Origin of the sequence: Amycolatopsis sp. cmx-11-12 (genome assembly GCF_046269425.1) — a bacterium.
GTDB lineage: Bacteria > Actinomycetota > Actinomycetes > Mycobacteriales > Pseudonocardiaceae > Amycolatopsis.
Window position 1 is genome coordinate 57672 of record NZ_JADNQM010000018.1, and the last position, 55965, is coordinate 113636.

General features: G+C 69.0%; 57 protein-coding genes (2 of these 57 running past the window's edge). 35 read left to right on the top strand and 22 right to left on the bottom strand.

Annotated features, from left to right (window positions below; genetic code table 11):
- Positions 1-178 carry the end of a UvrD-helicase domain-containing protein gene (locus tag ACLARN_RS23835; RefSeq protein ID WP_409493672.1) on the top strand. The gene continues 1253 nt to the left of window position 1, outside the view, so the window shows 178 of its 1431 coding nt (coding positions 1254-1431); the start codon falls outside the window, past its left edge; its stop codon occupies positions 176-178.
- Positions 179-186: 8 nt separating this feature from the next.
- Entirely contained in the window at positions 187-861 is a 675-nt protein-coding gene (locus ACLARN_RS23840; protein WP_409493673.1) for a DarT ssDNA thymidine ADP-ribosyltransferase family protein, read from the top strand.
- 149 nt (positions 862-1010) lie between these two features.
- On the opposite strand, the gene ACLARN_RS23845 is transcribed toward ACLARN_RS23840, so the two are convergent.
- A complete protein-coding gene (locus tag ACLARN_RS23845; protein ID WP_409493674.1) occupies positions 1011-1199 on the bottom strand; it encodes a hypothetical protein in 189 nt (62 codons plus the stop codon).
- Positions 1178-1672 carry a peptide-methionine (S)-S-oxide reductase MsrA gene (gene msrA, locus ACLARN_RS23850; RefSeq protein ID WP_409493675.1) on the bottom strand — a complete coding sequence of 165 codons (495 nt, stop codon included), beginning with the start codon at positions 1670-1672 and terminating at the stop codon, positions 1178-1180. The genes ACLARN_RS23845 and msrA overlap by 22 nt, the downstream gene beginning before the upstream one ends.
- A 108-nt stretch (positions 1673-1780) precedes the next feature.
- Between msrA and ACLARN_RS23855 the strand changes: the two genes are divergently transcribed.
- From ACLARN_RS23855 to ACLARN_RS23875, 5 genes are all read left to right on the top strand, one after another.
- On the top strand, positions 1781-2110 hold the full coding sequence (locus tag ACLARN_RS23855) for a hypothetical protein (RefSeq protein ID WP_409493676.1): 330 nt from the start codon (positions 1781-1783) through the stop codon (positions 2108-2110).
- An 86-nt stretch (positions 2111-2196) separates the two neighbouring features.
- A complete protein-coding gene (locus ACLARN_RS23860; protein ID WP_409493677.1) occupies positions 2197-3690 on the top strand; it encodes a TIGR02677 family protein in 1494 nt (497 codons plus the stop codon).
- Positions 3687-4907, top strand: a complete 1221-nt coding sequence (locus tag ACLARN_RS23865) for a TIGR02678 family protein (protein WP_409493678.1) — start codon at positions 3687-3689, stop codon at positions 4905-4907. The genes ACLARN_RS23860 and ACLARN_RS23865 overlap by 4 nt, the downstream gene beginning before the upstream one ends.
- The gene (locus tag ACLARN_RS23870; protein ID WP_409493679.1) at positions 4904-8887 is read left to right on the top strand and encodes a TIGR02680 family protein; all 3984 of its coding nucleotides are present in this window, start codon (positions 4904-4906) and stop codon (positions 8885-8887) included. Before ACLARN_RS23865 ends, ACLARN_RS23870 begins: the two co-directional genes overlap by 4 nt.
- A gap of 87 nt (positions 8888-8974) precedes the next feature.
- Positions 8975-11974 carry a tetratricopeptide repeat protein gene (locus ACLARN_RS23875; RefSeq protein ID WP_409493680.1) on the top strand — a complete coding sequence of 1000 codons (3000 nt, stop codon included), beginning with the start codon at positions 8975-8977 and terminating at the stop codon, positions 11972-11974.
- Here the strand turns inward: ACLARN_RS23875 and ACLARN_RS23880 are convergent.
- Complete coding sequence (locus ACLARN_RS23880; RefSeq protein WP_409493681.1) at positions 11971-12396, bottom strand: hypothetical protein; 426 nt, start codon at positions 12394-12396, stop codon at positions 11971-11973. The two genes, ACLARN_RS23875 and ACLARN_RS23880, sit on opposite strands and share 4 nt — an antisense overlap.
- A gap of 149 nt (positions 12397-12545) precedes the next feature.
- On the opposite strand from ACLARN_RS23880, the gene ACLARN_RS23885 reads away from it, so the two are divergent.
- From ACLARN_RS23885 to ACLARN_RS23895, 3 genes are all read left to right on the top strand, one after another.
- Positions 12546-13415 (top strand): DUF4394 domain-containing protein, encoded by an 870-nt coding sequence (locus ACLARN_RS23885; protein ID WP_409493682.1) that lies wholly within the window; start codon positions 12546-12548, stop codon positions 13413-13415.
- A 270-nt stretch (positions 13416-13685) separates the two neighbouring features.
- Positions 13686-14918: a DUF222 domain-containing protein gene (locus ACLARN_RS23890; protein ID WP_409493784.1), complete on the top strand. Its 1233-nt coding sequence runs from the start codon at positions 13686-13688 to the stop codon at positions 14916-14918.
- A gap of 761 nt (positions 14919-15679) precedes the next feature.
- Positions 15680-16387, top strand: a complete 708-nt coding sequence (locus ACLARN_RS23895; RefSeq protein WP_409493683.1) for a hypothetical protein — start codon at positions 15680-15682, stop codon at positions 16385-16387.
- Positions 16388-16395: 8 nt separating this feature from the next.
- On the opposite strand, the gene ACLARN_RS23900 is transcribed toward ACLARN_RS23895, so the two are convergent.
- A complete protein-coding gene (locus ACLARN_RS23900) occupies positions 16396-16557 on the bottom strand; it encodes a hypothetical protein (protein WP_158075769.1) in 162 nt (53 codons plus the stop codon).
- Between the two features lie 51 nt (positions 16558-16608).
- Positions 16609-17097: a DoxX family protein gene (locus ACLARN_RS23905; protein WP_409493684.1), complete on the bottom strand. Its 489-nt coding sequence runs from the start codon at positions 17095-17097 to the stop codon at positions 16609-16611.
- A gap of 83 nt (positions 17098-17180) precedes the next feature.
- Here ACLARN_RS23905 and ACLARN_RS23910 point away from each other — a divergent pair, with 83 nt between their 5' ends.
- The gene (locus ACLARN_RS23910; protein ID WP_409493685.1) at positions 17181-17723 is read left to right on the top strand and encodes a TetR/AcrR family transcriptional regulator; all 543 of its coding nucleotides are present in this window, start codon (positions 17181-17183) and stop codon (positions 17721-17723) included.
- On the opposite strand, the gene ACLARN_RS23915 is transcribed toward ACLARN_RS23910, so the two are convergent.
- Positions 17724-18491, bottom strand: coding sequence for an SDR family oxidoreductase (locus ACLARN_RS23915; protein WP_409493686.1), 768 nt, complete (start codon positions 18489-18491; stop codon positions 17724-17726).
- 485 nt (positions 18492-18976) lie between these two features.
- Between ACLARN_RS23915 and ACLARN_RS23920 the strand changes: the two genes are divergently transcribed.
- The 3 genes from ACLARN_RS23920 (at position 18977) to ACLARN_RS23930 (ending at position 20928) form a co-directional block, all read left to right on the top strand.
- Complete coding sequence (locus tag ACLARN_RS23920; protein ID WP_409493687.1) at positions 18977-19249, top strand: hypothetical protein; 273 nt, start codon at positions 18977-18979, stop codon at positions 19247-19249.
- A 102-nt stretch (positions 19250-19351) separates the two neighbouring features.
- On the top strand, positions 19352-19720 hold the full coding sequence (locus tag ACLARN_RS23925; RefSeq protein ID WP_409493688.1) for a YciI family protein: 369 nt from the start codon (positions 19352-19354) through the stop codon (positions 19718-19720).
- Positions 19708-20928, top strand: coding sequence for an RNA polymerase sigma factor (locus tag ACLARN_RS23930; protein ID WP_409493689.1), 1221 nt, complete (start codon positions 19708-19710; stop codon positions 20926-20928). The genes ACLARN_RS23925 and ACLARN_RS23930 overlap by 13 nt, the downstream gene beginning before the upstream one ends.
- Here the strand turns inward: ACLARN_RS23930 and soxR are convergent.
- A complete protein-coding gene (soxR, locus tag ACLARN_RS23935) occupies positions 20918-21364 on the bottom strand; it encodes a redox-sensitive transcriptional activator SoxR (RefSeq protein ID WP_409493690.1) in 447 nt (148 codons plus the stop codon). The genes ACLARN_RS23930 and soxR overlap by 11 nt on opposite strands.
- Before the next feature lie 52 nt (positions 21365-21416).
- On the opposite strand from soxR, the gene ACLARN_RS23940 reads away from it, so the two are divergent.
- Complete coding sequence (locus tag ACLARN_RS23940) at positions 21417-22034, top strand: hypothetical protein (RefSeq protein ID WP_409493691.1); 618 nt, start codon at positions 21417-21419, stop codon at positions 22032-22034.
- The gene (locus ACLARN_RS23945; RefSeq protein ID WP_409493692.1) at positions 22031-22855 is read left to right on the top strand and encodes an NAD(P)H-binding protein; all 825 of its coding nucleotides are present in this window, start codon (positions 22031-22033) and stop codon (positions 22853-22855) included. The genes ACLARN_RS23940 and ACLARN_RS23945 overlap by 4 nt, the downstream gene beginning before the upstream one ends.
- A gap of 27 nt (positions 22856-22882) precedes the next feature.
- Here the strand turns inward: ACLARN_RS23945 and ACLARN_RS23950 are convergent, their stop codons facing one another.
- On the bottom strand, positions 22883-23767 hold the full coding sequence (locus tag ACLARN_RS23950) for a LysR family transcriptional regulator (protein ID WP_409493693.1): 885 nt from the start codon (positions 23765-23767) through the stop codon (positions 22883-22885).
- 70 nt (positions 23768-23837) lie between these two features.
- Between ACLARN_RS23950 and ACLARN_RS23955 the strand changes: the two genes are divergently transcribed.
- The gene (locus ACLARN_RS23955; protein WP_409493694.1) at positions 23838-25196 is read left to right on the top strand and encodes an FAD-binding oxidoreductase; all 1359 of its coding nucleotides are present in this window, start codon (positions 23838-23840) and stop codon (positions 25194-25196) included.
- An 8-nt stretch (positions 25197-25204) separates the two neighbouring features.
- Positions 25205-26386, top strand: coding sequence for an acyltransferase family protein (locus tag ACLARN_RS23960; RefSeq protein ID WP_409493695.1), 1182 nt, complete (start codon positions 25205-25207; stop codon positions 26384-26386).
- Position 26387: 1 nt separating this feature from the next.
- Here the strand turns inward: ACLARN_RS23960 and ACLARN_RS23965 are convergent, their stop codons facing one another.
- On the bottom strand, positions 26388-26804 hold the full coding sequence (locus ACLARN_RS23965) for a nitroreductase family deazaflavin-dependent oxidoreductase (protein ID WP_409493696.1): 417 nt from the start codon (positions 26802-26804) through the stop codon (positions 26388-26390).
- Between the two features lie 45 nt (positions 26805-26849).
- A complete protein-coding gene (locus ACLARN_RS23970; RefSeq protein ID WP_409493697.1) occupies positions 26850-27524 on the bottom strand; it encodes an oxidoreductase in 675 nt (224 codons plus the stop codon).
- 72 nt (positions 27525-27596) lie between these two features.
- Between ACLARN_RS23970 and ACLARN_RS23975 the strand changes: the two genes are divergently transcribed.
- Entirely contained in the window at positions 27597-28445 is an 849-nt protein-coding gene (locus tag ACLARN_RS23975; RefSeq protein ID WP_409493698.1) for a PaaX family transcriptional regulator C-terminal domain-containing protein, read from the top strand.
- Here the strand turns inward: ACLARN_RS23975 and ACLARN_RS23980 are convergent.
- Complete coding sequence (locus ACLARN_RS23980; protein WP_409493699.1) at positions 28442-28840, bottom strand: RidA family protein; 399 nt, start codon at positions 28838-28840, stop codon at positions 28442-28444. The two genes, ACLARN_RS23975 and ACLARN_RS23980, sit on opposite strands and share 4 nt — an antisense overlap.
- A 48-nt stretch (positions 28841-28888) precedes the next feature.
- Here ACLARN_RS23980 and ACLARN_RS23985 point away from each other — a divergent pair, with 48 nt between their 5' ends.
- The gene (locus tag ACLARN_RS23985; protein WP_409493700.1) at positions 28889-31240 is read left to right on the top strand and encodes a bifunctional salicylyl-CoA 5-hydroxylase/oxidoreductase; all 2352 of its coding nucleotides are present in this window, start codon (positions 28889-28891) and stop codon (positions 31238-31240) included.
- Positions 31237-32376 (top strand): acyl-CoA dehydrogenase family protein, encoded by a 1140-nt coding sequence (locus ACLARN_RS23990; protein WP_409493701.1) that lies wholly within the window; start codon positions 31237-31239, stop codon positions 32374-32376. The genes ACLARN_RS23985 and ACLARN_RS23990 overlap by 4 nt, the downstream gene beginning before the upstream one ends.
- Here ACLARN_RS23990 and ACLARN_RS23995 read toward each other — a convergent pair.
- A complete protein-coding gene (locus ACLARN_RS23995) occupies positions 32351-33745 on the bottom strand; it encodes a GH1 family beta-glucosidase (protein WP_409493702.1) in 1395 nt (464 codons plus the stop codon). The two genes, ACLARN_RS23990 and ACLARN_RS23995, sit on opposite strands and share 26 nt — an antisense overlap.
- Positions 33746-33829: 84 nt before the next feature.
- Between ACLARN_RS23995 and ACLARN_RS24000 the strand changes: the two genes are divergently transcribed.
- Positions 33830-35077 (top strand): ROK family protein, encoded by a 1248-nt coding sequence (locus ACLARN_RS24000; protein WP_409493785.1) that lies wholly within the window; start codon positions 33830-33832, stop codon positions 35075-35077.
- A gap of 132 nt (positions 35078-35209) precedes the next feature.
- Entirely contained in the window at positions 35210-36436 is a 1227-nt protein-coding gene (locus ACLARN_RS24005) for a ricin-type beta-trefoil lectin domain protein (protein ID WP_409493703.1), read from the top strand.
- A 72-nt stretch (positions 36437-36508) separates the two neighbouring features.
- Here ACLARN_RS24005 and ACLARN_RS24010 read toward each other — a convergent pair whose 3' ends face one another.
- Positions 36509-37156 (bottom strand): GntR family transcriptional regulator, encoded by a 648-nt coding sequence (locus ACLARN_RS24010; RefSeq protein ID WP_409493786.1) that lies wholly within the window; start codon positions 37154-37156, stop codon positions 36509-36511.
- A 182-nt stretch (positions 37157-37338) separates the two neighbouring features.
- On the opposite strand from ACLARN_RS24010, the gene ACLARN_RS24015 reads away from it, so the two are divergent.
- From ACLARN_RS24015 to ACLARN_RS24035, 5 genes are read left to right on the top strand one after another with little or no spacing between them, the layout of a single operon-like run.
- Positions 37339-38583: an MFS transporter gene (locus ACLARN_RS24015; RefSeq protein WP_409493704.1), complete on the top strand. Its 1245-nt coding sequence runs from the start codon at positions 37339-37341 to the stop codon at positions 38581-38583.
- Between the two features lie 26 nt (positions 38584-38609).
- Positions 38610-39404, top strand: coding sequence for a putative hydro-lyase (locus tag ACLARN_RS24020; RefSeq protein ID WP_409493705.1), 795 nt, complete (start codon positions 38610-38612; stop codon positions 39402-39404).
- Positions 39404-40162 (top strand): LamB/YcsF family protein, encoded by a 759-nt coding sequence (locus ACLARN_RS24025; protein ID WP_409493706.1) that lies wholly within the window; start codon positions 39404-39406, stop codon positions 40160-40162. The genes ACLARN_RS24020 and ACLARN_RS24025 overlap by 1 nt, the downstream gene beginning before the upstream one ends.
- The gene (locus ACLARN_RS24030; RefSeq protein ID WP_409493707.1) at positions 40162-40779 is read left to right on the top strand and encodes a 5-oxoprolinase subunit B family protein; all 618 of its coding nucleotides are present in this window, start codon (positions 40162-40164) and stop codon (positions 40777-40779) included. The genes ACLARN_RS24025 and ACLARN_RS24030 overlap by 1 nt, the downstream gene beginning before the upstream one ends.
- Positions 40776-41633 carry a biotin-dependent carboxyltransferase family protein gene (locus ACLARN_RS24035; RefSeq protein ID WP_409493708.1) on the top strand — a complete coding sequence of 286 codons (858 nt, stop codon included), beginning with the start codon at positions 40776-40778 and terminating at the stop codon, positions 41631-41633. The genes ACLARN_RS24030 and ACLARN_RS24035 overlap by 4 nt, the downstream gene beginning before the upstream one ends.
- Before the next feature lie 70 nt (positions 41634-41703).
- Here ACLARN_RS24035 and ACLARN_RS24040 read toward each other — a convergent pair whose 3' ends face one another.
- From ACLARN_RS24040 to ACLARN_RS24065, 6 genes are all read right to left on the bottom strand, one after another.
- Positions 41704-42336: an alpha-ketoglutarate-dependent dioxygenase AlkB family protein gene (locus tag ACLARN_RS24040; protein ID WP_409493709.1), complete on the bottom strand. Its 633-nt coding sequence runs from the start codon at positions 42334-42336 to the stop codon at positions 41704-41706.
- 211 nt (positions 42337-42547) lie between these two features.
- Complete coding sequence (locus tag ACLARN_RS24045; RefSeq protein ID WP_409493710.1) at positions 42548-43606, bottom strand: zinc-dependent alcohol dehydrogenase family protein; 1059 nt, start codon at positions 43604-43606, stop codon at positions 42548-42550.
- A 186-nt stretch (positions 43607-43792) separates the two neighbouring features.
- Positions 43793-44173: a transcriptional regulator gene (locus ACLARN_RS24050; RefSeq protein WP_409493787.1), complete on the bottom strand. Its 381-nt coding sequence runs from the start codon at positions 44171-44173 to the stop codon at positions 43793-43795.
- Positions 44174-44360: 187 nt separating this feature from the next.
- On the bottom strand, positions 44361-45044 hold the full coding sequence (locus ACLARN_RS24055; RefSeq protein ID WP_409493711.1) for a metal-dependent transcriptional regulator: 684 nt from the start codon (positions 45042-45044) through the stop codon (positions 44361-44363).
- 35 nt (positions 45045-45079) lie between these two features.
- Complete coding sequence (locus tag ACLARN_RS24060) at positions 45080-45529, bottom strand: N-acetyltransferase family protein (RefSeq protein WP_409493712.1); 450 nt, start codon at positions 45527-45529, stop codon at positions 45080-45082.
- A 5-nt stretch (positions 45530-45534) separates the two neighbouring features.
- Positions 45535-47124, bottom strand: coding sequence for an amidohydrolase (locus ACLARN_RS24065; RefSeq protein WP_409493713.1), 1590 nt, complete (start codon positions 47122-47124; stop codon positions 45535-45537).
- A gap of 47 nt (positions 47125-47171) precedes the next feature.
- Between ACLARN_RS24065 and ACLARN_RS24070 the strand changes: the two genes are divergently transcribed.
- Genes ACLARN_RS24070 through ACLARN_RS24085 form a run of 4 tightly spaced genes read left to right on the top strand, consistent with a single transcriptional unit; the run spans position 47172 to position 50515 of the window.
- Entirely contained in the window at positions 47172-47915 is a 744-nt protein-coding gene (locus ACLARN_RS24070) for an enoyl-CoA hydratase/isomerase family protein (RefSeq protein WP_409493714.1), read from the top strand.
- Positions 47912-49456 (top strand): AMP-binding protein, encoded by a 1545-nt coding sequence (locus ACLARN_RS24075; RefSeq protein ID WP_409493715.1) that lies wholly within the window; start codon positions 47912-47914, stop codon positions 49454-49456. The genes ACLARN_RS24070 and ACLARN_RS24075 overlap by 4 nt, the downstream gene beginning before the upstream one ends.
- Positions 49457-49491: 35 nt before the next feature.
- Complete coding sequence (locus ACLARN_RS24080; protein WP_409493716.1) at positions 49492-50127, top strand: TetR/AcrR family transcriptional regulator; 636 nt, start codon at positions 49492-49494, stop codon at positions 50125-50127.
- 58 nt (positions 50128-50185) lie between these two features.
- Positions 50186-50515, top strand: coding sequence for a hypothetical protein (locus ACLARN_RS24085; RefSeq protein WP_076158891.1), 330 nt, complete (start codon positions 50186-50188; stop codon positions 50513-50515).
- Between the two features lie 67 nt (positions 50516-50582).
- Here the strand turns inward: ACLARN_RS24085 and ACLARN_RS24090 are convergent, their stop codons facing one another.
- Positions 50583-51752, bottom strand: a complete 1170-nt coding sequence (locus ACLARN_RS24090) for an acyl-CoA dehydrogenase family protein (RefSeq protein ID WP_409493717.1) — start codon at positions 51750-51752, stop codon at positions 50583-50585.
- A gap of 125 nt (positions 51753-51877) precedes the next feature.
- Between ACLARN_RS24090 and ACLARN_RS24095 the strand changes: the two genes are divergently transcribed.
- Together ACLARN_RS24095 and ACLARN_RS24100 are read left to right on the top strand one after the other, a co-directional pair.
- On the top strand, positions 51878-53203 hold the full coding sequence (locus tag ACLARN_RS24095; RefSeq protein WP_409493718.1) for a cation:dicarboxylate symporter family transporter: 1326 nt from the start codon (positions 51878-51880) through the stop codon (positions 53201-53203).
- A complete protein-coding gene (locus ACLARN_RS24100) occupies positions 53200-53889 on the top strand; it encodes a 4'-phosphopantetheinyl transferase family protein (protein ID WP_409493719.1) in 690 nt (229 codons plus the stop codon). Before ACLARN_RS24095 ends, ACLARN_RS24100 begins: the two co-directional genes overlap by 4 nt.
- On the opposite strand, the gene ACLARN_RS24105 is transcribed toward ACLARN_RS24100, so the two are convergent.
- Together ACLARN_RS24105 and mihF are read right to left on the bottom strand one after the other, a co-directional pair.
- Complete coding sequence (locus tag ACLARN_RS24105; RefSeq protein ID WP_409493720.1) at positions 53886-55034, bottom strand: isochorismate synthase; 1149 nt, start codon at positions 55032-55034, stop codon at positions 53886-53888. The genes ACLARN_RS24100 and ACLARN_RS24105 overlap by 4 nt on opposite strands.
- A 107-nt stretch (positions 55035-55141) precedes the next feature.
- Entirely contained in the window at positions 55142-55453 is a 312-nt protein-coding gene (gene mihF / locus ACLARN_RS24110; RefSeq protein ID WP_005155963.1) for an integration host factor, actinobacterial type, read from the bottom strand.
- A gap of 450 nt (positions 55454-55903) precedes the next feature.
- Here mihF and ACLARN_RS24115 point away from each other — a divergent pair, with 450 nt between their 5' ends.
- Positions 55904-55965, top strand: the beginning of a protein-coding gene (locus ACLARN_RS24115; protein ID WP_409493721.1) for a long-chain fatty acid--CoA ligase. 1576 nt of this gene lie beyond the right edge of the window; 62 of the gene's 1638 nt are visible here — the first part of the coding sequence; the start codon lies at positions 55904-55906; its stop codon lies off the right edge, out of view.

Sequence of the window (55965 nt, forward strand, 5' to 3'; positions counted from 1 at the left end):
GCCGCCAGAGGCCAGCATCCAGGCTTTTGGACTGGAGGAGGCACTAGTGCGACAAGCGCGCGAGTTGTACGTCGCTGTGACGCGGGCCCGCACCGACGTTGTCCTCATCCATCACGGCCAGCTGACAAGCGTGCTTCCCGAAGCCGAGTCGGGCATCTACGAACTGATGAGCTCATGAACGAGGTCATGAGCGAAGTCAGACGGCGAGGGATCAGCAGGTTGTGTCACTTCACCAGGGCGGCGAGCCTGGCGCACATCCTCGCGAGTGGAACCTTGCGAGACGTCGAGGACCTGCGAGATTCCGCTGAGGGCTACCGCCCGACCGACGATCGACGGCTGGACGGGCACCTCGGTCATATCTCCTTCAGCCTCGAATACCCGAATTCCTGGTACTTCAAGGAGGCTCGCAAGCGAGACGATCAGTTCCTCGAGTGGGTGGTGCTGACAGTGGATCCAGTACTGCTGGACACACCGGGCACCAGATTCTGTCCACACAACGCCGCAAGGCATTCCGGCAGCGGAATCCAGGACGGCCTCGACGGCTTCAACGCGATGTTCGCCGATCGCGTGGGGTTACGTCTACGCGATCCCGAGCACCCGTCGTGGTGGCCGACGGACGATCAAGCGGAGGTGCTGATTCCAGGCCCTATTCCGGTCAGCGCGGTGCGGAGTGTGATCCTGCAAAGTGCGGATCAGGCAGCGCTGGAAGACTTCCGCCTTGGCGAGATCGGGCTGCCAGCACACCCGCCGTTCGTGATCGCACCAGACCTTTTCGAGACCGACAAGTTGTCGTCGCAGGTCAGAACGGGCTTAAGGCCGATCGAGCTCGCGCACGGAGATCTCTACCGGCCCAACACGTAGAACCCCGTCATCCAGCGGGACGCACCGCTTCCCACCGCGACCCCGCAAAGCCCGGAAAGTCCCAGGCGGGTAAACGACGTCCATCCAAGCGCAGGGGTTCGCGGGCCGGTGGACCTCGAACCGCACGGGACCGTCACCGGAGTCCAGCGTCACCGCGGCCGAACGATGCGCCGGGTGGTTGAAGTACCGGTCCCCACCAGCCCCAGTCCCGCGCGCACCACGACGTGGTCGCGCGAGACCGGCACCTGGTCAGCACGAGGACCGTCGGAAGGACGGCCCTCGTAGGCGTGCGCGCCGGACACGTGCAGCGCGACGATCAGCGCTCGCCCAGCTGCCATTCCGGCCGCACGTAGTGGCAGGTGTAGCCGTTGGGGATGCGCTCCAGGTAGTCCTGGTGCTCGGGTTCGGCTTCCCAGAAGTCACCGGCCTGGGTCACTTCGGTGACGACCTTGCCTGGCCACTTGCCGGAGGCGTCGACGTCGGCGATCGTCGCTTCGGCGACCTGCTTCTGGGTGTCGTCGATGTAGTAGATCGCCGACCGGTAGCTGGCGCCGAGGTCGTTGCCCTGACGGTCACGCGTCGTCGGGTCGTGGATCTGGAAGAAGAACTCCAGGATCTGGCGATAAGTGAGCTGCGCCGGGTCGAAGACGATCTCGATGCCTTCGGCGTGCGAGCCGTGGTTGCGGTAGGTCGCGTTGGGCACGTCACCACCGGTGTAGCCGACCCTGGTGGAGACGACTCCGGGGTGCCGGCGGAACAGGTCCTGCATGCCCCAGAAACAGCCGCCCGCGAGAACAGCCTTGTCCGTCACTGTAGATCTCCTCTGGTCGTTGATATCCAGTAGAACGCGCCAGGGCGCCCCTGTCATCCCCGTCCAAGTGTGACGGAACGCTTACGCCCACCGTGCGTCTCACGGTGTGTGAAGCTCCTTCTCGCGGCCCTGGCACTTCTGCTGGCCGGCTGCACGACGACGCAACCCGCCGCCCCGACGCCCGAGGAGGCCTTCCGGTTCGGCGGGATCTCGATGCCCGCGAGCGGCAAGGTGCTAGAGACGAAGTCCGAGAGGGGTATCGACGTGATGTACCGCGTCGTTCTCACTCTTCCGGCGGAGGACGTGCCCGAGTTGCTCAAGGCGTCCAACTTCGCGCCCGGGGTCATGGAGGACGACCGGCTCATCGACGGTCGTCGCGTGTTCCGCAAAGTCACCGTCGACGGGACCACAGTGCGTCTCGAGCTGTTCACGACGTGAGTACGCAGCGTGAAAAAGATGGGCCGTTCGGACTCGCCTGGGTGACCCCCTAACGTGTAGCTCCACGCATCAGTGCCGGAGGTCGCATGGATCCGATCCGTGTACCGCCCGAAATGTTCCGTTTCACCGACGGCAGCAGGTCCGGGCTTCCCCTGGCGATCCTGCACGCCTTCGGTGAGGCGAACGAGCGGCTCGTGACGGCGCTCGGCATCGACGACCTCCGCCCGAGGCTCAGGGAAGTCGGCTGGCTGGAGACGCTGGACGACGAAGAGCTGGTCAAAGCGCTGGACCAGCTCAGGAACCAGGGCCACCTCGACGTCGTCCAGAACCACGCGGGCGACTACCGGACGGCCTCCGAGTACGAGCGTCGCAATCTTCAGTACTCGCTGACCCGGCTCGGCGAAGCGGCGTACGCGGGTGTGGTCCGCGCGAACGAAGTGCTCAACGCGACGGGCGCGCTTCAGACGGCCACCCTCGACGCGCTGGGTGAGCGGCTCGGCGAACTCGTCAAGCAGCTGGAAGACGGCACCGACCGGCGCGTGTTCAGCACGCTCACCGAGATCGAGAGCCACCTCGAGACGTTCCGGGACAACACGAAGCGGTTCAACGGCGACCTCCAGCGCCTGCTGCACGCCGAAGCCGACCTCGCGACGTTCCACGAGGTCAAGGCGTCCACGGTCGCCTACCTACAAGAGTTCCTGAACGACCTGGAGCACCACACCCACACCATCGCCACCCGCATCAAGGAAATCGACGAGTACGGCGTCGAACGCGTGCACCGGCGTGCGCTCAACGGGGCGACCTTGCCGAGCGCGGACTCGCGCTGGCTCGAAGTCCGCAAGGCCCGCTGGGACGGGCTTCGCGCGTGGTTCCTGCCTGAAGACGGCGCGACCCCGCGGGTCGAGGACCTCCATCTCCTCGCGCGGCGGGCGATCATCACGCTTCTCCAGGTCCTGGACCGGATCACCGAGTCACGGCGCCGGGCGAGCAGCGCGGTCGCGGATTTCCGTGAGCTGGCGCGGTGGTTCACCGTCGTCCCCGCTCAGGAGGACCTGCATCGCCTGTGGTCCACCATGTTCGGGCTCAGCTCCGCGCGGCACGCGCACTTGGCCCACGCGGACCCGGAGGTCGTCAGCACGACGGCGTCCTGGCTCGACGCGCCACCGGTCGAGGTGTCGGAACTACTCCGGTCGGCGGGTCGCACCGAACGGTTCACCAGGACCGGAAGGGTCCGTGACGTCTCCGCGATCAGGGCGGCGAGGGCGGAACGAGCCGTGGAAGAACGCGCCGAACTCGAAGCGGCGTGGAGCATGCTCGACACCGGCGGGGTCGTGCGGCTTTCGGCGTTCGAGAAGCTGGACCACACCGTTTTCGAGCGGCTGCTGGACCTGCTGGGGCAGGCGCTGGGCAGCACTCCCGGCACGGGCGGCGCCCGGCGGAGCACGACGTCCGACGGCCAGATCGAGATCATCCTGCGGCCGCCGCCGAACGGCGCGGTCGCGCGCCTGACCACCACGAGCGGCGTCTTCCGCGGCCCCGACTACGAAATCGAGATCAGCACGGCCGGAGGCGGTGCGTGAGCCTCACGAACCAACTGGTCATCGCGGAGCGCGAAGAGGTCGCACGCGGGATCCGGGCGATGCTGGCCACGCCGCTGATCGGCGAACGCGGCTCCCCCGAGACCTTCGACCTCATCCGGCGCCGCCGCGAACCCATCCGGCAGTGGTTCGACTACTACTGCGGCTGGACGCTCACCGTCGAACCCAGGCTCGGCTACGCCCGGCTGGTCAAGGTCCGCGCCGCCGCCGACCCCAGCCGTCCCGCCCGGCGGCTGCGGTCCGGCAGGCCGGCGTTCGACCGGCGGCGCTACGTCCTGCTGTGCGTGGTCGCGGCCGAACTGCTCACGGTGCCGGTGACCACGATCGGCCTGCTCGCCGACCGCGTGGCACGGGCGAGTGCCGCCGACGACCTCGTCACCACGTTCGACGTCACCGCGAGGGCCGAGCGCATCGCGTTCGTGGACGTCCTCAAACTGCTGGAGTCCTACGGCGTCCTCACGGTCGCCGACGGCGACCCGGAGTCCTTTGTGGACGAATCCGCGGCGAAGGCACTGTTCCGGGTCGACGCGACCTTGCTGCTGCGCCTGCTCGCCGCCCCGGTCGGGCCGTCGCAGCTGGCCGTGCCCGCCGACGACGTCGCCCTGCGGTTCGAGGAGCTGCTGGACGCGGTGTCGTACGAGCAGCGCTACGGCCTCTCGTCGGGGCGCCACGAGGACACGCCGAGCGCTTCCGACGTCCAACGGAACCTGTGGCTCCGGCATTCGGTCTTCCGCCGTCTCGTCGACGATCCCGTCCTCTACTTCAGCGAACTGACCGCCGAGGAGCGCGCGTACCTCGGGTCGCCGACCGGGCGCCAGTTGCTGCGCCGCGCCGCGGAACAGGGCGGGTTCGTCCTCGAAGAACGCGCGGAGGGTGTGCTGCTGGTCGACGTCGACGGGCTGGCCACCGACGAGAAGTTCCCGGACGACGGCAGCAACGCCAAGGTCGCCGCGCTCCTGCTGCTCGACGCGCTGGACGAGCCGCGGACGACCGACTACCTGCGCAACGCCACCGCCAAACTGCTGAAAAAGTTCCCGCGCTGGGCCAAGACCTACCGGGGCAAGGACGGCGTGCGACGGCTGACCGTGGACGCGCTCGCGGTGCTGACCGGTTTCGGGCTGGTCCGCGTCGAAGCCGAACTCGTCCGGCCACTCCCGGCCGCCGCGAGGTACACCGACCGAAACGAGGAGGCGACGTGACCGTGACGAGGTGGATCCCGTCCCGGGCGGGCATCCTCAACATCTGGCGCTACTACGACGAGATCTTCGAGTTCCACGACGGGCGCCTGCTGCTGCGCGGCCCCAACGGGAGCGGGAAGTCCAAGGCACTGGAACTGCTGCTGCCGTTCCTGTTCGACGCGAGCCTGCGCGCCAACCGGCTGTCGACCTTCGGCACCAGCGAACGCAGCATGCACTGGAACCTGATGGGCGAAGGCGCTTCCGGCGCAACGCGCGTCGGTTACGTGTGGCTCGAATTCCGCATGGGCGAGGACAAGTGGTTCACCTGCGGCGCGCGGCTGCAGGCGAGCACGCACACCAGCACGGTGCACGCCGACTTCTTCACCACCGGACTACGCGTCGGCGCTCGCCTGCCGCTGGTCAACGAGGCCGGTCAGCCGCTGACCAAGAACGCGCTGGAGGAGCACCTCGGCGAACGCGGGACCGTGCACGCCGGCGCGGCCGAATACCGCACCGAGATCCGCGCGAAACTGTTCCCCGGCTTGAGCGAGCAGCGATACGACGCGCTGATCACCGCGCTCCTCCAGCTGCGGATGCCCAAGCTCTCGCAGCGGCTCGACCCGAGCCTGCTGTCCAACCTGCTGTCCCGCGCGCTCCCGCCGTTGGGGCAGCAGGAGATCGCGGATCTCGCCGAGGGTTTCGAACGGCTCGACGCGCAGCGCGAAAAGCTGGGTTCGCTGGAGACCGAGGTCGACGCGACCCGCGCGCTCGCCGCGCGGCAGAAGACCTACGCCCAGCGTGTCCTGCGCGCGGGCGCCGCGAACCTCATCACCGCGACCGCCGAACTCGACGGGCTCGCCGCGGCCGCGCGCCGGTCGGCCGAGGAGTACGACGAGGTCGCCGCGAGTAAGGAAGCCGCCGAGGAACGTGCGGCGAAGCTCGAAAAAGACGTCGAGGAAGCCGAAGCCCGCCTCTCGGGGCTGACCGAATCCGAGTCGTACCAAAAGGGCCAGGAACTCGACAAGCTGCGACAGCGCGCGGTTTCCGCGAAGGAGCAGGCGGAAACGCTCCGCGCGGACGCCGATCGGCTCCGTGCCGAAGCGGACGCCGACGAGGAGCGCTCGCGGGCGGCGCGACAGGTCGCGAAACGGCAGGCCGATCTCGTCCGCTCCCAGGAGACCGAGGTCCGGGCCGCCGCGACCCGCGCGAACCTGGCCGGGGTACACGACGAACTCGTGGCCGGACTGGCGGAACCGGTCCGGCTCCGTCCGCTGTTGCAGGCCGCCGTCCGCGGCAAACGCGACCAGGTCGAGACCCTCGGCCGGGCACTGGACAAGCACGAACGCGCCGTCGGCCGCCGTCACCAGGCCGAGGCGGAGCTGGACCGGGCGAGGTCGGATTTCTCGGCCGCGCAAGAGAAACTGGACCTCACGTCGGCGACACGCGAACTCGCGCTGAGTGATCTGCGCACCCGGCTCGCCGAATGGGCGATCGGCTGCCGTGAGCTGCGTTTCCCCGACGCGGAAGCGCTCGTGCGGGAAGCCGAGGCGGAGGTCTCGCTGCTGGGCAAGATCAGCGCGGTCGCCGAGACCGTGTTGGAGGACATCGTCCGGCAGGAGGCGGCGACCGGTGCCGCGCTGGCCACCGCGCGCACCGAGCACGACGAACTCCTCGTCGAGGCAGGCGTGCTCGAAACGGAGGACGTCCTCGCGCCCGCGTCGCCGAAGACCCGGACGGCGGACCGGGCCGAGATGAGCGGCGCCCCGCTGTGGCGGCTGGTCGATTTCGCCGGTTCCGTACCGGAGGACACGCACGCCGGGATCGAAGCCGCGCTCGAAGGCGCCGGGCTGCTGGACGCCTGGGTGAACTCCCACGGTGTCGTCGACGGGCACGACGTGCTCGCCGAGACCGGGACGCTGCCCGTGGCGTCCGGCCGTTCGCTCGCCGACGTCCTCGTGCCGGAACCCGACGCCGGGGTCGCCCCGGCGAAGATCCGGCGGGTGCTGGAAGTGATCGCCTTCGACGACACGCTGCCCGCGGGTCCCGCCGCGATCGGCGCGGACGGCGGCTGGCGGATGGGCAGCCTGTCGGGCAGCTGGGCGAAGGAGGCCCCGGCCTACATCGGTGCTTCCGCCCGCCTGCACGCCAGGGAGCGCCGGATCGCCGGACTGCGTGACGAGATCTCCGGTCGCGAGAAGACCATCGCCGAACTGGAAGGCGAGCTGGCCGCGCTGCGCGGCAGGCGCGAGCTGATCAAGATCGAACGCGCCGCCCGCCCCAGCCATGAAGATCTCCTTGCCGCGACTGGAGAACTGACCACGGCCGAGGCCGACCTGACCGCCGCCGACTCCACCGTCCGGCACCGCGAGGCGACCGTTTCCGCGCTGGAGGTCGAAGCCAAGACCGCGCTGCACGAGCTGACCGGCCAGGCTTCGGAGAGCGGCCTGCCGACCGAACGCGCACTGCTGACCGCGCTCGCCACGGCCTTGCGCACCTACTCCGACCAGGGCGAGAACTGGTTGTACGAACACGGGAACCTGCTCACGGCGACCCAGCGGGCCGAGACGTTCGCCGAACAGGCGGAGCGTTCGGAGGCGAACGCCGCCCGCCGAGAGGACGAGGCTTCCGAGGCGGAGACCGAACGCGCCAAGCTCACCGCGAAGCTCGACGCGATCGAGGGCACCGTCGGCACCGGCCAGCGCGAGGTGCTCGCCGAAATCGACGGCCTGCGCACGAAACTGCGCGAACTCGCCGACGAACTGCGCGCGGCGAACGCGCGCGCCAAGGAACTCGCGGTCCGGCTGGGCGCGCTCGGCGTGCGGCGCACGACCGACGCGAGGGCCCGCGAGGACGCCACCGCGAAACAGGACGCCGCCGCGCTCCGGTTCCGGAAGCTCGCCACCGGCGTCTTCCCAGCCGACGGCGGGATCGAGGACCTGCCGAAGTTCCAGGCCACCCTGTCCGCCTCCGAAGGGGTGCGGGCGGCCCTCGACACGGCTCGTCTGGTGGCCGCCGCGTGGCCGTCCGTGCCGCACGCGCCGAGTAACCTCGGCGAGGCGCTGCACCGGCTTTCCGAGGCCGTGCACACCTGCCGGAACACGCTCAGCTCGCGCGCGGAACTCGATCTGGAGACCGACGAGGACGTCCAGATCTTCACCGCCGTCGTCGACGGGCTGCGGGTCGGCGCCGCCGAACTGCTGAAGATCCTTTACGCGGAAGCGGAACAGAGCAGGCACGAGATCACCGGTCGCGAGAGCGACCTGTTCGACAAGACGCTGACCGGCGACACCCGCCGCCATCTCGCGGCCAGGATCCAGCAGGCAGGAGACCTCGTCGACGGGATGAACGCGCGCCTGGAACGGGTGCGGACCGCGTCGAGGGTCGCCGTCCGGCTGGTCTGGCAGTTCTCCCCCGACCTGCCGCCGGGCACCAAGACCGCGCGGGACCTGCTGCTGAAGGATCCGGATCAGCTGACCACCGAGGACCGCGAATCACTGCACAAGTTCTTCCGCGAGCGCGTCGAGCAGGCGAAGGCGGACGACACCGCGACCAGCTGGGAACAGCAGCTCGCGCAGGTCTTCGACTACACATCCTGGCACCGGTTCGTGGTCAAGGTGGACCGTGCCAACGGGGCCGGCTGGCAGCTGCTGACCAAGAAGCTGCACGGCGCGCTTTCCGGTGGGGAGAAGGCGATCGCGCTGCACCTGCCGCTGTTCGCCGCCGTCGCCGCGCACTACCAGGCCGTGCCGGAGGCACCGAGGGTGATCCTGCTCGACGAGGTGTTCGTCGGCGTCGACACCACCAACCGGGGGCAGGTGTTCGGCCTGCTGTCCGCGCTCGACCTCGACCTGATGCTGACGTCCGACCACGAGTGGTGCACCTACGCCGAACTCAGCGGCGTCGGGATCCACCAGCTCATCACCGGTGGCGACGGCGACGACGCGGTGACCACCGCCCGGTTCACCTGGAACGGCCACGACCTCCAGCCCGCCGGGCATTAGCCTGAGCGGCCCCAAAGCCGGTCGCAGCGGGGCCCATTCCGCGGTTCGTCCTTGTGCGGCGCGGGATGGCTCACTACGTTCCCATCGGTGGCGCCGACGGTAGTGCGGATCCAGGTGCTGGGTTCGCTGCGCGTGTGGCACGGCGGTACGGAACTCGAACTGGGCCCACCCGGCCGCCGGGCCGTACTGGGCTTGCTGGTGCTCGCCGGCGGCGAGGCGATGTCCAAGCAGGACCTGATGGACGCGCTCTGGGGCGAACGGCCGCCACGCAGTGCGGTGAACGTCCTCCAGACGCACGTCAAACACCTTCGGCGGCTGCTGGAACCCGACCGCCCGGCCCGATCCGGGAGCGAGATCCTGCCGCACGTCGGCGGCGGTTACGCGGTGCGCTGGGACGCTGTCGACGTCGACCTTCCCCACGTCCGCAGGCTCGTCGCCGAGGCGAACGACGCCCGGCGCGACGGCGAAACAGGCCGTGCCGCGGCCCTTTTCGGCGAGGCCCTGCGCTGGTGGCGCGGCAAACCGCTGGCCGATCTCCCTTTGCTCGCAACGCATCCGAAGGTCGTGTCCCTGGCCGCGGAACGCCGTTCGCTGCTCGCCGGGTACGGCGACGCGATGCTCGCCATCGGCGCCGCCCGCGAGGTGCTGACGGAACTGGTCGAAGCCGCCGCGGATCAGCCGCTGGACGAACCCGCACAGGCCCGGCTCATCCGCGCGTACCACGGCGCGGGCCAGCGGGCGACGGCTTTCCGGCTCTACCAGGAGGTTCGCGAGCGGCTCGTCGAAGAACTGGGGGTCGAACCCGGACCCGAACTCCTCGCCGCGCACGCGGCCCTCCTCGATGAAGGGGAACCGCCCGCGAACCCGCGTCCCGCCGCTCGCGTCCCGCGGCAGTTGCCCGCCGAACCACCCGGGTTCACCGGCCGGGCCATCGAACTGTCCATTTTGGACGAACTGGTGCCGAGGGCGACAGGTTCCGGTGGCACGGTGGCGATCGCGGCCGTCACGGGAACCGCGGGTGCCGGGAAGACCGCGCTCGCCGTGCACTGGGCGCACCGGGTGAAGAACCGGTTCCCTGACGGGCAGTTCTACGCGAACCTGCGCGGCCATTCGCCCGCCCCGTCGGCGACGGCACTCGAAGTGCTCACCCGGTTCCTGTCCGCGCTGGAGGTCCCCGCCGAACGGCTGCCCGCGGACACCGAGACCGCGTCCGCGCTGTACCGGACGTTGATGACCGACCGGAAGGCCTTGGTACTGCTGGACAACGTCGACACCGCCGATCAGGTCCGGCCTTTGCTGCCAGCCGGACCCGGCTGCCTGGTGCTGGTGACCGCCCGCGACCGGATGACCGGCCTGGTCGCCCTGCACGGCGCCCGGCGACTCACCCTGGACATGCTCGATCCCGGTGAAGCACTCGAATTGCTCGCGCGGCTGCTCGGCGCCGAGCGTGTCCGCGCCGAACGCGAAGCAGCCGCCGAGGTGGCCGGACTGTGCGCGTATCTGCCGCTGGCCCTGCGGATCGCTGCCGCCAACCTCGCCGACAATCCCGGGAACGGCATCGAGGACTACGCCATCGAGTTGCGCAAGGGCAATCTGCTCGCCGCGCTCACGGTTCCCGGTGACGAACAGATCGCCGTCCGTACCGCCTTCGACCTCTCTTACTCGGCATTGCCCGCGGAGACGCGGCGATTGTTCCGGCTGTTGAGCCTGGTGCCGGGCAACGACATCGGCGTCGAAGCGGTGGAAATCCTCAGTGGTACGGACCAGGCGAGCCGGATGCTGGACACGCTCGCGGGCGCGCATCTGGTCGAGCAGCACGCGCCGGATCGCTACCGGTTCCATGACCTGCTCCGGCGTTATGCGGCCGATCGCCTGGAGTCACGGGAATCCCCGGCCGAACGCGAATCCGCCCGCCGCCGGTTGCACGAGTGGTACCTGCGTGCCGTCGACCACGCGGCGAAAATCGTTTACCCGCACATGTTCCGTATCCCGCTGTCCGTGCCGGACGGTCCTATTCCCGTCGCCGCGGCGGACTGGTTGGAGACCGAGCTGGCCAACGTCGTCGCCGTCGTCGAGGACGCGGCGCGGAACGGGCCGCGTCCGGTGGCCTGGCTGCTGGCCGACGCGCTGCGCGGCTACTTCTGGATGTCCTTGCGCCAGGTGGAATGGCGGGCGGCCGCCGGGGCCGCGCTGTCCGCCGCCGAAGAGGACGGCGATCTCCGCGCCCGCGCGGCCGCCCGGTTCAGTCTTGCCGACCTGAGTTTCCGTCAGGGGCGATACCGGGAGGCCGTCCGGCGCTACACCGGCGCGCTCGTGCTCGCCCGGCGGGCGGACTGGGTGGAGGCGCAGGCCGCGGTGCTGGGCAACCTCGGTTGCGCGTACTGGCAGTCCGGACGGCTTCCGGCCGCCGCGGTGCGGTTCTCCCGGGCACTTGAGTTGAGCAGACGAGCGGGCAGGCCCGCCGGAGAAGCCGTCGCGCTCGGCAATCTGGGGCTGGTCCATTGGGAGATGGGCGATCTACCGCGGGCGGCCGAGCATTACGCCCGCGCCCTGCGCCGGTATCGCCGGATCGGCTCGCGTTACGGGGAGGCGATCAACCTGAGCAACCTCGGGCAGGTGCAGCACGCTCGCGGCCGGGCAACCGAAGCGGCCGGACTGCTCGCCGAGGCGCTCACCCTGCACCGCGACGCCGGGAATCGCGCCGGGGAGGCGGAAACGCTCGGCAGGCTCGCCTCGGTGTACTGCGATCTCGGCCGTCTCACCGACGCGCTCGACCACGCGCGCGACGGGCTGCGGCTGGCGCGGGAGACCGGCGAACCGCGCGGAGAGGGCGAAGCGCTGGTCGCGCTCGCCGTCGTGCATCACCGCGCGGGGCATCGGCAGGACGCCGTCCGCCGGTACCGGCAGGCCTTGGCCCTGCTGCGGGAAACCGGCGACCGGTACCCCGAGGTCGACGCACTCATCGGGCTCGCCACCGCCACCGGCGACCTCGGCCAGGCTCGCCAAGCCCTCGCACTGGCCGAACGGGCCGGCTACCGCGCGCTGCGAAGACGGGCGTCGGCCGCTGTCGAGTCGATCCGCGCCTAGGCCGCGGCTATCCCGCTGCGGGTGTCGTATCCGCCCGCCGGGTCGAAGGTGACGACGACCCACGGGTTGACGCCGTGTTCCTTGCCCGCGTTGTCCCGGCAGGAGAACTCGCCCATGTCGTACGCGCTCCAGGTGACGCTGTCCGGAACCGGGCGCACCGATTCCTCGATCCGGCCCGCCCAGCGGCAGGCCACGTCGTGCACCCGCGGCGTCACCGACGGCTCGGCCCACGTGACCGTTCCGCCGTCCGCGCACCAGGAAAGACCGTAGGTGTAGGTCCACTTCCCCGGCGTTTCGAGGACGACCGGTTTGATGGTCTTGACGCCGGAGGCACAGTCCCGCGCCGCGTTCGCCTCACCTTCCGCGACGAACGTGAGGCCGGCGAAGAGAACCATCACACCGGCGGCGTTCTTGATCGTCATCGCTCCCCCTGAATCCGCTGTCCCCCCACTGTTCCGCCGATTCCCCGCGGCCGCAATCCGCCGGACGCCGGGTCCAATCGACGTCCAATGGTCGTCCAGAGCCACCGATTAGCTTGTGCCGCACAGTTTCTCCAGTGAGGGGAGTACGGATGAGGGCACGACTCAAGAAGGCCTTGATCGCTGCGGCCACCACGGTGACCGTCACCGCGGCGCTCGTGGTCGGGACCGCGAGCGGAAGTTCGGCACAGGCCGCCGGTCTGAAGGCGTACGCGATCTCGACGGACGGCAAACTGATGGCCATGTTCTCCACCGACAGACCCGAGGTACTCGACTGGGTCCGGCTCGTACAGGGGCTCACCTGCGGGGAGACGAGCCTGATCGGGATCGACTTCCGGGTACAGAACGGCCTGCTGTACGGCGTGGGGAACAAGGGCTGCATCTACACGATCAAGGTCCCGCCCCAGGCACCCGACGTCATCGTCACGAAGGTCTCGCAACTCAGCGTTCCCTTGTACGGCACGAACTTCGGCGTCGACTTCAACCCGGCCGCCGACCGGCTGCGGGTGATCAGCGACTACGGCCAGAACCTGCGGCACGACCTCGGCGGCCACACCACGGCCGAAGACACCATCCTGACCACGCCGCCGCTGGGCGGGCCCACCCGGGGCGTCACGGCCGCCGCCTACACGAACAACGACCTCAACCCCGACACCGCGACCACCCTGTTCGTCATCGGCACGAACAGCGACCAGGTGTTCGTCCAATCGCCGGCCAACAACGGTTTCCTGGCCCCGACCGGCGCGCTCGGCTTCGACACCGGCCCGCTCGCGGGCTTCGACATCTACAGCGACCTGACCAACGGCAAAACGGTCTCGGCGACCGCTTTCGCCGTACTCAACCCGCCGAGCGGCTCGCCGTCGACGTTCTCCACCATCAACCTGCTGACCGGTGCGGCGAGCAAGGTCGGCGTCTTCCCGCTGCCGATCGGGGACGTCGCTGTCGCACTCGACACGAACTGACGGGGTCGCGCTGTTCGGTGTTCGGTGTTCGGTCTTTGGCCGGGCACCGAACAGTCGTGGTCGCATGATCGGAAACTGTCGGCGACCGCTTTCGTTGTACTCAACCTGCTGGCGCGGCGAGCAAGGTCGGCGACTTCCCGCTGTCGATCGGCGACGTCGCGATCGCACTCGACACGAACTGAACGCGCCGAACAGTCGTGGTCGCATGATCAGAAATTGTCGGTGGCCGGTTGTAGGTTCCTTTGCGTGGACATTCACAAAGCCACCTCTGTGGCGCTACTCGAACACACAACCGACCCGAGAGTCTTGGAGGAAATCAATACACCGTTGAAGTTCTTGGATGACAGGGATTCCGTTGCTGTGGCAGTTGCGGCGTCGGAGGGGATCGCGCGGTTGGAAGCGGTCCGGTTCCGGGCGCTGGCGCAGCTGAATCGGCATCGTGAGGGCGCGCGGAGTGTGACGCAGGAAGTCGCCTTCGCACTGTCCGTTATGGACAGTCATGCGGGTGAGATGGTCGCTGCCGCCGACGCGTTGACCACCCGCCTTCCCCGCACCCTGAACCTGATGGATCAGGGGAAGGTGAGTGGGTTCGGGGCGATGAAAGTCGCCGCCGCCACCGCGTGGCTGTCGGACGAGGACGCCCTGGCCGCGGATGCTCTGCTGGAGGAACGGTTGCCGGGGAAGAATTCCGAGCAGATCCGGAAAGCGGCGAGTCACGCGGCGTCCACGGTGGACCGTGAGGGTGCGGATAAGCGGTGTGAACACCATCGCGAAGGCCGTCGGTTGGCAGTGCGGCAGGGTGAGACCGGGGTGGCGTCGATCGAGGTCGAAGACGGCCCTGTCGAAAAGGTGAACGCCGCCTACACCCGGATCGATCGTCAAGCACGGGCCCTCAAAACCGGCGACGAAACCCGCACCCTGGATCAGTTGCGTGCCGACGTCGCCCTCGACCTCCTCCTCGGCGGACAGGGCGGGGTGAGTGAACGCACGGAGGTATTCCTCTACATGGACCTGTTCACCTACCTCGGGCTGAATGATGACCCCGCGGAACTGGCCGGGCACGGTCACCTCCCCGCCTCACTCGCCCGGCATATCGCGACCGGACCCAACACCGTGCTGCGCCGGATCATCACCGACCCGTTGTCCGGGCAAGTGCTGGACCTGGGCCGGGACCGGTACCGGCCCACCGCGGGACTCGGCGAGTTCGTCCGGGTGCGGGATCGTGAGTGCCGAAGACCTGGCTGCCACCGGCCTGCCCAAGCCTGCGACCTCGACCATTCGGTGCCCTGGCAACACGGCGGCCACACCGACGCCGACGACCTCGTCAGCTTCTGCCGCCGCGACCACCGGCTGAAAGACGAACCCGGCTGGACCTACCAGCTCGCCTCCGACGGCACCCTCACCATCACCACCCCCACCGGGCGCCGTTACGACAGCACGCCCCCGCCCCTGCACGAACCCCGCAGCCGAAGACCTCTCGCCGACGAACCGCCACCGTTCTGACCCTTGTTGCCGAAAAACGGCTACAGGTCTTGTACGCGCGAGTCAGGCCCGCCACCGCCCACCCCGTTGCCGAAAATCGGCCACCGCTCTCCCGTACCGCTCACGAACGGACCCGGTGCTGCCAGCTGCGCGGCCGCCGGTCGTTCCACAATGGAACCGTTGTCCGTTGCCGATATTCGGCTATCGCTCTTCCTGTACCGCTCACGATCCCAGCGTCATCAGCGAACAGCTGTCACTGGACCGGCGACGTACAGTCGGTCCTCCGCTCGTTCTGAACCTATTGCCGAAAATCGGCTACGCATCCTTCCACGTCACGCACAGTCGTCGGTCATTTCATCAGCCGAACAGTTGTCACTGGACCGGCCACGTACGGTCGGTCCTCCGCCACCGTTCCGAGCCCGTTGCCGAAAATCGGCCATCGCTCTTGCCGTACCGCTCACGAACATAATGCTTCCGCCGGGTCCTATCGAACAAATCCATGCCGATTCACGAGGCACCTACGGCTCTCCGCGGTGCACGCGGCAAACGGGTCGAGTGGCTCATACACGAGGCCGGGATCCAGGGCCGACGCACCTGGACCACGATCCGTGACCCGCGAGCGGATCCCAGCCCGGACCACCGGCCCGACTCATTGCCGATAAACGGCGATCACCGCCCTAGCACCGAACCCAAAACCACGCACGAGTCCACCCACGGTCTGAGGCCACGAATCGGACCGTGAGCCGATCCGCTCCCGCGCCCGGATCGGCAGGCTCACCGGCATGGAAACCGACTACGTCTTCCCCGGCCGCCGCGTCGCCGCGGTCTCGATGGTCCTCGGCCCGGTCCTGCTGCTCACCGGCACACTGTTGCGGGCGCGCTTCACTTTCTTCTTCCCCGACCAGCTCAGGGCGATGAGCGACCATCCCGGCCTGATGACGGCCGCCTACACGTGTTTCCTGGCGGGCAACGTCCTGCTGTTCCCCGCGATCATCGCGCTCGCGACGAAGATCGGGCGCACCAAGCCGGCGCTGGCCGCCTGGGGTGGCCTGTTCGTCCTCATTGGACTCTTCGAGCGGACCTTCCATGCCGGGATCGACCAGGCCGCGATGGGGCTCGCCACCCGGCGTGGCGCTGGTTTCGCCGAGAGCGTGGTCAGTGAGTCATATCAGGATCTGCATCTGTTCAGTTTCCTGTCGTTCACGATCATGTTCGGCTGGTACGTGCTGGCCTTCGCCGCCTATCGCGCGAAAGCGCTCGGCGTCGTCCAGTCGATCGGGCTGGCGACGATGGGACTGCTGCCGCTCGGCGTGTTGAAAGGAACCGAAATCGTGTCGATCATCGGCACCGCCGGCCTTTGCGTCGCGTTGGTTCCGGCCGGTATCGGCGCATTTCTGGAAAGTCCCAAACCGGGCCGCCGGACGGTGGTGATCGCGGCGATCACCGTTCCGGTTCTGGGCGCGCTCGCTTTCGCGAGCTCACTCGGCTGAGGCTTTCCTCAGGCCAGCCGCGCGGGCGTTTTCCCTTTTCTGTCACCGGATTCGTGATCGCGCCCCGCCGGGAGACAGCTCATCAGCAGTACGAGACCCACCGCACCGAGAAGCATGTGCCCGGCGAGGATGCACAGCCCACAGAATCCGATCCACAATGAGATCTTCATTCTCAGATGGTAGGGCGGTTCTCAAGGGAGGGGTCCGGACTTGGGGAAGACTTAAGGTCTCCTTTGGGCAAAGGGTCTGTTCGGAGTACGCGCGTAATGCGCCACCAGAGACACCGTCGCGGCGAGGAAGACCACCTGCATCAGGCTCCGCGGCACCAGTTCGTCCACCACCGACGTCACCGGCCCGTTCAGCGCCTTGTACACGTTCGCCGGGAACATCCCCAGCAGCAGAACGGTCAGCCCGGCGGCCGCCCACGGCGCGGTGCGCGACCACAACACCCCTGCGGCGCCCGCCAGTTCGAGGACACCGGTGACGGTGACCAGCAGCGCGGGCGCGGGCAACGCGGGCGGCACCATCGCGACGAGTTCCTCGCGCATGCCGATGAAATGCGCGAGCCCTGTCGTGACGAACAGTGCCGCGACACCGCCGCGCACGGCCACCGGCCAGGGCTTCAGGCGCCGGACGCCCGCCAGCCCCAGCAGGGACAACGTCGCCGTGACGGCGGCCAACATCAGTACGGGTACGAGACCGGGATCCATGACCAAACCCTCCGAGCAGCGAAACTTTCCACTGACAAGATGCGCTGTTGCGGGCCATCTTGTCAATGACTAGATTCATCGGCATGAGTCCGTACCACCACGGCGACCTTCGCCGGGCCGTGCTCGACGCCGCCGTCGCGGCCATCACCGAACACGGTCCGGCTGGGATCAGCCTCCGCGACCTCGCCCGGCGCGCGGGCGTCTCGCACGCCGGGCCGGTGCACCATTTCGGTGACAAGGCCGGAGTGCTCACCGCCCTGGCCGCCGAGGGATTCGGACTGCTCGCGGACGCGCTCGCCGCCGCGGGCGGACGCACGCGGGACTTCGCCGAGGTCGGGGTGGCCTACGTGCGGTTCGCGATCGAGCATCGCGCGCATTTCGAGGTGATGTTCCGCCCCGAACTCCACCGTGCGGACGACGCGGCGCTGGCCGTCGCCCGGGACCGCGCAGGCCTCCTGCTGACCAGTGGCGCGTCGTCGGTCAGCGACGACGCGATGGCTGGAGTCGCCGCGTGGTCGCTCATGCACGGCTTCGCGAACCTGTGGCTCACCGGCGCGCTGCGTGCCGAACACCTCGAGGATCCGGACACCGCCGCCCGCGCGATCGCCCGGATCCTGTTCCCGTGATCAGACCTGAGCGGTGGGCATCACGGTGATCTGCTGGACGTTGGCCCGCGCCGGGAGCGACGTCAGGAACGCCACGGTCTCGGCGATGTCACCCGGCTCCAGCCAGGTCAGCGTCTCGCGCACACCGTCCAGCCACTCGTTCGCGCCGGCGTCGGTGACGTGGCCTTGCAGTTCGGTGTCGACCAGACCGGGCTCGACCACCGCGACGCGCACGTCCTTCGGGCCGAGGTCGGCGCGAAGGTTCTTCGACAGGTGCGTGACGTACGCCTTCGAAGCGACGTAGACGGCGAAGGAGGGGAAGATGGCCTGCGCGCCGATGGACGACGTGTTCACCAGGTCGGCGACACCCTTCTCCGCCGCCGAAGCGACGAGATGCGGGACGAACGCGCCGATCGAGTTCATCAGGCCGGTCATGTTGACGTCGATCATGCGCTGCCAGTCACCGGTCGCGAGTTCGTCGATCGGCGCGGCCAGCATCACGCCGGCGTTGTTGAACAGCAGATCCGCCCGGCCCAGTTTCGCTTCGACCTCGGTCGCCGCGGCGCGCATCGCGTCGGCGTCGGCGACGTCGGCCGCGATCACCAGCGCCGTTCCGCCGTCCTGTTCGATCTCCTTCGCCAGTGTCTCCAGCCGGTCCGCCCGCCGGGCGATGAGCGCGACCGCGGCACCGGAGGCGGCGAGCCGCCGCGCGGTCGCTTCGCCGATTCCGCTGGACGCGCCGGTGACGACGGCGACCCTGCCGGAGTGCCGTGCCTGGGTGTTCGTCATTTGTCTCTCCTCAGTGGACTCGCTGTCGGCTTCCGGAATCCAGGAAACCGGCTCGCGCGGAGAGCTGGCATGGCCTGCTCGACCTGGGTCCGCCAGTACCAGTCTGTTACCTGATCATCGCGGTCCGCGGACAAGGAGCGGCCACCGTGAGCCGTATGCGATCCGATCCTTCGCGCTGCTCACCGGGCTCGCGCTGACCGTGACGACGGCGGGCGCGGTCCCCGCGTCGGCCATCGTCGGCGGTACCGAATCCGCCCGCCGAGGACATCGCGGTACTGCACACCTGCGCAATCCCGTGCGAGCCCGGCCCGTGCCGCTCAAGCGGTGCTGGGACGACGACGGGCACACTTTGCCGTTGTGCGTCGGCCGCGCCGATCCTCCCGTCGGGCCGGGGACGACGGACTCCGGTGGACCTGCCCTTGTCCGTTCGCGTGGCGGCTGGGCGCTGGCCGGAACGGTCATCGGACCCGGCATCAGGGGCGGTGGTGCGCTACGCCCCGAGCGACACCTGCGTGAGCAGGCCCGGCTACTCCGGTTCGGTACTGCTGACCCCCGACGAGACCACGGTGATGGGCATCAACAACACCCACAACCGTGACGGCGGGCAATGCACCGAGAACAATCCGTGCGAAGTCGGTCAGGACGGGGCCGTGACCGCGTTGAAGGGCCGTGGCTCCGGCCAGCAGGTCCATCGGATCTCCGCCTGCCTGACCGAGGGATCGCGGTTCGACGTGTCCCGTCCCGGCGGTACGGTCTGACCTGCGACGATGTGTCCTCGAAAAAAGTTTGCCGCCGCTGTCGAATCGGCGGGAAGCCCTTCGTATAGAGGGTGACAAGCCGCTTCGCTACAGGAGGACGCCATGACCCAGTACCTGCTCAGCCTCTACCAACCCGACGGCCCCATCCCGCCGCCGGAATTCCTGGAGCCGATCGCTCGCAAGCTCCAGGCGCTCAACGGCGAGATGCAGGCCGCGGGCGCCTGGGTGTTCGCCGCGGGGCTGCACCCGCCGACCACGGCGACCGTGCTGCGGGCCAAGGAGAACGGCGACATCGTGATGACGGACGGCCCGTTCGCCGAGGGCAAGGAGCATCTGGGCGGGTTCACCGTCGTCGAGGTGCCGGATCTGGACGCCGCGCTCGACTGGGGCCGCCGCATCGCCGAGATCACCGGCCTGCCGATCGAGGTCCGGCCGTTCCAGGGTGAGGAAGACCCTTCGTGCGTCCCCTGACCAATGAGGACATCGGCCGCGTCTTCACCGAGGAGTACGGCCGCGCGGTGGCGGTCCTGGTCCGCGTCTTCGGCAGCATCGACATCGCCGAGGAAGCGGTCCAGGACGCCTTCGCCGCGGCGGTGGACCGGTGGCCGTCCACCGGTCTGCCGCCGAGCCCGGCCGGCTGGATCATCACGACCGCCCGCAACAAGGGCATCGACCGGTTGCGCCGCGAAGCCGCGCGCGACGACAAACACGCCCAGGCCGCGCTCGTCCACGCGGTCGACGAACCAGCGGAGGAGGGACCCGTGCGTGACGACCGCTTGCGCTTGCTCTTCACCTGCTGCCACCCCGCGCTGGCCGTCACCGCGCAGGTCGCGCTGACCCTGAAACTGCTGGGCGGGCTGACCACCGGCGAGATCGCGCACGCGTTCTTCGTCCCCGAGACGACGATGGCGCAACGGCTGGTCCGGGCGAAGGGCAAGATCCGCGACGCGAAGATCCCGTACCGCGTCCCGGGCGACGCCGATCTGCCGGACAGGCTGCGTTCGGTGCTCGCCGTGGTCTACCTCGTGTTCAACGAGGGGCACACGGCCAGCTCCGGCGAACGGCTGGTGCGCGACGACCTGTGCGCCGAAGCGATCCGGCTCGGCAGGCTGCTCGCCGACCTCATGCCCGACGAACCCGAGGTCACCGGGCTGCTGGCGTTGATGCTGCTCACCGAGTCCCGCCGGGCCGCCCGCACCGGCCAGGACGGCGACGTCGTCCTGCTGCCCGATCAGGACCGGTCACGGTGGAACCGGGAGTTGATCGCCGAAGGGCAGACGCTGGTCCGTGCCTGCCTGCGGCGGAACCAGCCCGGTCCGTACCAGATCCAGGCGGCGATCAACGCCGTCCACAGCGACGCCGACGGCGCGGAAAGCACGGACTGGTCGCAGATCGTGCAGCTGTACGACCTGCTGCTGACGCTGAACCCGACGCCGGTCGTCGCGCTCAACCGCGCCGTCGCGGTGGCCGAGGTGGACGGCCCCGGCGCGGCACTCGACGCGATCGACGAGCTGAAACTGGAGGACTACCACCTGTACCACGCCATCCGCGCGGATCTGCTGCACCGGCTCGGCCGCCCGGCGGAATCGGCACAGGCCTACGAGGCGGCGATCCGGCGGGCGGAGAACAGTGCCGAACGGCGGTTGCTGGAACGGAAACTGGCCGCGGTCAGTCGTTGATCAGCCTGGCCGGGCCGGGACCTTGGGCGGCGAGGACGTCACCGGGATTGACCAGCACACACTGCTCGAAGGACAGGCAGCCGCAGCCGATGCATTCGGTGAACCGGTCGCGCAGACACTCCAGTTTCGCGATGCGCTCGTTGAGTTCGGCGCTCCAGCACTCGGAGGCACGCTGCCAGAACGCTTGGTCCGGCGCGGCGCCCTCCGGCAGGAAGTCGAGTACGGCGCCGATCACCTCCAGGGGGATGCCGAGGTGGTGCGACGCGCGGATGAACGCGACCAGGCGGAGCGTGGCGCGGGGGTACCGGCGCTGGTTTCCGCTGGTTCGCCTGCTGCTGATGAGGCCCTGGCGTTCGTAGAACCGCAGGGCGGAGGTGGCGACACCGCTGCGTTGGGCCAGCTCGCCGATGGTCAGCTCGGCCGGTGGTTCGGACATGTCCACGATCCTAGCTTGACTTGAACCCTTGTTTAAGTTTCATGCTGGAGGCATGACGGAACAGGGGATCACGAGAACGATCGTCCATAAAGGACATTGGCCGACACCGGACGAGGAGCTGGTGGCGGTGGCGCGGGAGTGGCCGAGTGCCGAGGCCGCACGCGAGGCGTTCGAGCGGCGCGGGGGCGAAGGACTCGTCTCCTTCACCGCGTACGAGGGAATCGACCACGACGGCGCCTTCACCTACGAGCAGTGGACCAGTGAAGACGCCATCGAGAACTTGGACGGCGCACCCGTCTACCGCCTCTACCGCGGGAACCGGGGCGAGGGGATCCCCGGCGCGCTCGTGGTCGTCTCGGTCGAGTTCGAGGGGCCGGACGAACAGCGGCAGCGGGACTGGATCGACCTCGTCTTCACCGCGCTGGACTCGGAACCCGCGCGACCGGAAGGCGGGGTCTCGGGGTACTTCCACGTGAGTACCGACGGGACCCGCGTACTGAACTACGCGGAATGGACCAGCGCCGAAGCACACCTCGCCGCGCTCGCCGCCCCCGGAGCGAACGGCATCGGCACGACCGACGTCTGGAAGAAGGTGCAGACCTACCCCGGCATGACCGAGGGCGGGTCCGTCAAGCGCTACCGCCCGATCGTCTCGGCGGTGGCGGCATGAAGCCGATCCTGGTCGCCGGAGCCACCGGCAACGTCGGTGCGCAAGTAGTCGCCCAGTTGCGGGCGCGGGACGTGCCGGTCCGGCCGCTGAGCCGGAACCCGCCGCCGGACGGCGTCCGCGGCGACCTGACGAAACCCGAGACGATCGCGCCGACCCTCGACGGCGTCGACACGGTGTTCCTGATGCTCAACGGGTCCGCCGAGGCGCTCCTGCCCACGGTGTCGCTGCTCGGCGAACGCGTGAAACGAGTGGTGTTCCTGTCTTCGGGTGCCGTCGACGATTCCTTGGCAGAGCAGGACAACCCCATCGGCGCCTGGCACCGGACCGTCGAAGAGGCGATCGAAGCGGCGGGCGTCGACTGGACTTTCCTGCGGCCGCACGGGTTCGCGACGAACACCCTCGGCTGGGCGCCCGCGATCCGCGCGGACGGCGTCGTCCGAGGGGTCTACGGCGAAGCGTCGATGCCACTGGTCCACGAAAAGGACATGGCAGCGGTGGCCGTCGAGGCGCTGACCGGTACTGGGCACGCGGGGGCGAAGTACGTCCTCACCGGCACGCGGCCGATCACGCAGATCGAGCAGGTCCGGATCATCGGCGAGGCCGCTGGCCGCCCGGCCCGCTGGGAGGAGATCCCACTGGAGGCCGCACGAGAGGCGATGCTCGCGAAGATGCCGGACTTCATCGTCGACACGATGCTCGCCGGGTTCCGGGCACTGGCGGCGGAACCGAGCGAGGTCACCTCGACCGTCCAGGACGTCACCGGCAGGCCGGGACTGGACTTCGAGGCCTGGGCGGCCGACCACGCCGCCGACTTCCAGTAGCGCGGGAGGTGACCGCGCTGTGGCGGCTCACAAACCGAGCAGCGCCCGTGCCTGACTGATGAACGCGCGGGCGGCGGGGCTGACCGGCCCCTCCGTCCGCCAGGCCAGCGCCAGTTTCGCGCGCAGCCCGGCCGGTCGCGTGATCTCCATGGCGTGCAACTCCGTGTAGTGCGTCGCCAGCGACATCGGCACCACGGCGACGCCGAGCCCGCGTCCGACCAGTTCGGCGACGACGTTCGGATCACCCGCCTCCAGCGTCACCCGCGGCCGCGCACTGTCGGCGAGGAAGGCCGCGTCGACGATCGCACGCATTCCGGTGCCCTTCGGCAGGCTCACCAGCGACCGGCTTTCCAGTTCCGACAGCGTGATCGTGGCCTGCGCGGTGAGCGGATCCTCCGGGCCTGAGATCGCGACGAGCGGCTCGTCGAGGACGACCTCGAAGCCGATCCCCGGCGGCGGTTCGCCGGAAAGTCCGATCAGCGCGATGTCGAACCGGCCGTCGGCGACGCCCGCGAGCAGGACGTCGGAGGTCGCTTCGGCGAGCGTGATGTCCACCGCGGGATGGTGTTCGTGGAACCGCGCCAGCAGATCCGGCAGGTTGACCGGGCCGCGCGAGGACACCATGCCCATCGCGACTTGCCCGCGGACCAGCCCGGTCAGTTCCTCGACCGCCTGCCGCACCCCGGCGACGGCGGCGAGCGCGGCCCGCGCGTGCGGCAGCGCGGCGGCACCGACCTCGGTCAGCCGCACCGCCCGCGCCGACCGGTCCAGCAGCGGCTGCCCGAGTTCGCGTTCGAGACGGCGGATCTGGGCGCTGACGCCGGGCTGCGCGACGTGCAGCCGCTCGGCGGCCCGGGTGAAGTTCGCCTCCTCGGCCACCGCGACGAAGTATTCGAGCTGACGCAGTTCCATAACCGATGATTCTAGTTGCCAGACAAACCAGATCTTGGACTTCTGGCCGGATCGAGACCAGGCTGGTGTCATGACCACGATGCTCCGCCCCGGCGATTCCGGTTACGACAACGAACTCGCCGGCTTCCAGACCGCCGTCCCCCGACGTCCCGCCGTGATCGTGCCCGCGGCTTCGGCCGCCGACGTCGTCGAAGCGGTCCGGTACGCCGGCGAACACGACCTCCCGATCGCGGTCCACTCGACCGGGCACGGCGTTGGCGTCCCCTTCGAGGGCGGCGTCCTCGTCACCACCCAGCGGATGACCGGGATCCGGATCGACGGTGACATCGCCCGCGTCGACGCGGGCGTGCGCTGGGGTGCGGTCATCGAGGCGGCCGCCGAACACGGGCTGGCACCGCTGAGTGGCTCGTTCCCCGGCGTCGGCGTCGTCGGCTACACCCTCGGCGGCGGGTTCAGCCTGCTCAGCCGCGAGTACGGCCTCGCCGCCGACCGCGTGACCGCCATCGAGGTCGTGACCGCCGACGGCGAACTCCGGCGCGCCACCCCGGACACCGAACAGGACCTGTTCTGGGCGCTGCGTGGCGGCCGCGACAACTTCGGGATCGTCACCGCGCTCGAGTTCCGGCTCGTCCCGGTCACCCGGCTGTACGGCGGCAGCCTGCAATTCGGCACCGAATCGCTGGCCGCGGTGCTCCGCGCCTGGCGTGACTGGGCGGCGGAGATGCCGCGCGGGATGACGTCGTCGCTGGCCATGGTCCCGATGCCGGACCTGCCGATGGTGCCCGAGCCGCTGCGCGGGCAGCACGTCGCGCAGATCCGGATCGCGTACCTCGGCGACGCCGCCGAGGGCGAACGCCTGGTCGCGCCGCTGCGCGCCGCCGCCAAGGTGCTCGGTGACACGCTCGCCGAGATCCCGTTCACCGAATCGGGCAAGATCGCGAACGAGCCGCCGTTCCCGCACGGCTACCGCGCCGACAACGCCACCGTGTCCGAACTGAACGACGCGATGCTCGACGCGATCCTCGAACACGCCGGACCGGGCGCCCCGGTGCCGACCGTCGTCCTGCTGGACCTGCTCGGCGGCGCGCTGTCCGACGTGCCCGAGCACCCCGGCGTCGACTGGGACCGCGAAGCCCGCTTCACCGTCCGGGCACTGTCCGTAGTGGAAGACGTTTCGATCGCGGAGATCCGGAGCGCGCACGGGAAGCTGTTCGAAGCGCTGAAGCCCTGGTCGACCGGCAAACTCCTGACCTTCGTCTACGGCGAGAGTGACCCGGCGGAGGAAGCGTCCAAGGTGTATTCCCCGGCGGATCTGCGGCGCCTCGCCGAGGTCAAGGCGGCCGTCGACCCGGCGAACCGGTTCCGGCTGACGCACAACGTCGTACCGGCGAATGGCACCCGTATACTTCCGGGCCGATACCGCCGTTAGGGGGCACTGTGCGCACTTTGGACCATGACGAGTTCCTCGCCATGCGTCGGTTCCCCGCGCTCGACGGGCTGCGTGCGATCGCGGCCACCATCGTGATCCTCTTCCACTTCGCGGGTCCGAAGTGGAGCTGGCTTTCCGGCTGGGTCGGTGTCTACATCTTCTTCGTGCTGTCCGGTTTCCTGATCACGACGCTGCTGCTGCGTGAGCAGGACCGGACCGGCCGGATCTCGCTTTCGGCGTTCTACCTGCGCCGGGTGTTCCGGATCCTGCCGCCGTACCTGGTGATCCTCGGCGGGATCGTCGTGTTCGTGTGGTTGCGCGGCGAGTTCTTCACCCGCGAGTTCCCGCACGCGCTGAAGTACTATCTGACGTTCTTCAACGAGTTCTTCCCCGCCAGCAGCCCGAAGGGCCCGGACAACTTCTTCAGCGGCTCGTGGACGCTGGGCATCGAGGAGAAGTTCTACCTGGTCTGGCCGTTCCTGCTGGTGGTCGCGGGCGCGGTCGGGCTGGCCGCGGCCTGGCGCAAGCTCGCGCTGGCGTTCGCCGCGTTCGCGCTGATGGCCGGGCTGGTTGGGGTCACCAGCGGCTGGGTGCTCAACGGGCCGCAGGTGCCGATCTACCGGTCGACGGTGCACTACGCGATCCTGCTGATCGGCTGTGTGCTGGCGATCGCGATGCACTACCGCCGGTCCTACGCGGTGATCAAACCGCTGACCCATCCCCTTGCCGCGATCCCCGTGTTCGGCGCGTTCGCGGTGCTGCACGTCAACATGGAAAGCCTGTGGTGGGAGACCGGCAGCAACCTGGGCCTGTTGATCGCCTACGGCCTGCTGTCGGCGATGTTGCTGGTCGTGCTGGTCTCGCCGGGGCCGCTGCGCTGGCTGCTCGCGACGAAGGTGATGCGCTTCGTCGGTGAGCGCTCGTACTCGCTCTACCTGCTGCAAGGACCGGTGCACTTCGCCGTGGTCGCGGCCATCCCGCCGCTGGGCGAGCACCGGATGATCAGCGCGCTGACCGTGTTCGCGGTCGGACTGGGCATCGCGGACCTGATCCACCGCTGGGTGGAGCAGCCGATGATCGTCACCGGCAAGAAGCTGATCGCGCGCCGCCAGGAGCGCAAGGCGCTGCGTGCGGCCGAAGCCGAACTGAAGAAGCCTGAGGCCGTCGAGGCCCCCAGCGGCGCGCGCTGACTCAGCGGGAGAGCGTGACGATCGGGATCACCCGGTCGGTCTTCTCCTGGTACTCGGCGAAGCCCGGCATGAGGCTGACCATCTTCGCGTAGAGACGGTCGCGCTCGGCGCGGTCTTCGAGCACGATGGTCGCGGTCGCGTCGAACTTCTCCGTGCCGACCTCGATGGTGACCTTCGGGTTCGCCACGATGTTGTGGTACCAGGCGGGGTTCTTGTCGGCCCCGGCATACGACGCGACGACGACGTACTTGCCGTCCTCTACCGCGTACGCGAGCGGCGAGGTGCGCGGCTCGCCGCTCTTCGCCCCGGTGGTCGTGAGAAGCAGCAGGGAGCCGCCCTCGAACGGGCCGCCCACCTTCCCCTCGTTCTCACGGAATTCCTTGATGACGTTCTTGTTCCAGTCCAGCGGGTCGGACATCTTTCCTCCAGAATCGATCTTTCTCCCGCCGAGGCTACTTCAGTCTCAGCACAAGAGGACGTCGAGAATTCCCGCGGCCACTTCGAGGGCGTGCGCCTGTCCCGGGCACCGCTTGGACCCTGCGCCGAACGGGCGCTTCGCCAGGTCCACCTCGACGACCTCGCCGCCGACCCACCGCCGGGTGATCCGGACCGGCGGGTCCTCGCGCAGGACACGGTCGAGCAGGCTCACGGCGTCCTCGCCGGGCCGATGCGCGGCCAGGGCCTTGCCGAGCAGCTTCGCCGTCGCGTCACAGGCCTGCACCAGCAGCCCGATCCGCGCGGCCGTCCGCTCGCCGACGTCACCACCGCAGGCCTCGATCAGCCGCCACATAGCCTCCTCGGCGTCGGGGCCGGTTTCGGTGTGCGGGTGGTAGGCGGCGGAAACCGTTGCGATGTCACGGGAAACGTCCGGCAGGCCGAGTTCGGCGGCCAGGACGGCGACCGGGACCGTCCACACGATCCGGTCCACCGGATCGTCCCGCAGTTCCCGGGTGAGCGCGAAGGCCTTGTCCCGCAACGACGCCATCGGCGCGAGTTCGGCGAGCACGAGCGCGCGGCGCCGCGCGTGGTCCTCGGGGCGGCTGAACCGGGCGACGTTCGCGCGCAGCCATCGGACGCCACCCGGCTCGACGTCCTGCGGCACCGGCGGGACGGGGGCTTCGATCAGCGGATTCTCCATACCGCGACGCTAAGTGCGGAACGCTTCGGTCACGACCGAAAGATGGGCCCACCGTCGTTGTATGGTGACCGGGTGACGGTCGTGTCGGAGGCAACCGAAGTCGACGGCGCGGGGCGGACGGCGCAACCGCGCCAGCTCATCGTGACCGTGTACGGCCTCTACTCACGCGGCGAAGGCGGCTGGCTTTCGGTCCGTTCCCTGATCGATCTGCTGGCCGGAGTGGACGTCGAGGAACCCGCCGTCCGGTCGTCCATTTCCCGGCTGAAGCGGCGCGGGATCCTTTCCGCGGTGCGCCGGAACGGGACGGCCGGTTACGAGCTTTCCGAGACCGCGCTGGCGATCCTGCGCGAAGGCGACGAGCGGATCTTCCGCCGCGCCCGCGCCACCCCCGGCGACGGCTGGCTGCTCGCGGTGTTCTCCGTCCCGGAAGCCGAACGGCACAAAAGGCATGTTCTTCGCACCCAGCTCGCCAAGCTCGGCTTCGGGACGGCGTCGTCCGGTGTCTGGATCGCGCCCGCGCACCTGCGAGACGCGACGGCGGACATGCTGCGACGGCTCGAACTGGAGGACTACGCCGATCTCTTCCACGCCGAGCATCTGGCGTTCGGCGACGTGCGGGAGAAGATCCGCGACTGGTGGGACCTCGACCAGCTCGAAACGCTCTACACGGCTTTCCTCGACGAGCACACACCCGCCCACCGGCGCTGGCAACGGCGCAAGACCACGGACGAGGCCGAAGCGTTCGCCGACTACGTCCGGGTGCTGACCGACTGGCGGCGCCTGCCGTACCTCGACCCCGGGCTGCCCGCCGAACTGCTGCCGCCCGCGTGGGCCGGGATCCGGGCGGCGGACCTGTTCTTCACGCTGCACTCGCGACTGGGCGAGGCCGCGGCCGCCCACGTCTCGCGCACTCTCCCTTAAACGACAGCGAAGCCCTGCACCTCGACCAGTGCCTCGACGTCCCAAAGACGGCTGACGCCGATCCCCGCCATCGCCGGGTACTCACTCCCGGCCAGCCGCTTCCACACCGCGCCGATCTCGCGCGCGTGGGCGCGGTAGTCGTCCATGTCGACGATGTAGATGGTCACGCTGCACAGGTCCGACGGCGTTCCGCCCGCCGCGCGCAACGCGGTGAGCAGATTGGACAGCGCGCGTTCGAACTGCTCGACAACGCCTTCGCCGACGATGCGGTTCTCCTCGTCCAGCGCCGTCTGACCAGCGAGGAAGACGAATCGTCCACTCGCCGCGACAGCGTGCGAGAAGCCGGAAGGGCGGCCGAGTCCGGGCGGGTTGATGCGCTCCATACGGGTCAGCATATCCCGCGTCGTTGACGGTCGTACATACCGCGACATACCCTGAGCGACGTGCGTATCGCGGTGTTAGGCGGCGGCCCGGCGGGGCTCTACTTCGCCACGCTGGCGAAACAGCTCCATCCAGATCACGAGATCACCGTCTGGGAGCGCAACGCGCCCGACGACACCTTCGGGTTCGGGGTGGTGTTCTCCGACGAGACCCTCGGCGGCATCGAACACGCCGATCCGGTGATCCACGCCGCCATGCGGCGCGAGTTCGCGCGCTGGGACGACATCGACGTCCACTTCCGCGGCACGGTGCACACCTCCGGCGGGCACGGGTTCGCCGCGATGAGCCGCAAACGGCTGCTCGGCATCCTCCAGGAACGCTGCGCGGAACTCGGCGTGGACGTGCGTTTCCGCACCGAGGCGCCGAGCGTGGCCGAGGCGAGCGCGACGTACGACCTGGTCGTCGCGGCGGACGGTGTCAACTCGCCGACCCGCGCCGCGCTGGCCGAGACCATCGGGCCGGATATCCAGACCCGGCGCTGCAAGTACATCTGGCTCGGCACCGACCTGGTCTTCGACGCCTTCAAGTTCCACGTGCTCGAGACCCCGCACGGGATCATGCAGATCCACGGCTACCCGTACAGCGACACCGCGAGCACCTTCATCCTCGAACTCCACGAGGACGTCTGGCAGCGCGCGTTCGGCGGGATCGCCGCGACGTCACTCGCGCCCGGCGAGAGCGACGAGAAGTCGATCGAGGTCATCCGCGAACTATGCGCGGACGTCCTCGGCGACCACCAGGTGTTCGCCAACAACTCGAAGTGGACCGCGTTCGCCACCGTGCGCTGTGCGAGCTGGCGGCACGAGAACGTCGTCCTGCTCGGCGACGCCGCCCACACCGCGCATTTCTCCATCGGCTCCGGCACGAAACTCGCCATGGAGGACGCGCTCGCGCTCGCCGCCTGCCTGCACGAGCAGTCCGATTTGGACAGTGGCCTGAAGGCGTACGAGACCGAGCGCCGTCCCGTCGTCACCTCGACCCAGCGCGCCGCCCAGGCGAGCCTGGAGTGGTTCGAGAACATGGGTCAGTACACCCATCAGGACCCGGCGCAGTTCGCGTTCAACATCCTCACCCGCAGCCGCCGCGTCACCTACGACAACCTCCGGCTGCGCGATCCCGAGTTCGCCGCCGAGCTGGACGCCTGGTTCGCGTCCACTGTGGACTCCGACGTCCGGCCGCCGATGTTCCAGCCGTTCCGCATCGGGAACCTGGACCTGCCGAACCGCGTCGTCGTCTCGCCGATGGACATGTACTCCTCCGATGACGGTGTCCCGACCGATTTCCACCTGGTGCATCTGGGAAGCAAGGCACTCGGCGGCGCCGGGCTGGTGATGACCGAGATGGTCTGCGTGTCCGAGACCGGCCGCATCACCCCGGGCTGCGGCGGCCTGTACACCTCGGCGCAGGAGCAGGCTTGGGCGAGAGTCACCGACTTCGTCCACGGCAACACTCCCGCTCGGACCGGTGTCCAACTGGGACACTCCGGCCGCAAGGGTTCGACGAAACTGATGTGGGACGGGATCGATCAGCCGCTGCCGGAGGGGAACTGGGAGGTCTGCGGTCCGTCCGCGATCCCGTACAGCGAGGCGAATCAGACCCCGCGCGAACTCACCGTCCCCGAGCTGCACGAGATCCGTGAGCAGTTCGCCGATTCCGCCCGTGCCGCCGGCCGCGCCGGATTCGACCTCCTCGAACTCCACTGCGCGCACGGCTACCTCCTGTCGTCCTTCCTGTCCCCGCTGACCAACCGCCGCACCGACTCCTACGGCGGCTCGCTGGAGAACAGGCTGCGCTTCCCGCTCGAAGTCTTCGACGCGGTCCGCGCGGCGTGGCCCGCCGACCGGCCGATGACGGTCCGCATCTCCGCGACCGACTGGTATGACGGCGGGATCGACGTCGACGAGGCCGTGGAGATCGCGCGCGCGTTCGCCGAGCACGGCGCGGACGGCATCGACGTCTCGACCGGCCAGGTCGTCAGCGAGGAGAAACCCGAGTACGGCCGCAGTTATCAGACGCCGTACGCCGACCGCATCCGCAACGAGATCGGGCGCGAGTACGGGATCGCGGTGATCGCCGTCGGCGCGATCTCCTCCTACGACGACGTCAACTCGCTCATCCTGGCGGGCCGCGCGGATCTGTGCGCTCTCGGCCGGACCCATCTCTACGATCCACAGTGGACACTGCACGCCGCCGCCGAACAGGACTATCCGATGCCGTGGCCGAAGCAGTACGCGGCGGGCAGCCGGAAACCGCAGGGCGGCCGCAGCGACGGGCCGAAACCACGGCTGGAACTCCTTCGCTCGGGGGAACCCGGCACCGCGCACGCCCGCTGGCGATCTGGGAGTGATCGATGACCGCCTTCGCGCTGAACCCGGACCAACGCGCCTTCGCCGACGAAGTCCGGCGGCTGGGAGCCGAGAAGCTCCGCCCGCTGGCCGAATCCGGCACCGAAGGCGCGGTCAACCGGCCGCTGCTCAAGGAAATGGGCGCGCTCGGCCTGCTTTCCCGGTTGTTCCCCGGTGTCGACGGCGGCAGCCCGAGCCGCGAGGCCGCCGCGACGGATCTCTGCATCCTGCGGGAATCCCTCGCGAGCCAGAGCACCGAAGCCGAGACAGCGCTGGCGTTGCAGGGCTTGGGCACGTATCCGGTGTTGCAGTCCGGACAGGATTCGCAGGTCTCCAAGTGGGTTCCCGCCGTCGCGGCGGGTGACGCCGTCGCCGCTTTCGCGCTCACCGAGCCGAACGCGGGCTCCGACGCGGCGGCACTCGAACTCGCCGCCGAGCCCGACGGTGACGGCTGGCGGCTCACCGGCGAGAAGATGTGGATCTCCAACGCCCCCGAGGCCGACTTCTACAGCGTTTTCGCCCGCACCACACCGGAAGCGGGCTCGCGCGGCGTCTCCGCGTTCGTCGTCCCCGCAGACCGCGCCGGGCTTTCCGGCGAGCACCTCGACCTCGTCAGCCCGCATCCCATCGGCACCCTCGTCTTCGACGGCGTCCGGGTCGAGCGAGACGAACTACTCGGTGAGCAGGACCGTGGTTTCGGTGTCGCGATGCGGACGCTGGATCTCTTCCGGCCGAGTGTCGGCGCGTTCGCCGTCGGGATGGCGCAAGCCGCGCTCGACGCCGCCGTCGCCCACGCCCAGACCCGGGTCGCGTTCGGCGGTCCGTTGCTGAAGCAGCAGACCGTGGCACACACCCTCGCTGAAATGGCGACCCGGATCGAGGCGTCGCGTCTGCTCGTCTACGCCGCGGCCGCCGCCTACGACGCGGGCGAGCGGAACCTCGCAGGGCGGGCCGCGATGGCGAAACTGTTCGCCACCGAGACCGCCCAATACGTCGTCGACTCGGCCGTGCAGATCCACGGCGCGCGGGCGCTGCGGCGAGGGCATCTGCTCGAACACCTCTACCGCGAGGTCCGGGCACCGCGGATCTACGAAGGCGCGTCCGAAGTCCAGCGGACGATCATCGCGCGGTCCCTGACTTCTTGACCCGCGCGACGATGTCCCGGTAGGCAAGCCCGCTCTGTTTGATCGTCCGCGCCTGGGTGTCCCGGTCGACCCGCACCAGGCCGAGTCGTTTGGCGTAGCCGTACGCCCATTCGAAACTGTCCAAAAAGGACCAGGCGAAGTAGCCGCGGACGTCCGCGCCCGCCTGCCGCGCGGCGGCCGTAGCGGCGATGTGCGCGGACAGGTACGCGGCGCGGTCGTCGTCGCGGACGAAGCCGGTCTCGTCGGGGACGTCGGCGAAAGCGGCGCCGTTTTCGGTGACGTAAAGCGGCAGACCGGGATAGTCCCGGCTGAGGCGGACGAGTAGTTCGGTGAGCTTGTCCGGCAGGATCTCCCACCCCAGCGCCGTCGACGGCGCCCCGAACGGGACCTTGCGGAACGACGGCATCCCGAACTGCTCGACGGCGTCCCCGTTCTCCTCCACCCCGGAATACCGCGTGCCGAAGTAGTAGTCGACGCCGAGGAAGTCGAGCGGTGCCGCGATGATCGACGGGTCCCACGGCTCGGACGGCAGGCGGATGCCCTGCCGCGCGAGATCATCGAGGACGTCCTCCGGGTACCGGCCGTGCACGAGCGCGTCGAGGTAGAACCGCGTCCCGAGCCCGTCTTCGAACCGGGCGGCCTCGCGGTCGGCCTCGCTGGGCGTGGCCGGGTCTGCGGTGCTCAGGTTGAGCGTGATGCCGAACTTCGTGCCGGGTGGCGCGAGTTCCCGCATCCGCCGCACGGCGAGGCCGTGGCCGAGCAGCAGGTGATGCGCCGCCGCCATGCCCGCCTTCGCGTCCCGGCGGCCGGGCGCCATCACCCCGTGGACGTAGCCGTGCATGGCCGTGCACCACGGCTCGCTCAGCGTGGTCCAGTGTCGGACGCGGTCGCTCAGCCGCTCGAACACGAGCATCGCGTAGTCGGCGAACCGGACAGCGGTGTCGCGCGCGGGCCAGCCGCCCGCGTCTTCGAGATGCTGCGGCAGATCCCAGTGGTAGAGCGTCAGCCACGGATCGATGCCGTTGTTGAGCAGTTCGTCGACCAGCCGGTCGTAGAAGCCGATCCCGGCGGGGTTGACGCCGCCGCGTCCGCGTGGCTGTACGCGGGGCCAGGAAACGGAGAACCGGTAGGTGTCGACGCCGAGTTCCTTCACCAGCGCGATGTCGGCGGGCATCCGGTGGTAGTGATCGCAGGCGACCTCGCCGGTGTCACCGTTGTCGATCGCCCAAGGCGACTGGCCGTAGGTGTCCCAAATGGACGGTGTTCGTCCGTCTTCGGCGACCGCGCCTTCGATCTGGTAGGCCGAGCTGCCGACCCCCCATCGGAAATCGGACGGCAGGGTGCCGATGAGTTCGCGTTCCCCCGTCATAATGCCCGCCCGCCTTATTTCACCAGTTAATACATGGCGGAGGCTAAGGTCGTGGGGCATCCTGGAAAGGTCCGCCGCCATCAGATGGGTATCCGCATGCCTGCCAAGCGCACCACCGTCCGTGACCTGCGGCGGCACAACCGTTCCCTCCTGCTGTCGAAACTCTACTTCGACGGCCCGCTCAGCCGCCACGAATTGAGCGGTCTGACCGGTTTGAGCGCCGCGACCGTCAGCAACGTGACCGCCGAACTCGGCGAAGAACGCCTCATCACCGAAGCCGGGCTGGTCGAATCCGACGGCGGCAGGCCGCGCGTCCTGCTCCGCGTCGACCCGGCGTACGGCCACGTCGCCGGCGTCGACATCGGCGAGACCGGCGTCAAGGTCGAACTGTTCGACCTCACCATGAACCGGCTCGCCACCGTCGAACACCCCCTCGCCTCCCCGCGACCCGACGCGGCCGCGGCCGTCACCCAGGTGGCGTCCGGGATCCGGGAAGTGATCGCGGAATCGGGGATCGACGAAGCGACCGTGCTCGGTGTCGGCGTCGGCGTTCCCGGCACCGTCGAACAGGGCGCGGCGCTCCGCGTCCACGCACCCACCATCGGCTGGAAAGAAGTCCCGCTGACCGATCTTCTGCGCGCGGAAGGCGTCGAGCTGCCGTTGTTCGTCGACAACGGCGCGAAAACCCAGGGCCAGGGGGAAATGTGGTTCGGCGCCGGCCGCGGTGCCCGGCACGCGGTGATCGTCCTGATCGGGTCCGGGGTCGGTGCGGCCGTGGTCACCGACGGCACCACCTACCGGGGTTCCACCAGCAGCGCGGGCGAATGGGGCCATACGACGATCGTCTACGGCGGACAGGAATGCCGCTGCGGATCGCGTGGCTGCCTGGAGTCCTACGTCGGCGCGGAGGGTGTCCTCTCGCGTTATCGCAAGGCACGCGGCGGGAAATCCACGACGGGTGAGGACGAGCAGACGCAGTTCGCCGCCCTGCTGGCGTCGGCGGGCAAGTCCAAGGCCGCGGCCAAGGTGCTCGAGGAGACGGCGGGTTACCTCGGCGCCGGGATCGGCAACCTGATCAACCTGTTCAACCCGGAGCGGATCGTGCTGGGCGGCTGGGCCGGGCTCGCGCTCGGCGAGGAGTACCTGCCCGAGATCCGGCGCGTGGCGGGTGCGCACGCGCTCGCGCACGTGTTCGACCAGACCGAGATCGAGCTCGGACAGCTCGGGCCGGACGCCGTCGCCATAGGAGCCGCCACCCTCCCGGTCGCCGCCCTGCTCGACCAGGGCGCGGACCCGCGGACGGCCGGTTCGAAGCGGGGCACGGCCGCCTGACCTTAATTCGAGTTCGAAAAATACGTCTTGTCGCAGTGGTAAAGACCATGCATACTTTGTTGCCAGGCGCAACAAAGTAGTTCCGCCGTGCGCCTCCTCCTCGGGTCCCCAACGGTCAGAGAGGCGACAACGATGTCCATCTCCTCCCGGTTCCGATGGGCCGCGGCGCTCGCCGCCGCCGTCCTGCTCGGCTCGCTCCCGGCGACAGCCCAAGCCCCTGCCTCCGAAGCCGCGGACCTGGCCGCGACGTTCACCGACGACTTCAACGGCCCCGCGGGCGCCGGCATCGACACCTCGAAGTGGCATTTCGAGACCGGCGACAACGTGAACAACCACGAGCGCCAGTGGTACACGTCCGGGACGAACAACGCGGCGCTCGACGGACAGGGCAACCTGGTCATCACCGCGAAGAAGGAGAATCCCGGCAACTACAACTGCTGGTACGGGCGCTGCGAGTACACCTCGGCCCGGCTGTCCACGCAGGGCCAGTTCACCCAGACCTACGGCCGGTTCGAAGCCCGCATGAAACTGCCGCGCGGACAGGGGATGTGGCCCGCGTTCTGGATGCTCGGCGCCGACATCGGCAACGTCGGCTGGCCCAACAGCGGCGAGATCGACATCATGGAGAACGTCGGTTTCGAGCCGAACACGGTGCACGGAACGCTTCACGGCCCGGGTTACTCCGGCGCGAGCGGCATCGGCGCGGGCTACAACGGCCCGAACTTCTCCGACGACTTCCACACCTACGCCGTCGACTGGGCGCCGAACCAGATCCGGTGGTTCGTGGACGGAAACCTCTACCAGACACGCACCCCTGCCGATCTCAACGGCAACCGCTGGGTCTTCGACCACCCCTTCTACCTGATCCTGAACCTCGCGGTCGGCGGCTATTGGCCGGGTGACCCGAACTCCAGCACCGTCTTCCCGCAGCGCCTCGTCGTCGACTACGTGCACGTCAACTCCAGCGACACCGCCGGGAGGACCGGGCGGATCACCGGCATCGGCGGCAAATGCGTCGACGTCGCCGCGGCGAACACCGCCAACGGCACACCGATCCAGCTCACCGACTGCAACGGCAACGCGGCGCAGAACTGGACCGTCGGCGGCGACGGCACGATCCGCGCGCTGGGCAAATGCCTGGACGTCTCCGGCGGCTCGACCGCGGACGGCGCCGTCGTCCAGCTGTGGGACTGCAACGGTTCCGGCGCGCAGCGATGGGCGATCAGCGGCGCACGCGACATCGTGAACCCGCAGGCGAACAAATGCCTCGACGCCACCGGGAACAGCTCCGCGAACGGCACCCGCCTGCAGCTCTGGACCTGCGCCGGCACCACCAACCAGAAGTGGACCACCCCTTAACGCCCCCCGCAATCCGGCACCTGCTTGCGATAGTTCGCCTTCCCAACTACCGCAACCAGGTGCCGAATTGCGTCAGGGGGAGCGTTCGGCGTAGGCCTCGACGAGCTGGTTTTCGGCGTCGGTGAGGTACTGCGCGAGGAGCGCTTCGGCACCGAGGCCATCGCCTGCCTCGACGCGCTCGAGGATCTCCGCGTTGCGCTTGAGGTACGGCTCGTGGAAGCGCCGCGGGTCGGCCATCATGTGGAACACCAGCCGCAGCTCGGCCAGGATGCCGCGCATCAGCTCGTCGATCCGTTCGCTGCCGCTGAGTTCCGCGATCGCCGAATGGAACCGGATGTTCGCGGTGCCCAGGTCCTGCCAGCGTTCACTCCGCTCGGCCAGCCTGCCGTCCTCGACCAGGCGCGCGAGCTTCGCGAACGTCGGGGGCTTCTCCGTCACCGCCCGCACCGCCGAGCACTCGACGACCTTGCGCACCTTGTAGAGGTCAACGACGTCCTCGACGGGCAGCACCCGCACGAAGACGCCGCGGTTGAGCTCGTGGGTCAGCAGCCGTTCGTGCGTGAGCAGCCGGAAAGCCTCCCGCAACGTGTTGCGGGAGACGCCGAGCGCCGAGCCGATGTCGTGTTCCGACAGCCGTACGCCGGGCAGGAAGAAACCTTCGGCGATCCGCGTGCGCAGGACACCCGCGACCCGCTCGGCGGTGCTGGTGCGGCTGATCATGCCCCGGTCGGCTTCGAGTCCTTGCACTGAGACGGGACCACCCTCCGCGATCGTCACGTAACCGATCCTACCTAGGGACAAGAGGACCAGCCAAGGATCCTCTTGTGGAATTGTTGAACAATACTTACAGTGGCTACTCATGTGACCCGTGCCACGATGAGATTCACCCTCTGGAGGTGCCGATGAACGCGACAGCCACTACCGAAGACACACGCCCCTTCGCCTGGTTCCGCACGCTCGGTTCGCGCGGCCGCAAGGCCTTCGTCGGCGCGTTCGGCGGCTACGGGCTCGACTCGTTCGACTACCAGACCCTGCCGCTGGGCCTGGCCGCCATCACCGCCTACTACGGACTTTCCGGTGGTGAGGCGGGCCTGCTCGGCACGACGACGCTGGTGGTTTCGGCGATCGGCGGCATCGGCGCGGGCGTCCTCGCCGACCGCATCGGCCGCGTGCGCACCCTCCAGATCACCATCGCGATGTACACGATCTTCACCGTGCTCTGCGGGTTCGCGCCGAACTTCGAAACGCTGCTGATCTTCCGCGCCCTGCAAGGCCTCGGTTTCGGTGGTGAATGGGCCGCGGGCGCCGCGCTGGTGGCGGAGTATTCGCAGGCGAAGTACCGCGGCCGCACGGTCGCCTTCGTCCAGAGTGCCTGGGCGGTCGGCTGGGCGCTGTCGGTCGTCGTCTACACGGTCGTCTTCAGTATCTGGAGCCCGGACATCGCGTGGCGCGTCATGTTCTGGACCGGCGTCATCCCCGCGCTGCTGGTGCTGTGGGTCCGCCGCAACGTCCAGGACGCGCCCGTCGCGGAAGCGGCCAGGACCGCCAAGAAGGAACGCGGCTCGCTGGCGGGCATCTTCAAGCCGGACCTGCTGCGCACGACGTTCTTCGCCGCGCTGCTCGCCACCGGTGTCCAGGGCGGTTACTACACGCTCGCGACCTGGCTGCCGAGCTATCTGAAGACCACGCGCGGCCTCACCGTGATCGGGACCGGCGGCTATCTCGCGTTCCTGATCTCCGGCGCGTTCATCGGGTACGTCACCGGCGGCTATCTCACGGACATCCTGGGGCGCAAGAAGACGTTCCTGCTGTTCTCGGTGTTGTCGGCGGGTCTCATCATCGCCTACACGCAGATCCCGCCGGGTGCGAACACGCTCGTACTGTTCCTCGGCTTCCCGCTCGGGTTCTCGATGTCCGCGATCTTCAGCGGGTTCGGCGCGTTCCTCGCCGAGCTGTACCCGTCGGCGTTGCGCGGGACCGGTCAGGGCTTCACCTACAACCTCGGCCGGGCCATCGGCGCGACCTTCCCCGCCGTGGTCGGTTTCCTCGGCGCGGGCGGCGCGATGGTGTTCGGCGCGGTCGGCTACGGCATCGCCATCCTGGCGCTGCTCGGCCTGCCCGAGACTCGCGGCCGCGAACTCCTGTGACGACAATCGGAAGAGGAGGCACCGCGATGACCACTTTCGACGAACCGGCGACGATGTCCCCGGGCGAGGCCCGCGCCCTGTTCCGCACGGGCACGGAAAAGCCGACGACCGGCTGGGCGAACGGGTTCACCCAGACCAACCTGATCGCCGTCCCCGAGGACTGGGCCTACGACGTCCTGCTGTTCTGCCAGCGGAACCTCGGGCCTTGCCCGGTACTCGACGTCAGCGACCCCGGCGACCCGTCGACGCGGCTGGCGCGCGGCGCGGATCTGCGCACCGACCTGCCGCGCTACCGCGTCTGGCAGAACGGCGCGCTGTCCGGTGAGATCTCGGACGCGAGCGGGTTGTGGCGCAGCGACATGGTCGCGTTCTCGATCGGCTGTAGCTTCACCTTCGAATCGGCGATGGCCGCGGCGGGGATCCCGCTGCGGCACGTCGACCAGGGCCGCAACGTGGCGATGTACGTGACGAACCGCGAGTGCGTCCCGGCCGGGCGGCTGCACGGGCCGATGGTGGTCTCGATGCGGCAGATCCCCGAGGACCGCGTCGACGACGCCGTGCGCATCACCCGCGGAATGCCGGCCGTGCACGGCGCGCCCGTGCACATCGGGGATCCGGCCGCGCTCGGGATCCCCGATCTCGCCCACCCCGATTTCGGGGACGCGGTCGCCGCGGAACCCGGTGACGTGCCGGTGTTCTGGGCGTGCGGCGTGACCCCGCAGGCGGCGCTCATGGCCTCGCGACCGCCGTTCGCGATCACGCACGCGCCGGGCTACATGTTCGTGACCGACAAGCTCGACAGTGAGTTCAGGGTGGCCTGATGGATCTCAACAGTGACCTCGGTGAGGGTTTCGGCGCCTGGAAAATGGGCGACGACGACGCCATGCTCGACATCGTCACCAGCGCGAACGTCGCGTGCGGCTTCCACGCCGGTGACCCGTCGGTGATGCGGCGAGTCTGCGACCGCGCGGCGGAACGGGGAGTCGTCATCGGCGCCCACGTCGCGTACCGCGATCTGGCGGGCTTCGGACGGCGGGCGATGGACGTCGCCCCGGCCGATCTGGCCGACGACGTGCTCTACCAGATCGGCGCGCTCGACGCGTTCGCTCACGCGGCGGGGACACGGGTGCGGTACGTCAAACCGCACGGGGCGTTGTACAACACGGCCGCGGTGGATCCGGAGCAGGCGGCCGCGGTGGTCGAGGGGATCCGGCGGTTCCATCCCGCGCTCGCACTGCTGTGCCCGCCGGACTCGGAAATGGCCAAGGAAGCGGGAAAAGCCGGATTCCCCGCGTACGCCGAAGCCTTCGCGGACCGCGCGTACACGCCGGAAGGTCTTCTCGTCTCCCGGAAACTGCCAGGCGCCGTGCTCCACGACGCCGACGCCGTCGCCGACCGGGCGGTCACGATGGCGACCACCGGCAAGGTCGTCGCCGACGACGGGACCGAACTGAGCCTCCAGCCGCATTCGCTCTGCGTGCACGGCGACACACCCGGCGCCGTCGAACTGGCGCGACGGATCCGCGCGGGACTGAGCGCGTCGGGTGTCCACATCGGATCGTTCCTCGAGGCCACCTGATGCGAGTGCTGCCCTATGGGGCGCGTGCGGCCATGGTCGACTTCGACGATCCGTCGGAGGTGCTCGGGCTGCACGCGTCACTGGCGCAGGATCCGCCGGACGGCGTCGTCGAACTGGTCCCGGCCGCGCGGACCCTGCTCGTCCGGTTCGATCCCGGCCGGACACACCACGACCGGCTCGCCGATGCGATCCTGGACAAGTCCACTGTGGACGTCGCGCCACGCGAGTCGGCCGAGATCGTCGTGCCGGTGCGCTACGACGGCCCGGACCTGGCCGACGTCGCGGCCGCGGCCGGAATGTCGGCGGAGGCGGTCGTCCGGCGGCACGAGGACGGCACGTATGTCTCGTCGTTCTGTGGTTTCGCACCGGGTTTCGCGTATTTGACCGGCCTCGACCCCGCCCTCCACCTGCCGCGCCGGACGAGCCCGCGCACCCGGGTGCCCGCCGGATCGGTCGCGATCGCGGGCGAGTACACGGCGGTGTACCCGAACGCCTCACCCGGCGGCTGGCAGTTGATCGGACGGACCACGCTGCCGGTGTGGGACGTCGACCGGGAGCCGCCGAACCTGCTGGCGCCGGGCACGCGAATCCGGTTCTCTTCAGCGGTTTTCCGATGACCTCGAAGATCGAAGTCGTCCGGCCGGGGATCTTCGCCACCGTACAGGATCTTGGGCGCCCCGGCCTGGCCGCGATCGGCGTCGGCCGATCCGGTGCCGCCGACCGCGGCTCACTGCGGCTGGCGAACCGTCTGGTCGGGAACCCCGAAGGCAACGCGGCCCTGGAGGCGGTGCTGGGCGGCCTCGTCCTGCGGTTCTCGGCACCGGCGACCGTCGCCGTCACCGGTGCGCCCTGCTCGATCACCGCGGGCGGACTGGCCGTCGGCCCAGACTCGCCGATCTTCCTACGCGCGGGTGAAGACCTCGTGCTCGGCACGGCTTCTCGGGGTTTGCGTTGCTATGTCGCCGTGCGCGGCGGCATAGACGTCCCGCCGGTGCTGGGTGCCCGGGCGACCGACACCCTCGGCAAACTGGGACCGCCGGTGTTGTCGGCCGGGATGACCTTGCCGGTAGGCCACCGCGTTGTGGACCATCCCGGTGTCGATCTCGCACCTCGTGCTCCCCTGCCCGACGCACCGGTTCTGCGGATCACTCCGGGGCCCCGGGTTCCGTGGTTCGTTCCCGGCGCACTGTCCACTTTGGTCACTTCTGGTTACGTCGCCACCTCCGACGTCGATCGAGTGGGTGTGCGGCTATCGGGTGCGGCGCTTTCGCGGGCACGCGATGGGGAGTTGCCACCCGAGGCCGCCGTGCCCGGCGCGTTGCAGATTCCCCCTTCGGGGCAGCCGATCCTGTTCCTGGCCGACCACCCGGTGACCGGGGGCTACCCGGTGATCGCGGTGGTGGACGAGGCCGATTTGGATCTGGCCGCGCAGGTTCGGCCGGGACAGCGGGTGCGGTTCCGGCTCGCTTGAGGCTTTTGAGCGGGTCACGTCGGGTTCCCCCTGCCTCAGACCCCGAGTAAAGAGAAGGACGCGAAGCGCCTTAAGAATGCGAAGCAAGCCCCGAAACCCGCAAAGTGATGTTCAATCGCCCCACCAACCCCAACTCCGGATCAGCGCTCCCCGGCACCACCTTCGGCACCCCGTGAAAAGCCAGCCGCGATTCCCCGCCGAACACGAACAGATCCCCCGACCGCAGATCCACATCCGAATAAGGCCTCCCGCGATCCGACGTGTTCCCGAACCGGAAGACGCACGCGTCTCCCAGGCTCAGCGACACGACGGGCTCCAGCGAGGCCTCGTCCTTGTCCTGGTGCATCCCCATCTTCGCGGCGGCGTCGTAGAAGTTCACCAGCGCGATGTCGGGCTCGTACGACGCGGACCCGTGGGCATCGAGGACGGCCCGCCGCCCCAGATCGCCCAGCCAGGAAGGAAACGGAAGCACCGGGGAGCCGTCGTCGGTCACCCGCGAATACCGGTACGGGTACCAGTGCCACCCGAGACAGACCGTCCGCACGGACATCACGCCGCCGTTCGGCAGCCTCGTCTGCCGGTAGCCACGCCAGCCGCGGCAGGCTTCGACCAGACGGCGTTGTTCATCGAGATCGAGCCAGCCGGGGACGTGCACCGCACCGGGCGCGACTTCGGCCCTCGGGCGAGGGATCAGCGCATCCACCCGTCGATTGAACCAGGACGCGCGCCGATGAGCCGATGGCCCCGCACCATCACCCCGGCCGCGGCGAACCGGGCCAGCACGCGCCGGACGAGACGCGGCCGAGACGGAACGTCCGTGACTGTCACAGCGGAAAAACCTGCCACAACGAGCAGCGAGAAGCCACCTTTCGGACTACTCCGATCGGCCGGTTGACCACTGTGCGTTCACCCGGTTACAGCGCGAGGTCGACCACCGTCACCCCGGCCCGCGCGGGCACCGGGTCGTTCATCTCCGCCAGCACGGCGGGGACATCGTCGAGGCCGACACGCTTGCCGATCATGCCCGCGAGGTCGATCCCGGCGGTTTCCACCACCCGCAGCATCTCGGGGTACTCGTGCGCTTGCAGGCCGTGGATGCCGACGATCTCCAGTTCCCCGCCGATCACCCGGTGCATCGGGATCGGCGCGATGCCCTGCGCGGGCGGCATCAGTCCGGCTTGGACATGGCGTCCCCGCTTCCGGAGGCTGCCGATCGAGGCCGCGCAGGTGGTCGGCGAGCCGAGGCAGTCGAGCGAGACGTGCGCGCCGCCGCCGGTCAGCTCCCGGACAAAGAGAGCGACGGCTTCGTGACCCTCGAAGCCGGAAGGGTCGACGACCGAAACAGCGCCCATCCGCGCCGCCAGCGCCCTGGCCTGCGGAGACGGGTCGACGGCGACGACTGACGCGCCGGCCGCGACGGCCAGCAGGATCGCCGAGACACCGACGCCTCCGCAGCCGTAGACCGCGACCCACTGGCCGGGCCGGACCCCACCTTGGCGCAGCACCGCCCGGAACGCCGTCCCGAACCGGCAGCCCAGCGCCGCCGCCTCGGCCGAGGACAGCGAGTCCGGCAGCGCCACGAGGTTGACCTCGGCGTTTTCGATGGCGACGTACTCCGCGAACGAGCCCCAGTGGGTCGCGCCCGGCTGGAACTCGCGGTCGCAGATCTGCTGGTCACCGGCCGCGCATTGAGCACAGGTGCCACAGGCGCAGACGAACGGCACGGTGACCCGGTCGCCCGCCGACCAGCCGCGGACGCCCTCGCCGAGCGCCGTGATCCGGCCGGCGAGTTCGTGCCCGGCGACGTGCGGCAGTTTCACCGACGTGTCGTGCCCCTGCCAGGAGTGCCAGTCGCTGCGGCACACGCCGGTCGCGTCGACGGCGATCACCACCCCGCCCGGCGGCACGGCCGGATCCGGCACCTCGCGCACCTCGGGCAGCACCCCGAACTCCTCGAAGACGACCGCCCGCACCGGCACTCCCTCTGTCTCTCGGTGAACCCGCGTCCGCGATCGACGTCGGCAGGGCGCTCGTCGGCGATGCACGTCACGTTCTGCATCCAGGGCGCCCTGCCACCGCGATCGCGAGGCCTTCGGCCGGGGCTGGTTCACGCGTGTGGTCTTGTTCCAGTGAAACGTCCCGGCTCCGCCACCCAGCCTCTACGTCTCCCGGCCTCGCGGCATCACCAGGCCCTCGCCCGGCACCGTACACCGGGGCGCCCGCCCCCGCGGCGGCCCGAGAAGCCGTGACAGTGACTCCGACGGCACCCCGAGGACCTCCTCGAGATTCTTGAGCACCAGCAGGGATTCCGGCCGTTCGGGACGACACCTCCCCGACTGCCAATGGCTCAGCGTTGCGAGACTGACCGAGCACCCCCGCCCCCGCAGCCGATACCGGATCCGGTCGAGACCGAGACCCCTCGCCCTGATCGCCGCCCTGAGGGCGTCCGCGAACGGCCCGCTCTCCAGCAGCCGCCTGAGTTCACGTCCTTCCGCCACCCCCCGGTCGATGGTGTGTGTCCGCTGACCGGTCATCGTCATCGCCTTCGCACGCTCGCTAGCCACCCGGAAAAGCGCAGCCTAGGCGGGCGAACACATGATCGGAAGGGCCTTAGATCACCTATCCGCCCGGCATGTGGGTGACGTGCCCGAGAGCCGAATTATGCAGGGACGTAGGGAAAATTCCCACCGGACGACCCGGGCGAAATGTGTCCACAGTGGACACAAGTCAGCGCAAAGCGACCGACAGCGCCTGTGCGATCTCCTTGCCGATCGCGTGCGTCGCCGCGTCCGGCGGCGAGCCGACCTTGACCACCATCGGGCCGCCGAAGGGCTGGCGTTCGACGACCTCGATCCGCTCGCCGAGGTTGATGGCGTGCTCGGTGAGATACCTCAGGAGTTCCGGATCGGTGTCCCAGACGCGGACGATCTCGCCGACCGCGCCGGGCGGGAGGTCGTCGAGGATGCGCATCGGCATCTCCTCGACGCTGCCGTCGGGGGCGGGGATGGGGTCGCCGTGCGGGTCTCGCACCGGGTTGCCGAGCTTCGCGGCGATGCGTTCGACGAGCCTGTCCGACACCGCGTGTTCGAGCGCGTCGGCCTCGGCGTGCACCTCGTCCCAGGTGTAGCCGAGTTCGGACACCAGGTAGGTCTCGATCAGCCGGTGGCGGCGGAGCACCGAGCGGGCGAGCTGCCTGCCCTCGGTGGTCAGCTCGATCCCGCGGTACGGGACGTGCGCGACCAGCCCCAGCTGGGACAGCTTGGTGACCATGCCGGACGCCGAAGACGGGCTGACCTCCAGCCGTCCGGCCAGCGACGTGTTGGTGACGGCCTCACCGCGTTCCACCAGCCCGTAGATCACCCGGACGTAGTCCTCAACGGACGACGACCTGCGATTTGCCGCTTCACCCATGGGTGCGAGTTTACGGCTTGCCGCTTGGCCGCGACTCACCCAGCGTGCGGCCGCCAGCGGTACCGGATCCAGCCTGGGACCTGCTCGGCGCCCAGCTGGGCGTAGAACGCCTCACCCTTCGCGTTGCCCTCCTGCATGTCCCATTCGACCCGGCCCGGCGTCCGGGCGGCCAGCTCGTCGAGCAGCTCCCGACCGAGGCCGAACCGGCGGTGGCCGGGGCGCACGAAGAGGTCGTCGAGCCAGATCCCGGGCCTGGCCTCCCAGGTGGAGAAGTTCCAGCTGCAGAAGGCGAAGCCCGCGACCTCACCCGGCTCACCCGGCGGGGTGGCGAGCAGCACCCAGGCCTTGGGAGCGGGCCCGAAGAGGAACCCGGCCATCTCCTGGCGGTCCAGCTTCAGGTCGTGTTTGTCCTCGTAGACCGCGTGCTCCTCGATGAGCGCGCAGATCTCCTCGATGTCGTCCGCGACGGCGTCCCGTACCGGCATCAGTGTCAGCTCCGTTCGTAGACGAGGTCGCCGCCGACGGCGGTGGCGACGACGTGGATCGAATCCAAAGTGGACTCGTCGGTCGGGTCGGCCGAGAGGACGGCGAAGTCCGCGAGCTTGCCGGGCAGCAGCGTGCCCAGGTCCTTCTCGGCGAAGGCGGCATAAGCGGAGCCGTAGGTGTAGGCGTGCAGTGCCTCGGCCGGGGTCAGCCGTTCCTCGGGACCGAGGACGACGCCGGACGAGGTCTTCCGCCGCACCATGTCCGCCAACGCGAGCAGCGGCGCGCCTTCGACGACCGGGCGGTCCGAGCTGGCGGGGAGGACACATCCCGCGTCGAGCAGGCTCTTGAGCCGGTAGCACCAGGGTTCGCGTTCCGGGCCGAGGGCGGCGCGCATCCCGTCGCCGATCTCGTTGACGAACCGGCCCTGCGGCGACGCGATCAGCCCCAGCGACGCCAGCCGCTTCAGCTCCTCGGGCCGCAGCACCGCGCAGTGCTCGATGCGGTGCCGGTGATCGGGCCGCGGATCCGCCTTGAGCGCGGCTTCGTAGGCGTCGAGGACGACGGTGATCGCGCGGTCGCCGATGGCGTGCGTCGCGATCTGCCAGCCCGCCTTGTGCGCGGCGGCGATCGTCCGCGCGATCTCGTCCTCCGGCACCTGGAAGTAGCCGACGTTGTCCGGTTCCCCGGCGAACGGCTCGTGCATCGCGCAGGTCCGGCCGATCAGCGAACCGTCGGCGAACAGCTTCATCGCGCCGATCCGCAGCCATTCGTCACCGAATCCGGTGCGCATCCCCAAGTCGAGACCGAAGCCCGCGCCCGCATCGAGATCGTGCAGCACGCTCGCCGCGACCATGACCGTGCTCCGCACCCGAAGCACCCCGCGGTCACGCGCCAGCTGGTACGCGGCGAGTTCGGCAGGGGTCTCCCCCACGAGACCCCCGCCGATCCCGGCCTCCTGGACGCTCGTGATCCCCTCGGAGAGGTATCGCGCGCTCGCCCGGTCCAGCCCGCGCACGACGGCCTCCACCGGCGTCGGGTAGGTCAGCGGCCGCAGCATCAGCTGGGCCTGTTCCCGCAGTAGCCCGGTCGGCGAACCGTCCTCGTCGCGGACGACGTCACCGCCCACCGGGACGTCGGCGAGGTCCAGCTGCTCCAGCACCGCGGAATTGACCACGGTCATATGCCCGGACGTGTGCTTGAGCCGCACGAGGTGCCCGGGGGCGGCGCGATCGAGCCCTTGCCTCGTCGGATGGCCGCCCACGAGCTTGTTCTGGTCGTAGCCGCTGCCGATGATCCAGCCGCCCGGCGGCGTTTCGGCCGCGCGCCGCGCGACGGCGTCGTACACCTCGTCCACGCTGCGGCAATCCGACAGCGCGACGTCGTCGAGAGCCATGCCGAACCAGGCCATGTGGTTGTGCGCGTCGTGGAAACCGGGCACCACCACCGAGCCGCCGAGGTCGACCCGGCGTTTTGCGGAAAGCGCGGCGGCATCATGGCCCAACGCGACAATTCGGCCGTTCAGCGCCGCAAGCGCTACGGATTCCCCCGCTCCAGTGAGGAACCGGGCGTTCTCGTAAACCGTGTCGACCCGCATGGATTCGACCCTATCGATCGATCGATCGGTCGTCTAGGCTCGGCCTCATGAGCACCGTGGACTACGCACTCGACGACGGCATCGCCGTGATCTGGCTGAACCGCCCCGAACGGCTCAACGCGGTGGTCGCCGAACTGGTCGACGACCTGCTGGAGGCGCTCGAAGCGGCCGCGCACTCGGACGCGCGGGCGGTCGTGCTCGCCGGCCGGGGACGCGCGTTCTGTGCCGGGCACGACCTCAAAGAGCCCACCCCGGAGGGTGATTCACGCCCGCGACTCGACCGGCTACAGGACGTCACCCGCCGCCTTCGAGGGCTTCGCCAGCCCGTCATCGCCGCGGTCCACGGGTACGCGATCGGCGCGGGGGCCGAGTTCGCGATGGGCTGCGACCTGATCCTCGCCGCCGACGACGCGGTGTTCGCCTTCCCCGAGGTCTCGCTCGGCCTGAGCGTCACGGGTGCGGCGTCGCGGCTGCTGCCGCTGCTGGTCGGCCCGCTGAAGGCCAAGGAACTGCTGCTGCTGGGCGAGCGGGTGAGCGGCGCCAAGGCGCATGAACTCGGCCTGGTCAACGCCGTCCTGCCCGCCGACGACCTGATGGACACCGCGCTCGACTGGGCGGCCCGGATCGCCGCCCATCCGGCCGCCGCGGCCACCATGGCCAAACGCGCCCTCGATTCCGGCATCGACAGTTCGCTGGATGCCGCGCTCGAACTCGAAGTCAGCCACGCGCTGATCACCGAGCACTCCGCCGCCGTCCTCGCGTCGGCCGAGGCGTTCCGGAGCCGGACATGACCTCGCTCGCCGGGATCGACACCCTCCTCGGACTGACCGGCCGGGCCGTCGCGCTCTGGCCGGACAAGACGGCGTGGATCTTCGACGCAGGCGGCGAACGCCTCACCTTCGCCGACGTCGACGCGCGCAGCACGGAGTTCGCCCGCGCGCTGGTGGACCTCGGTGTGAAGCCGGGCGACCGGGTCGCGGTGATGCTGCGCAACCAGCCCGAGTTCCCGTTGCTGTGGCTGGCCTTGGCCAAGATCGGCGGGGTACTCGTCCCGGTCAACACCGGGTATCGCGAATTCGACGGCGCCCACGTCCTCCGGCATTCCGGTGCCAGGTTCGCCGTCGCGGCCGAGGAATTCCTTGAGCTGCTGAACAAGATCGCGCCGGAGACCTCCCTCGAACGTGTGCTCACGCCCGGCGAACTCACCGATCCCGGCGGCGAGCAGGCCTTCACGAGCGAAGGCGAACGCCCGGTCAACATCCAGTACACCTCGGGCACCACGGGCGCGCCCAAGGGCTGCGTACTGCCGAACCGGTATTGGACGACGCTGGCGATCAGCCTGGCCACGGACTTCCCCACGGTCGGCGCGGACGACGTCATCCTGACCGCGCAACCGTTCCACTACATCGATCCACAGTGGAACGTCGCGCTGGGGCTGGCGGGCGGCGCGACGCTGGTGGTGCTCGACCGGTTCCACCCGTCCACGTTCTGGGAGAAGGTCCGCGAACACGGCGTCACCTGGTTCTACTGCCTCGGCCTGATGCCAACGCTCCTGCTGCGCCAGCCGGAAAGCGCACTGGACAAGGCACACCAGGTCCGCGCGATCTGCGCTTCGGCCATCCCGCGCGACCTGCACGCCGCGCTCGAAGCACGCTGGGATACGCCGTGGTACGAGGCCTTCGGCATGACCGAGACCGGCGGCGACATCCGGATGTACCCGGCCGATCACGAGGAGACGATCGGCACCGGCTGCCTCGGCAGGCCCGCGCCCACCCGCGAGGTGATGATCGCGGACGCGGACGGGAAACCCCTGCCACGCGGGGAAACCGGCGAGCTGCTGATCCGCGGGGTCGGGCTGATGCACGGCTATCACGACGACGTCGAAGCGACAAGGCGCGCGTTCGACGGCGGCTGGTTCCACACCGGCGATCTGGCCACAATGGACGACGAGGGCCGCGTGTACTACGTGGGCCGCACCAAGGACATGATCCGCCGCAGCGGCGAGAACATCTCCGCCGACGAGGTCGAGCGGGCCTTGCAGCTGCATCCGGCGGTCAAACTCGCCGCCGTCGTCGCGGTGCCGGACGAGATCCGCGGCGAGGAGGTCAAGGCGTACCTCGTCCTCGAAGAAAACGAGGGCCACCAGTGCGAACCGGCCGAACTGGCGGAGTTCTGCTCGGCGAAACTGGCCTACTTCAAGGTTCCCCGGTTCTGGGCCTTCGCGGCCGACCTGCCGATGACGCCGTCGGAACGGGTCGCCAAGGGTGAGCTGAAGAAGGCCGGAGACCTGCGTGCCGGATCCTGGGACAGGGCCACCGAGACATGGCTCTGAACATGGACCCTCGGCGGGAAAAAGAACCTCGGGTCGTGAACACTCGCGAACGGGTCCGCCAGGCCGCGGTGAAACTGTTCGCCACCAAGGGGTTCCACGGCACCGGCATCCGGGATCTCGCCCAGGAGGCGGAACTGTCCTCCGCCAGCCTGTACCACTACATGGGCACCAAAGAGGACCTGCTGGTCGCCATCATGAACGAGTCGCTGCGGCGGCTGCTCGACGCGGCCGAGCAGGCGACCGCCGGGCTGGCCGATCCCGTGTCGCGGCTCGGATCCCTGGTGGCGCTGCACGTCCTCGCGCACGCCATCCAGCCGGATGACACCCGCGTGGTGGACAACGAGGTCCACGTGCTCACCCCCGGCGCCAGGGCCGAAGTGGTGGCACTGCGCGACGCCTACGAAAGGCTGTGGGCCGACGCCATCGAAGACGGTGTCGCGGCAGGTGTCTTCCACACCGACCAGCCTTCGGTCACCCGGCTCGCGCTGGTGGAGATGTGCAGCGGGGTCGCGCGCTGGTATTCGCCGCGCGGGCCGCTCACCCTCGACCAGCTGGCCTCTCATTACGCGGAACTGGCGCTGCGGGCGTTAGGCTGCCCTGGACCGCTGGGGCCCGCCCACCTGCAAAACTGCCGTGAAGTGGTCTCGGGAGTGTGGCGAGTGCCCGTTTAACGGCGACTCATACCCAGTACGCCTTGCTCAGAAGGCTTGTCTGGGGGACGCTCGAAGGGTGACTGAGCAAACGATCCAACTCGAACTGGACGACTCGGGTCTCTCGCCGGCGTTGCCGGTGCCTTCGAACCCCCGTGATCAGGTGCAGGACGTCCCCTACCGCCCGGTGGGATTCCGGGACGACGACCTGCCCACGGCCCTCGAACGGTGCGCGACATGGCTACGCCAGGCTCAGGAGTGGCTCGGGGAACCGGTCGATGTGCTGGCCGTCCATCTCGACTACGACGACCGCAAGGGTTCGCCGTATTATGACGTGAAGCTTCTCTGCAACGAGGAGGACCTGGCCGGGGTCCCGATCGCGATGCGGACTCAGAAGGACGACGACTAGCCTGCCGATGTCATGAACGGACCTTTCATAACAAATTTTGTTATGAAAGGTCCGTTCATAACAGGCCTCAGCCCAGGGTGCCGCCGACCTTGACGTGCCCCTTCAGCAGGTTGCGCGCGATGGTCCGGCGCTGGATCTCGTCGGTGCCCTCGTAGATCCGCAGCAGCCGCAGTTCGCGGTACCACCGCTCGACCGGCAGTTCCCGCGTGTAGCCCATTCCGCCGTGGATCTGCAGGACGCGGTCGACGATCTCGTTCGCCTTCACCCCGCCGTACAGCTTCGCCATCGACTGCGCGTGCCGCGAGTCCAGCTTCTGGTCGACCTGCCAGGCGGCGTGCAGCACCAGCCAGCGCAGCGCCTCCAGTTCGGTGCCGGAGTCCGCGATCATCCACTGGATCGCCTGGCGCTCGGCGATCTTCTGCCCGAACGTCTCCCGCGTGTTGGCGTGCTCGATGGCCATCGAGATCAGCCGTTCGCAGGAGCCGATCGCGCGGGCGGGCAGCAGGTAGCGGCCGGCGCCGATCCACTGCATGGCGAGGTCGAAACCGTGGCCGAGTTCGCCGAGGATCTGCGTCTCGGGCACGCGGACGTCCTCGAAGACCAGCGCCGCCGGACCCCATTCGCCCATGGTGTCGATGTATTCGGACTTCCAGCCCGCGTCACGGTCGACGAGGAAGCAGGTGACGCCGCCGTTCGCGCCCTTCTCGGGGTCGGTGATCGCGAAGACCATCACGAAGTCGGCCTCGTTGCCACCGGTGATGAAGGTCTTCTCGCCGTTGATGACCCAGTCGGTGCCGTCCTTGCGGGCGGAGGTCCGGATGGCCTTGGCGTCCGAGCCCGCGCCGGGTTCGGTGATCGCGAAGCACGACTTGCGGTCGCCCGAGATCGTCGGGAGCAGGTAGCGCTCCTTCTGCTCGTCGTTGGCGTAGTACAGGATGTTGTCCGCGGCACCGCCGAAGCGGAACGGCACGAACGTGCGGCCGAGTTCGGCCTCCAGCAACGCGGTCATCACCGCGGACAGCCCCATACCGCCGTACTCCTCGGGCGTCTGCACACCCCAGAAGCCGGACTCCTTGGCCTTCAGCTGCAGTTCGCGCAGTTCCTCGCCGGTGAGACCCGGCTGACCGGCGCGTTCGCGGCGCAGCACCTCCTGCTCACGCGGCATCAGGTCGCGCTGGACGAACGTGCGGACCCAGTCGCGCACCTCGCGTTCCTCGACGCTCAGAGAGAAATCCATGGTCGGCCCGCTCCTGTTCGGCATTGACTAAGCGCTCGCTTAGTCAGCGTACCGCTTCGGTTGTCGTTCGCCGAGGAGTTGTCATAAGTTTTCGCGACCTGTTCTCTTCTCGTCGAAGGGCACCCATGAGCACGGAACAACCCGCGGCGAAGCGGGACCGGACCCATTACCTCTACATCGCCGTCATCGTGGCAGTGGCGCTCGGCATCGCGGTCGGCATCCTGTTCCCCGCCCTCGGCAAGGAACTGAAGCCGCTCGGGACCGGGTTCGTGAACCTGATCAAGATGATGATCTCGCCGATCATCTTCTGCACGATCGCGCTGGGCGTCGGCTCGGTGGCGAAAGCCGCGAAGGTCGGCCGCGTCGGCGGGCTCGCACTCGGCTACTTCCTGGTGATGTCGACGGTCGCGCTGGTCATCGGCCTGGTCGTCGGCAACATCCTGCAACCCGGATCCGGCCTGCACCTGACCCCGGAGATCGCCGAAAAGGGCCAGGGCCAGATCGCCAAGAGCGAAGGCACCGTCGAATTCCTGCTCGGGATCATCCCGAAGACGCTGGTCTCGGCGTTCACCGAGGGCGAGGTGCTCCAGACGCTGCTGGTCGCGCTGCTCGCCGGGTTCGCGCTCCAGAAGCTGGGCGCGAAGGGCGAGCCGATCCGCCGCGGCATCGAGCACATCCAGCGGCTCGTGTTCCGGATCCTCGCGATGATCATGTGGGCGGCCCCGATCGGCGCGTTCGGCGCGATCGCCGCCGTCGTCGGTGAGACCGGCTGGAAGGCGTTGCAGAGCCTCGCGGTGATCATGCTCGGCTTCTACATCACCTGCGCGCTGTTCGTGTTCGTGGTGCTCGGGCTGATCCTCGGCCTGCTGGCCAGGGTCAACATCTTCAAACTGCTGAAGTACCTCGGCCGCGAGTTCCTGCTGATCCTGTCGACGTCGTCGTCGGAATCGGCGCTGCCGCGGCTGATCGCGAAGATGGAACACGCCGGCGTCTCTAAACCCGTGGTGGGCATCACCGTGCCGACCGGGTACTCGTTCAACCTCGACGGCACCGCGATCTACCTGACGATGGCGTCCATCTTCATCGCCGACGCGCTCGACAAACCGCTGACCATCGGCGAGCAGATCTCCCTGCTGGTGTTCATGATCATCGCGTCCAAGGGCGCGGCGGGCGTCACCGGAGCCGGGCTCGCGACGCTGGCGGGCGGCCTCCAGTCGCACCGGCCGGAACTGGTGGACGGTGTCGGGTTCATCGTCGGCATCGACCGGTTCATGTCCGAGGCCCGCGCGCTGACGAACTTCGCGGGCAACGCCGTCGCCACCGTGCTGATCGGCACTTGGACCAAGGAGATCGACCGAGAGCAGCTGGACCGGACACTGAGCGGCCAGTCGCCGTTCGACGAAGCGACTTTGCTCGATGAACATGCTGAATCGGGTAAAAAGGAGGTGTGATCGAATGTGCGGTCCGCTGGTCCCCGCCCCTGTCCGCTGAACCCCGGTTCCTGGCCTTGCTCGACGAGGTGGAGCGAGGCCGGTACGACAACTACCGCCAGGACATCGACAAACGCCGGTTCCTGACCGGCCGAGTGCTGGCGAAGACCGTCGCCGCCGAGCGGCTCGGCCTTGCGGTCGAGGACGTGAGCTTCGACGCGACCTGCGACGACTGCGGCAAACCGCACGGCCGTCCCAGGGTGCCCGGCGCGGCGCTGATGCTGTCGATCTCGCATTCCGGCGACCTCATCGGCGTCGCGGCCACCGCCGGGACCCCGGTCGGGCTCGACGTCGAGACCGCCACGAGGCGGGCCGACGACTCGCTCATCGAGTACGCGCTGAGCCCGGCGGAGCAGGCCGCGGTCTCCGGTCTGCTCGCCGAGCAGCGCACGGCGGCGTTCTTCACCTACTGGACGCGCAAGGAAGCGGTCATGAAGGCCACCGGGAAGGGCCTCAAGATCCCGCTCCAGAGCATCACGTTCTCCGGGTACGACGAGGAGGCGAGGCTGGTCCGCTCGGGCGACACGGCCCTCGACCCGGCACGGACGCGGCTCGTGGACCTGAAGGCGACCGAGGGCTACCGGGCGGCCGTCGCACTGCTGACGACCGACGAAATCTCGGTCACCGAAGACTTCGTGGCCCTCTAGATCTCCAGGCCCATGGCGGCCAGCAGGGTGCGGAACTTCGCCGACGTCTCGTCCAGTTCGGTCTGCGGATCGGAGGCGGGCACGATGCCTCCGCCCGCGTACAGCCGCATGGAGGTGTCGGCGATCTCCGCGCACCGGATCCCGACGGCCCATTCGCCGTCTCCGGCCGCGTCGACCCAGCCGACGGCGCCCGCGTAGTACGCGCGGTCGAACGGCTCCAGTTCCTGGACCAGCGAGCGCGCGGCGCCGGTCGGGGTGCCGCAGACGGCGGGCGTCGGGTGCAGCGCGGCGGCGAGGTCCAGCGCGGTGACGCCGGAGTCGATCAGCTCGCCGGTGACGGTCGTCGAGAGGTGCCAGATCGCCGGCGTCGAGACCAGTTCGGGGCCGCGGACGTCGAGGGTGCGGCAGAACGGCCGCAGGATCTCGACGACGGACTCCACCACCACGGCGTGTTCGAGGTGGTCCTTTTCGGACGCCAGCAGGGCCTCACCATTGGCCTTGTCGATCGCCGGGTCCGCCGACCGGGGCATCGACCCGGCATGCGGCCGGGACAGCACCGAACCGCCGGTGCGGGACAGCAGGAGTTCGGGGGTGGCGCCGACGAGCGTGCGCCCGCCGGGCAACTGCGCGGCGTAGGTGGTGTGCCGGGGGTTGCCGTTCGCCAGGTTCCGGACGACGTCGGCGACCGGGACGGCCTCGGCGAAGTCGAGATCGAGCGCGCGGGCCAGGACGACTTTGCGCAGGTCCCGGTCGCTCAGCGCCGAGACGGCCGCGCGGACGGCGGCGAGATGCGCCGCCGGTTCGGGCACGGAAGTGACCTTCACCGGCTGCGGAAGCGCGGTGCGCGGCGGGACGGCCGCGCGATCGGACGACGCGCGGTGCACCGAACGAGGCAGAACCAGGTGGCTCGGCGTCGAAGTGCCCTCACCAGTGTCGAAGGGCAGCACTCCGACCGCGATCGGAGCACCCGAGCCGGTGAACAGCCCCGGGAGTGCCCGGGACAGCCGCGCCGGATCGGTGTCGGTCGCGGTGGCCGCGACACCGCTCGCGAGGAGCGCGTGCCGAGCCGTGGCCAGGAGGAAGTCTCCCCGCTCGTAGCGGGCGGCCAGGTCTGCCGGGGTCGCTGGTGCGGTACTGGTCGTCACCCCACCAGCGTCCCAGGCTCCGGCTGAGACCAGGGGAAAGTGTTGCCCGGGCAACAGCCTCTCAGGCAACACCTTCCCCTGGTCAGCCCGTGACCTGGGCGGAAGCGTTACTTCAGCGCCTCGAGGAGGGCCTCGCGCTGCCGCTCACCCAGGCCGGCGGCGCGCCGGTCCGGGTCGATGCCGGCCTGCTCCAGCAGGGCGGCGACCTTGACCGCGCCCAGGCCGGGGACGGCCTTCAGCAGCTGCGTGACCTTCGTCTTGCCGATGGTCTTGTTCTCCTTGGCCTGCTTGAGCACCTTGTCGATGCTCTCCTTGCCGGACTTGATCGACGCAAGCAGCTCGGAGCGCGCCTTGCGAGCCTCAGCCGCCTTGGCGAGGGCATCGGCGCGCTGCTCCGGAGTCAACGTGGGCAGAGCCAACGTAGTAGTCCTTTCATCTCAGGTCTCCGCTTTCGCGGCCGACGGCCTTTACCCATGCTTGCGAGAGCAAGCGCTGGCCAGCCGTCTCTGTACCACGGCCCCAGTAAACGCCACCCGTTCCGCGACCGTGAAACCGACACGCACTTATTACCCCTCGACCACGCCATGGGCAACCCGCCCCAGCCTGCGGAAACACGCCTTTCGGGCGGCGATTCGATGGCGTTCATCACCCTTATGAGCGATGCCGCGACTTCGCACTGTTAGTCATTTTTCGTTTCATGGCAGGAAAAAAACGAATTATTGATGATCTTGACCCGAACCGGCGGCCACCCGTTAGCGCGACACTGTGACCGAACAGTTGCCCGCGACGTTACTGACCAGTTCACCCGACCCGCATTAGAGTCGGCCCAACCCCAGTTCACCGGAGAACGAGCACCACGGGAGTACACGATGTTGAGCACGATGCAGGACGGACAGCTGTCACTGGGCAGGCTGCTCCGCCACGGCACCAA

What these genes read in the sequence shown, in the direction of transcription:
- ACLARN_RS23840 (WP_409493673.1), top strand. Translation starts at nt 187, where the DNA reads ATGAGCGAAGTCAGACGGCGAGGGATCAGCAGGTTGTGTCACTTCACC.
- ACLARN_RS23845 (WP_409493674.1), bottom strand. Translation starts at nt 1,199, where the DNA reads ATGGCAGCTGGGCGAGCGCTGATCGTCGCGCTGCACGTGTCCGGCGCG.
- ACLARN_RS23860 (WP_409493677.1), top strand. Translation starts at nt 2,197, where the DNA reads ATGGATCCGATCCGTGTACCGCCCGAAATGTTCCGTTTCACCGACGGC.
- ACLARN_RS23880 (WP_409493681.1), bottom strand. Translation starts at nt 12,396, where the DNA reads ATGACGATCAAGAACGCCGCCGGTGTGATGGTTCTCTTCGCCGGCCTC.
- ACLARN_RS23885 (WP_409493682.1), top strand. Translation starts at nt 12,546, where the DNA reads ATGAGGGCACGACTCAAGAAGGCCTTGATCGCTGCGGCCACCACGGTG.
- ACLARN_RS23895 (WP_409493683.1), top strand. Translation starts at nt 15,680, where the DNA reads ATGGAAACCGACTACGTCTTCCCCGGCCGCCGCGTCGCCGCGGTCTCG.
- ACLARN_RS23900 (WP_158075769.1), bottom strand. Translation starts at nt 16,557, where the DNA reads ATGAAGATCTCATTGTGGATCGGATTCTGTGGGCTGTGCATCCTCGCC.
- ACLARN_RS23905 (WP_409493684.1), bottom strand. Translation starts at nt 17,097, where the DNA reads ATGGATCCCGGTCTCGTACCCGTACTGATGTTGGCCGCCGTCACGGCG.
- ACLARN_RS23910 (WP_409493685.1), top strand. Translation starts at nt 17,181, where the DNA reads ATGAGTCCGTACCACCACGGCGACCTTCGCCGGGCCGTGCTCGACGCC.
- ACLARN_RS23915 (WP_409493686.1), bottom strand. Translation starts at nt 18,491, where the DNA reads ATGACGAACACCCAGGCACGGCACTCCGGCAGGGTCGCCGTCGTCACC.
- ACLARN_RS23925 (WP_409493688.1), top strand. Translation starts at nt 19,352, where the DNA reads ATGACCCAGTACCTGCTCAGCCTCTACCAACCCGACGGCCCCATCCCG.
- soxR (WP_409493690.1), bottom strand. Translation starts at nt 21,364, where the DNA reads ATGTCCGAACCACCGGCCGAGCTGACCATCGGCGAGCTGGCCCAACGC.
- ACLARN_RS23940 (WP_409493691.1), top strand. Translation starts at nt 21,417, where the DNA reads ATGACGGAACAGGGGATCACGAGAACGATCGTCCATAAAGGACATTGG.
- ACLARN_RS23945 (WP_409493692.1), top strand. Translation starts at nt 22,031, where the DNA reads ATGAAGCCGATCCTGGTCGCCGGAGCCACCGGCAACGTCGGTGCGCAA.
- ACLARN_RS23950 (WP_409493693.1), bottom strand. Translation starts at nt 23,767, where the DNA reads ATGGAACTGCGTCAGCTCGAATACTTCGTCGCGGTGGCCGAGGAGGCG.
- ACLARN_RS23955 (WP_409493694.1), top strand. Translation starts at nt 23,838, where the DNA reads ATGACCACGATGCTCCGCCCCGGCGATTCCGGTTACGACAACGAACTC.
- ACLARN_RS23965 (WP_409493696.1), bottom strand. Translation starts at nt 26,804, where the DNA reads ATGTCCGACCCGCTGGACTGGAACAAGAACGTCATCAAGGAATTCCGT.
- ACLARN_RS23970 (WP_409493697.1), bottom strand. Translation starts at nt 27,524, where the DNA reads ATGGAGAATCCGCTGATCGAAGCCCCCGTCCCGCCGGTGCCGCAGGAC.
- ACLARN_RS23980 (WP_409493699.1), bottom strand. Translation starts at nt 28,840, where the DNA reads ATGCTGACCCGTATGGAGCGCATCAACCCGCCCGGACTCGGCCGCCCT.
- ACLARN_RS23990 (WP_409493701.1), top strand. Translation starts at nt 31,237, where the DNA reads ATGACCGCCTTCGCGCTGAACCCGGACCAACGCGCCTTCGCCGACGAA.
- ACLARN_RS23995 (WP_409493702.1), bottom strand. Translation starts at nt 33,745, where the DNA reads ATGACGGGGGAACGCGAACTCATCGGCACCCTGCCGTCCGATTTCCGA.
- ACLARN_RS24000 (WP_409493785.1), top strand. Translation starts at nt 33,830, where the DNA reads ATGGGTATCCGCATGCCTGCCAAGCGCACCACCGTCCGTGACCTGCGG.
- ACLARN_RS24005 (WP_409493703.1), top strand. Translation starts at nt 35,210, where the DNA reads ATGTCCATCTCCTCCCGGTTCCGATGGGCCGCGGCGCTCGCCGCCGCC.
- ACLARN_RS24010 (WP_409493786.1), bottom strand. Translation starts at nt 37,156, where the DNA reads ATGATCAGCCGCACCAGCACCGCCGAGCGGGTCGCGGGTGTCCTGCGC.
- ACLARN_RS24015 (WP_409493704.1), top strand. Translation starts at nt 37,339, where the DNA reads ATGAACGCGACAGCCACTACCGAAGACACACGCCCCTTCGCCTGGTTC.
- ACLARN_RS24020 (WP_409493705.1), top strand. Translation starts at nt 38,610, where the DNA reads ATGACCACTTTCGACGAACCGGCGACGATGTCCCCGGGCGAGGCCCGC.
- ACLARN_RS24025 (WP_409493706.1), top strand. Translation starts at nt 39,404, where the DNA reads ATGGATCTCAACAGTGACCTCGGTGAGGGTTTCGGCGCCTGGAAAATG.
- ACLARN_RS24030 (WP_409493707.1), top strand. Translation starts at nt 40,162, where the DNA reads ATGCGAGTGCTGCCCTATGGGGCGCGTGCGGCCATGGTCGACTTCGAC.
- ACLARN_RS24035 (WP_409493708.1), top strand. Translation starts at nt 40,776, where the DNA reads ATGACCTCGAAGATCGAAGTCGTCCGGCCGGGGATCTTCGCCACCGTA.
- ACLARN_RS24050 (WP_409493787.1), bottom strand. Translation starts at nt 44,173, where the DNA reads ATGACGATGACCGGTCAGCGGACACACACCATCGACCGGGGGGTGGCG.
- ACLARN_RS24055 (WP_409493711.1), bottom strand. Translation starts at nt 45,044, where the DNA reads ATGGGTGAAGCGGCAAATCGCAGGTCGTCGTCCGTTGAGGACTACGTC.
- ACLARN_RS24060 (WP_409493712.1), bottom strand. Translation starts at nt 45,529, where the DNA reads ATGCCGGTACGGGACGCCGTCGCGGACGACATCGAGGAGATCTGCGCG.
- ACLARN_RS24065 (WP_409493713.1), bottom strand. Translation starts at nt 47,124, where the DNA reads ATGCGGGTCGACACGGTTTACGAGAACGCCCGGTTCCTCACTGGAGCG.
- ACLARN_RS24070 (WP_409493714.1), top strand. Translation starts at nt 47,172, where the DNA reads ATGAGCACCGTGGACTACGCACTCGACGACGGCATCGCCGTGATCTGG.
- ACLARN_RS24075 (WP_409493715.1), top strand. Translation starts at nt 47,912, where the DNA reads ATGACCTCGCTCGCCGGGATCGACACCCTCCTCGGACTGACCGGCCGG.
- ACLARN_RS24090 (WP_409493717.1), bottom strand. Translation starts at nt 51,752, where the DNA reads ATGGATTTCTCTCTGAGCGTCGAGGAACGCGAGGTGCGCGACTGGGTC.
- ACLARN_RS24095 (WP_409493718.1), top strand. Translation starts at nt 51,878, where the DNA reads ATGAGCACGGAACAACCCGCGGCGAAGCGGGACCGGACCCATTACCTC.